Origin of the sequence: Pseudomonas sp. CROZ-RG-20F-R04-15 (assembly GCF_022662375.1) — a bacterium.
Lineage (GTDB): Bacteria > Pseudomonadota > Gammaproteobacteria > Pseudomonadales > Pseudomonadaceae > Aquipseudomonas.
Window position 1 is genome coordinate 346030 of the sequence record NZ_JAKNQL010000001.1, and the last position, 57671, is coordinate 403700.

The 57671-nt window shown below is 59.5% G+C and carries 48 protein-coding genes and 1 pseudogene; 25 read left to right on the plus strand and 24 right to left on the minus strand.

The genetic code is table 11. The annotated features are described in order from the left end of the window. Positions 1 to 115: 115 nt before the first annotated feature. From L8H52_RS01495 to L8H52_RS01515, 5 genes are all read right to left on the minus strand, one after another. Positions 116 to 742, minus strand: coding sequence for a PAS domain-containing protein (locus L8H52_RS01495; protein ID WP_007914317.1), 627 nt, complete (start codon positions 740 to 742; stop codon positions 116 to 118). A 93-nt stretch (positions 743 to 835) separates the two neighbouring features. After that, complete coding sequence (locus L8H52_RS01500; RefSeq protein WP_242205107.1) at positions 836 to 1963, minus strand: FAD-binding oxidoreductase; 1128 nt, start codon at positions 1961 to 1963, stop codon at positions 836 to 838. 148 nt (positions 1964 to 2111) lie between these two features. Next, entirely contained in the window at positions 2112 to 3062 is a 951-nt protein-coding gene (locus tag L8H52_RS01505) for an ornithine cyclodeaminase family protein (RefSeq protein WP_242205105.1), read from the minus strand. Between the two features lie 137 nt (positions 3063 to 3199). After that, positions 3200 to 4678 (minus strand): ATP-dependent RNA helicase RhlB, encoded by a 1479-nt coding sequence (gene rhlB, locus L8H52_RS01510; RefSeq protein WP_242205103.1) that lies wholly within the window; start codon positions 4676 to 4678, stop codon positions 3200 to 3202. A gap of 97 nt (positions 4679 to 4775) precedes the next feature. Continuing rightward, positions 4776 to 5432 carry an alpha/beta fold hydrolase gene (locus tag L8H52_RS01515; RefSeq protein WP_242205101.1) on the minus strand — a complete coding sequence of 219 codons (657 nt, stop codon included), beginning with the start codon at positions 5430 to 5432 and terminating at the stop codon, positions 4776 to 4778. A gap of 467 nt (positions 5433 to 5899) precedes the next feature. On the opposite strand from L8H52_RS01515, the gene L8H52_RS01520 reads away from it, so the two are divergent. The 4 genes from L8H52_RS01520 (at position 5900) to L8H52_RS01535 (ending at position 10060) form a co-directional block, all read left to right on the plus strand. After that, complete coding sequence (locus L8H52_RS01520; protein WP_007914328.1) at positions 5900 to 6931, plus strand: amino acid ABC transporter substrate-binding protein; 1032 nt, start codon at positions 5900 to 5902, stop codon at positions 6929 to 6931. 66 nt (positions 6932 to 6997) lie between these two features. Beyond that, entirely contained in the window at positions 6998 to 8179 is a 1182-nt protein-coding gene (locus tag L8H52_RS01525) for an amino acid ABC transporter permease (RefSeq protein WP_242205099.1), read from the plus strand. Positions 8180 to 8189: 10 nt separating this feature from the next. Continuing rightward, positions 8190 to 9284 carry an amino acid ABC transporter permease gene (locus L8H52_RS01530; RefSeq protein ID WP_242205097.1) on the plus strand — a complete coding sequence of 365 codons (1095 nt, stop codon included), beginning with the start codon at positions 8190 to 8192 and terminating at the stop codon, positions 9282 to 9284. A gap of 11 nt (positions 9285 to 9295) precedes the next feature. Next, entirely contained in the window at positions 9296 to 10060 is a 765-nt protein-coding gene (locus L8H52_RS01535; RefSeq protein WP_008080191.1) for an amino acid ABC transporter ATP-binding protein, read from the plus strand. A gap of 51 nt (positions 10061 to 10111) precedes the next feature. Here the strand turns inward: L8H52_RS01535 and L8H52_RS01540 are convergent, their stop codons facing one another. Both L8H52_RS01540 and L8H52_RS01545 read right to left on the minus strand, forming a co-directional pair. Continuing rightward, a complete protein-coding gene (locus tag L8H52_RS01540) occupies positions 10112 to 10600 on the minus strand; it encodes a type II toxin-antitoxin system MqsA family antitoxin (protein ID WP_242205095.1) in 489 nt (162 codons plus the stop codon). After that, entirely contained in the window at positions 10597 to 10908 is a 312-nt protein-coding gene (locus tag L8H52_RS01545) for a type II toxin-antitoxin system MqsR family toxin (protein WP_242205093.1), read from the minus strand. The genes L8H52_RS01540 and L8H52_RS01545 overlap by 4 nt, the downstream gene beginning before the upstream one ends. A gap of 166 nt (positions 10909 to 11074) precedes the next feature. On the opposite strand from L8H52_RS01545, the gene L8H52_RS01550 reads away from it, so the two are divergent. From L8H52_RS01550 to L8H52_RS01570, 5 genes are all read left to right on the plus strand, one after another. Further along, positions 11075 to 11734, plus strand: coding sequence for a FadR/GntR family transcriptional regulator (locus L8H52_RS01550; protein WP_242205091.1), 660 nt, complete (start codon positions 11075 to 11077; stop codon positions 11732 to 11734). Continuing rightward, positions 11724 to 13028, plus strand: coding sequence for a CynX/NimT family MFS transporter (locus tag L8H52_RS01555; RefSeq protein WP_242205088.1), 1305 nt, complete (start codon positions 11724 to 11726; stop codon positions 13026 to 13028). Before L8H52_RS01550 ends, L8H52_RS01555 begins: the two co-directional genes overlap by 11 nt. A gap of 209 nt (positions 13029 to 13237) precedes the next feature. Next, on the plus strand, positions 13238 to 13708 hold the full coding sequence (locus tag L8H52_RS01560; protein ID WP_242205086.1) for a nuclear transport factor 2 family protein: 471 nt from the start codon (positions 13238 to 13240) through the stop codon (positions 13706 to 13708). Between the two features lie 39 nt (positions 13709 to 13747). Continuing rightward, positions 13748 to 14050 (plus strand): GIY-YIG nuclease family protein, encoded by a 303-nt coding sequence (locus L8H52_RS01565; RefSeq protein WP_122609568.1) that lies wholly within the window; start codon positions 13748 to 13750, stop codon positions 14048 to 14050. 84 nt (positions 14051 to 14134) lie between these two features. Further along, positions 14135 to 15070: a glutathione S-transferase family protein gene (locus L8H52_RS01570; protein WP_242205084.1), complete on the plus strand. Its 936-nt coding sequence runs from the start codon at positions 14135 to 14137 to the stop codon at positions 15068 to 15070. Positions 15071 to 15172: 102 nt separating this feature from the next. Here L8H52_RS01570 and L8H52_RS01575 read toward each other — a convergent pair whose 3' ends face one another. Both L8H52_RS01575 and yejK read right to left on the minus strand, forming a co-directional pair. Continuing rightward, positions 15173 to 15523 carry a glutaredoxin family protein gene (locus tag L8H52_RS01575; protein WP_242205082.1) on the minus strand — a complete coding sequence of 117 codons (351 nt, stop codon included), beginning with the start codon at positions 15521 to 15523 and terminating at the stop codon, positions 15173 to 15175. Then, the gene (gene yejK / locus L8H52_RS01580) at positions 15523 to 16527 is read right to left on the minus strand and encodes a nucleoid-associated protein YejK (RefSeq protein WP_007909053.1); all 1005 of its coding nucleotides are present in this window, start codon (positions 16525 to 16527) and stop codon (positions 15523 to 15525) included. The genes L8H52_RS01575 and yejK overlap by 1 nt, the downstream gene beginning before the upstream one ends. Before the next feature lie 395 nt (positions 16528 to 16922). On the opposite strand from yejK, the gene L8H52_RS01585 reads away from it, so the two are divergent. Then, positions 16923 to 17204 carry an HU family DNA-binding protein gene (locus tag L8H52_RS01585; RefSeq protein ID WP_003221909.1) on the plus strand — a complete coding sequence of 94 codons (282 nt, stop codon included), beginning with the start codon at positions 16923 to 16925 and terminating at the stop codon, positions 17202 to 17204. A gap of 193 nt (positions 17205 to 17397) precedes the next feature. Here L8H52_RS01585 and rlmF read toward each other — a convergent pair whose 3' ends face one another. The 5 genes from rlmF to L8H52_RS01610 form a co-directional block, all read right to left on the minus strand. Then, a complete protein-coding gene (gene rlmF / locus L8H52_RS01590; protein ID WP_095119373.1) occupies positions 17398 to 18417 on the minus strand; it encodes a 23S rRNA (adenine(1618)-N(6))-methyltransferase RlmF in 1020 nt (339 codons plus the stop codon). A gap of 267 nt (positions 18418 to 18684) precedes the next feature. Beyond that, positions 18685 to 21531, minus strand: coding sequence for a valine--tRNA ligase (locus L8H52_RS01595; RefSeq protein WP_242205080.1), 2847 nt, complete (start codon positions 21529 to 21531; stop codon positions 18685 to 18687). Positions 21532 to 21723: 192 nt separating this feature from the next. Further along, positions 21724 to 22116: a DNA polymerase III subunit chi gene (locus tag L8H52_RS01600; protein WP_242205078.1), complete on the minus strand. Its 393-nt coding sequence runs from the start codon at positions 22114 to 22116 to the stop codon at positions 21724 to 21726. A gap of 8 nt (positions 22117 to 22124) precedes the next feature. Beyond that, a complete protein-coding gene (locus L8H52_RS01605; protein ID WP_007909049.1) occupies positions 22125 to 22553 on the minus strand; it encodes a DNA polymerase III subunit chi in 429 nt (142 codons plus the stop codon). 57 nt (positions 22554 to 22610) lie between these two features. Next, complete coding sequence (locus L8H52_RS01610) at positions 22611 to 24101, minus strand: leucyl aminopeptidase (RefSeq protein WP_077571238.1); 1491 nt, start codon at positions 24099 to 24101, stop codon at positions 22611 to 22613. A 576-nt stretch (positions 24102 to 24677) separates the two neighbouring features. Here L8H52_RS01610 and lptF point away from each other — a divergent pair. The 8 genes from lptF to pdxJ all read left to right on the plus strand — a co-directional run bounded on the left by lptF (position 24678) and on the right by pdxJ (position 33088). Continuing rightward, positions 24678 to 25799, plus strand: coding sequence for an LPS export ABC transporter permease LptF (gene lptF / locus L8H52_RS01615; protein WP_150650173.1), 1122 nt, complete (start codon positions 24678 to 24680; stop codon positions 25797 to 25799). Continuing rightward, positions 25792 to 26853: an LPS export ABC transporter permease LptG gene (gene lptG, locus L8H52_RS01620; protein ID WP_242205076.1), complete on the plus strand. Its 1062-nt coding sequence runs from the start codon at positions 25792 to 25794 to the stop codon at positions 26851 to 26853. Before lptF ends, lptG begins: the two co-directional genes overlap by 8 nt. A 172-nt stretch (positions 26854 to 27025) precedes the next feature. Then, positions 27026 to 28825, plus strand: a complete 1800-nt coding sequence (gene lepA / locus L8H52_RS01625; protein ID WP_016986097.1) for a translation elongation factor 4 — start codon at positions 27026 to 27028, stop codon at positions 28823 to 28825. Between the two features lie 5 nt (positions 28826 to 28830). Further along, positions 28831 to 29685, plus strand: coding sequence for a signal peptidase I (lepB, locus tag L8H52_RS01630; RefSeq protein ID WP_242205074.1), 855 nt, complete (start codon positions 28831 to 28833; stop codon positions 29683 to 29685). A 169-nt stretch (positions 29686 to 29854) separates the two neighbouring features. Next, positions 29855 to 30544, plus strand: a complete 690-nt coding sequence (gene rnc / locus L8H52_RS01635) for a ribonuclease III (protein ID WP_016986099.1) — start codon at positions 29855 to 29857, stop codon at positions 30542 to 30544. Next, positions 30537 to 31439 (plus strand): GTPase Era, encoded by a 903-nt coding sequence (gene era / locus L8H52_RS01640; protein WP_016771562.1) that lies wholly within the window; start codon positions 30537 to 30539, stop codon positions 31437 to 31439. Before rnc ends, era begins: the two co-directional genes overlap by 8 nt. A 167-nt stretch (positions 31440 to 31606) precedes the next feature. Next, a complete protein-coding gene (gene recO, locus L8H52_RS01645; protein WP_242205073.1) occupies positions 31607 to 32296 on the plus strand; it encodes a DNA repair protein RecO in 690 nt (229 codons plus the stop codon). Positions 32297 to 32344: 48 nt separating this feature from the next. Then, the gene (pdxJ, locus tag L8H52_RS01650) at positions 32345 to 33088 is read left to right on the plus strand and encodes a pyridoxine 5'-phosphate synthase (protein WP_038357694.1); all 744 of its coding nucleotides are present in this window, start codon (positions 32345 to 32347) and stop codon (positions 33086 to 33088) included. Positions 33089 to 33105: 17 nt separating this feature from the next. On the opposite strand, the pseudogene L8H52_RS30490 reads toward pdxJ, so the two are convergent. Both L8H52_RS30490 and mltF read right to left on the minus strand, forming a co-directional pair. After that, positions 33106 to 33195, minus strand: a pseudogene (locus L8H52_RS30490) (metal ABC transporter ATP-binding protein); the annotation flags it as partial. A 20-nt stretch (positions 33196 to 33215) separates the two neighbouring features. Then, positions 33216 to 34676 (minus strand): membrane-bound lytic murein transglycosylase MltF, encoded by a 1461-nt coding sequence (gene mltF / locus L8H52_RS01660; RefSeq protein WP_242205070.1) that lies wholly within the window; start codon positions 34674 to 34676, stop codon positions 33216 to 33218. 285 nt (positions 34677 to 34961) lie between these two features. On the opposite strand from mltF, the gene purL reads away from it, so the two are divergent. Next, positions 34962 to 38858: a phosphoribosylformylglycinamidine synthase gene (gene purL, locus L8H52_RS01665; protein ID WP_242205068.1), complete on the plus strand. Its 3897-nt coding sequence runs from the start codon at positions 34962 to 34964 to the stop codon at positions 38856 to 38858. A 5-nt stretch (positions 38859 to 38863) separates the two neighbouring features. Next, positions 38864 to 39175 (plus strand): YqfO family protein, encoded by a 312-nt coding sequence (locus tag L8H52_RS01670; RefSeq protein ID WP_042557793.1) that lies wholly within the window; start codon positions 38864 to 38866, stop codon positions 39173 to 39175. A gap of 1189 nt (positions 39176 to 40364) precedes the next feature. On the opposite strand, the gene L8H52_RS01675 is transcribed toward L8H52_RS01670, so the two are convergent. Continuing rightward, on the minus strand, positions 40365 to 46115 hold the full coding sequence (locus tag L8H52_RS01675; protein WP_242205066.1) for a membrane-targeted effector domain-containing toxin: 5751 nt from the start codon (positions 46113 to 46115) through the stop codon (positions 40365 to 40367). Between the two features lie 296 nt (positions 46116 to 46411). Between L8H52_RS01675 and L8H52_RS01680 the strand changes: the two genes are divergently transcribed. Beyond that, positions 46412 to 47068: a DUF6036 family nucleotidyltransferase gene (locus L8H52_RS01680; protein ID WP_242205063.1), complete on the plus strand. Its 657-nt coding sequence runs from the start codon at positions 46412 to 46414 to the stop codon at positions 47066 to 47068. Further along, a complete protein-coding gene (locus L8H52_RS01685; protein WP_242205061.1) occupies positions 47052 to 47498 on the plus strand; it encodes a hypothetical protein in 447 nt (148 codons plus the stop codon). Before L8H52_RS01680 ends, L8H52_RS01685 begins: the two co-directional genes overlap by 17 nt. 52 nt (positions 47499 to 47550) lie before the next feature. Here L8H52_RS01685 and nagE read toward each other — a convergent pair whose 3' ends face one another. The 7 genes from nagE to L8H52_RS01720 all read right to left on the minus strand — a co-directional run bounded on the left by nagE (position 47551) and on the right by L8H52_RS01720 (position 56141). Continuing rightward, a complete protein-coding gene (gene nagE / locus L8H52_RS01690) occupies positions 47551 to 49266 on the minus strand; it encodes an N-acetylglucosamine-specific PTS transporter subunit IIBC (RefSeq protein ID WP_242205059.1) in 1716 nt (571 codons plus the stop codon). A gap of 23 nt (positions 49267 to 49289) precedes the next feature. Next, positions 49290 to 51803: a phosphoenolpyruvate--protein phosphotransferase gene (ptsP, locus tag L8H52_RS01695; protein WP_242205057.1), complete on the minus strand. Its 2514-nt coding sequence runs from the start codon at positions 51801 to 51803 to the stop codon at positions 49290 to 49292. A gap of 34 nt (positions 51804 to 51837) precedes the next feature. Continuing rightward, the gene (locus tag L8H52_RS01700) at positions 51838 to 52860 is read right to left on the minus strand and encodes an SIS domain-containing protein (RefSeq protein ID WP_242205055.1); all 1023 of its coding nucleotides are present in this window, start codon (positions 52858 to 52860) and stop codon (positions 51838 to 51840) included. After that, positions 52841 to 53947, minus strand: coding sequence for an N-acetylglucosamine-6-phosphate deacetylase (gene nagA / locus L8H52_RS01705; RefSeq protein WP_242205052.1), 1107 nt, complete (start codon positions 53945 to 53947; stop codon positions 52841 to 52843). The genes L8H52_RS01700 and nagA overlap by 20 nt, the downstream gene beginning before the upstream one ends. 24 nt (positions 53948 to 53971) lie before the next feature. Then, positions 53972 to 54703, minus strand: coding sequence for a GntR family transcriptional regulator (locus L8H52_RS01710; protein WP_242205050.1), 732 nt, complete (start codon positions 54701 to 54703; stop codon positions 53972 to 53974). 283 nt (positions 54704 to 54986) lie between these two features. After that, the gene (locus L8H52_RS01715) at positions 54987 to 55502 is read right to left on the minus strand and encodes a L,D-transpeptidase family protein (RefSeq protein ID WP_064120595.1); all 516 of its coding nucleotides are present in this window, start codon (positions 55500 to 55502) and stop codon (positions 54987 to 54989) included. 87 nt (positions 55503 to 55589) lie between these two features. After that, complete coding sequence (locus L8H52_RS01720; protein WP_095119357.1) at positions 55590 to 56141, minus strand: NUDIX hydrolase; 552 nt, start codon at positions 56139 to 56141, stop codon at positions 55590 to 55592. Positions 56142 to 56288: 147 nt separating this feature from the next. On the opposite strand from L8H52_RS01720, the gene L8H52_RS01725 reads away from it, so the two are divergent. The 3 genes from L8H52_RS01725 to L8H52_RS01735 are packed head-to-tail and all read left to right on the plus strand — an operon-like array spanning position 56289 to position 57669. Beyond that, positions 56289 to 56888, plus strand: coding sequence for a CoA pyrophosphatase (locus L8H52_RS01725; protein ID WP_242205048.1), 600 nt, complete (start codon positions 56289 to 56291; stop codon positions 56886 to 56888). A 47-nt stretch (positions 56889 to 56935) separates the two neighbouring features. Beyond that, positions 56936 to 57460, plus strand: a complete 525-nt coding sequence (locus tag L8H52_RS01730; protein WP_007954617.1) for a gamma carbonic anhydrase family protein — start codon at positions 56936 to 56938, stop codon at positions 57458 to 57460. After that, positions 57457 to 57669 carry a DUF1289 domain-containing protein gene (locus tag L8H52_RS01735; protein WP_242205046.1) on the plus strand — a complete coding sequence of 71 codons (213 nt, stop codon included), beginning with the start codon at positions 57457 to 57459 and terminating at the stop codon, positions 57667 to 57669. The genes L8H52_RS01730 and L8H52_RS01735 overlap by 4 nt, the downstream gene beginning before the upstream one ends. Positions 57670 to 57671: the final 2 nt, after the last annotated feature.

The window sequence follows — 57671 nt, forward strand, 5'->3', positions numbered from 1 at the left end:
TACCGCTTTCGCGAGCAGGCTCGCTCCCACAGGGGATTTGTGAACGCCACAGGTCCAATGTGGGAGCGAGCCTGCTCGCGAAGAGGTCATTCCAGGCAATACAGCTCCTGGATCTTCAGCCCTTCAATTCCTTCAAATGCTTGTACACCGTCGCCCGTCCCATGTTCAGCACATTGGCCACATAGTTCGAGGCGCTCTTGCCCTTGAACGCGCCCTCGGCGTGCAGCGCCAGCACCAGCTCACGCTTGTGATCGCGGGTCAGCACGTTCAGGCTCAGTTGCCGCTCGCGCAGCCAGGCGTGGAGGAAGGTGTTGATGCGTTCCTGCCAGTCATCGCGAAACAGTGAGTCCGGTTGCGGGATCAGTTTGCTCGGTGAGAGGAACAGATCCAGCGCAGCCTTGGCGTTCTCGAACAGCGAAATGTTCAAGTTGATGCACAGCACCGCCAGCGGCAGACCTTCGCTGTCGCGCAGGACGCTGCTCAGGCTGCGAATCTTCTGGCCGTCCCAATTGAGCTTTTCGTACGGACCGATGTTCCTGTCGCTGACATCCTCGCTGAGCATGTCTTCCAGTGACGAGTCGTCGCCGATTTCGCGTTTGGACAGGTTGTTGGCGATGTAATCGACCTTCTGTGTGCGCAGGTCATGCAGCACCACTTCGGCGTGCGGAAAGAACAGTGTGGCGATGGCATCGGCGATGGCGCGGAAGTTATCCAGCGCCGGGTCGAATTCAGGGGCAGTCATGACAGTGGAGCTCCAGGCAGCGTCAACGCCCCCGTGATCAGGAGGCGCTGCGAGTGTGCCGCAATCCGCTGGGCGCGTCATCCGGATGGACGATCAGGCGAGGCGGGCAGGCGAGAGCATGGCGCTGCTCAGGCCGAAGTCATGCAAATGCTCGGGCAACGGCTCGCCGCGTACCAACGCCGCGCTGGCCTGGCCCATCGCTGGCGAAGTCTGGATGCCGTAGCCACCTTGCGCGGCGACCCAGAACAGGCCCGGCACCTGCGGATCGAAACCGCTGAGCAGATCACCGTCGGCAACGAAACTGCGCAGGCCGGCCCAGGTGCGGGTCGGGCGGCGGATGGTCAGCGTGGTGGCTTCTTCAATCTGGTAAATGCCCATGGCGATGTCGAGTTCTTCCGGCTGCACGTCGTGAGGCTCGACCGGGTCGGCGTTGGCTGGCGAGCCGAGGAACATGCCGGCGTCGGGCTTCATATAGAAGGATTCGTCGAGGCTGACCAGCATCGGCCAGTGATGAATGTCGACGCCTTCGGGGCCGGCGAAGATGAATGCTGCGCGGCGTTTCGGTTGCAGGCCCAGCGGCTTGGCGCCGGCCAACGCGCCGATCTTGTCGGCCCAGGCGCCGGCGGCGTTGATGATCACCGGCGCACTGAAAGTCTGGCCGTTGGTTTGCACCTGCCAGAGGCCGTTGGCATCGCGGTTGAGGCTGAGCACTTCGCAATCGGTATGGACTTCACCGTTATTGCGACGAATGCCGCGCAGGTAGCCCTGATGCAAGGCGTCGGTGTCGATGTCGCTGGCGCTCGGATCGTAGATCGCACCATGGACTTTTTCCCGACGCAAAATCGGCAGTCGCGCGCAAGCTTCGTCGGCGCTGAGCAGTTGCATCTCAGGAACTGTGGCTTTGGCGCTGAGGTATTGGTTGCTGAGTTCGGCGGCGTCGCCGGTGAAATCTACGGTCATTTCGCCGCGTGGGGTCAGCAGCGGGTGTTCGCAGAAACCGGCGGGGGGATGATCGAAAAAATCGCGGCTCGCTTGGGTCAGTGCACGCACTTGCGGTGTGCCGTACGCAGCAGTGAACAGCGCGGCGGAGCGGCCGGTGGAGTGATAGGCCGGGTGCGATTCACGCTCGAGCACGATGACTTTGGCGTGCGGCGACAGCCAGAAACCGGTGGAAGCGCCGGCAATCCCGCCGCCTATGATGATGAAATCTGCCTGGCTCATGAAGGTCTCCTGATGCTCGAAATATGAAAATACACGCAATCCCTGTGGGAGCGAGCTTGCTCGCGAAAGCGATCTATCAGTTAACACATTCGGTGAATGTCAGACCGCATTCGCGAGCAAGCTCGCTCCCACAAGGATTGCATCAGGCTTAATTCTGGTGATGGAGTAGATAAACCGCATTGGCCAGGGCGATGTCTTCCAGGCCCAGGCCGATTGAGCGGAAAAACACGTGACGGGCGTAACCCGGGCGCTGCACTTTTTCGCTGAGCAGATCGGCGAGGTCACCGACAATGGAATCCTTGCTCCAGCCATATTGTTCACTGGCAATCAACATCTCACCCGCCGAGCCCGGCGTGGTCAGACGATAGTCGCAGAACACCTGCATGTCGTTAAGACTCTGCGGCGGGACTTCGTGGGCGCGGGGGGCATTGGTGCTGATCGAGGTGATCAGCGCCGGTTTGCTCAACGCGGCCGGATCGATCACCGGCCCGGCTGACGAGGTGCAGAGCATGATCACATCAGCTTCGGCAATGGCGGCTTCGCGGCTGTCAGCGATCTTCAGATTGGGCGTAATGGCTTTCAACAGTGATTGAGTTTGCGCGTCGGCGGACAAACTTGGCGAATACAGGCTGATGCTCTGCCAGTCACGCAGCGACTTCACGTAATGCAGATGCGCCTGCGCAACCTTGCCGCTGCCGATGATTGCCAGTCGCGTGGCATTCAACGGTGCGAGGGCGTCGACCGCTACGGCCGTGGTTGCGGCAGTACGCGCGGTGGTCAGTTCAGCGGCATCACAGAGCAGCAGCGGTTGACCGGTTTTCATCGACATCAACAGCGTCCACGCCGTCACCAGCGGGCCTTGCTCACGAACGATGTAGGGCGAGGTCTTCACACCGTACACGCCGTCTTCAGCCAATACGCCCAAGTAGTTGATGAAGTCGCCGGCACCCTGCGGGAACTCCACCAGTTGCTGCGCCGGCTGCACGGCGTTCCCGGCGGCGAGGTCGCGAAACAGCTTGCGCAATATCTGCGGTACATCGATGCGCGCCAGCAGCTCGCGGGCCTGATGCTGGTCGATCACGTAGGGCGTACTGGACATGTCAGGCTCCGAAAATGCAAACATAAACTTATTTGTCCATTATGGACTTTTAGTTTTGCCGGGCAAGCACCTGATGAAAATCCGCGCGAAAAAAAAGCGCAGTCCGTTGCCGGCTGCGCTTTTCTTTTAGACGTCGCTTATTGCGGACGCTTGCGCTCAACCGCACGCAGCAAGTGCGTCGGCGGCGTTTCACAGCTGATCTTGCGACCGAGCTTCTCTTCGATGGACGGCAACTGATAGGAGTCGTCTTCACCGGCGAAGCTGATCGATACGCCATCGGCGCCAGCGCGACCGGTACGGCCGATGCGGTGCACGTAGTCGTCCGGGACTTCCGGCAGGGTGAAGTTGATCACGTGGCTGATGCCGTCGATGTGGATACCACGACCGGCGACATCGGTGGCGACCAGTACACGAATCTTGCCTTCGCGGAAACCTTCCAGCGTCTTGATGCGCTTGTGTTGCGGCACATCACCAGACAATTGCGCAGCGTTGATGCCGTCACGCACCAAACGCTCTTCGATACGACGCACTTCGTCTTTGCGGTTGGCAAACACGATCACGCGTTCCCAGCCGTTATCGTTGACCAAGTTGTAGAGCAGTTTGTATTTGTCGGCACCGGCGACCGCATAGATGTGCTGCTCGACGTTTTCGTTGGCCACGTTCTGCGACTCGATCTCGACGATCGACGGGTCGGTGGTCCACTGCTTGGCGAGGTTCATCACGTCTTCGGTGAAGGTCGCGGAAAACAGCAGGGTCTGACGCTCGGACTTCGGTGGGGTCTGGCGGATGATCTGGCGCACTTGCGGGATGAAACCCATGTCGAGCATGCGGTCGGCTTCGTCCAGCACCATCACTTCGACCATGTCCAGGTGCACATCGCCGCGCTGGTTGAAGTCGAGCAGGCGGCCCGGGGTCGCCACAAGAATGTCGCAGTGGCGCGCTTCGAGGTGCTTGAGCTGCTTGTCGAAGTCCATACCGCCAACAAACGTCATGACGTTGAGGCCGGTGTACTTGGTCAGGTCAGCGGCGTCCTTGGCGATCTGCACCACCAGTTCACGGGTCGGCGCGATGATCAGCGCACGGGGTTCGCCCATGTAACGTTCTTTCGGCGGCGGCGTTTGCAGCAATTGAGTGATGATCGAGATCAGGAACGCGGCGGTTTTACCGGTACCGGTCTGTGCGCGGCCAATGGCGTCTTTGCCGGCGAGGGTGAAGCCCAGCACCTGCGCCTGGATCGGCGTGCAATACGGGAAGCCCAGATCCTGAATGGCGTGCATCAGTTCTGGCGACAGCTTGAAATCGTGGAAGCGGGTTTTGCCTTCCTGTGGCTCGACGACGAAGTCTTCGAGTTTCCATGGAATGACCGGTGCCTTGGGCTTCGGTTCGCGGCGAGGTTTGGCCGGTTTCGGCGCTTCGCTCTGCGCAGGCTCAGCGGCGATTGGCTCGGCCGGTGCGGGTTTCGGTTGCTGTTTCGGTGCCGCTACGGGAGCGGGGCGGTCGGCCTGTGGGGCATCGGTGCGATGACCGGGGGCGTGCGACGGCGCACTGGGAACTGGCGCGAGCTGCTCAGCCTCGCTTTTACCGAACATCTTCTTGAGTGCTTTGAGCACGGTCATCTCATCAATTGGTTAAGGAATGTACGCCGGCCAGTGTAATGCAAGAAACGGGCGCGGCGTAGGGGGAGGGATCAAAGGGCGATTTTAATCTCGACGCTTAGCGCAAACGCTCACTCAACCAGACATCGATGTCGCGAATCTCCTCGGGTAACACTTCGTGCTCCATTGGGTATTCCTGCCATGTCACGGTGACACCATGCTTCACCAAATGCTCGTAGGCACTGCGGCCCATCGAGTTCTGCACGACGCCATCGAACTGACCGTGCAGGCATAGCGCGGGAATCCGCTGCTGACTGGCTGAAAGCTCCATCTCATCAGTGAAGGTCGGCGCATACGTCGACAACGCCAGCACACCACCCAGCGGCCCCTGCCATTTCACAAATGCGCTGTGCAACACCACGGCGCCACCCTGGGAAAAACCGGCGAGGAAAATCCGCGAGGCGTCTATTCCGCTGGCGCGCTCGTTTTCGATCAATTCGATGATGCGATCCGACGATGCTTCCAGCTCATCACGATCGATCGCCCGCGCCGGGCTCATGGCTTTAATGTCGTACCAGCTCGGCATGGCATATCCGCCATTTATCGTCACTGGACGAGTCGGCGCCTGCGGCAGCACGAAGCGCGTGCTCAACAGGCTTTCCTGCAACGCTTCAGCCACCGGCAGGAAATCGTAGCGGTCGGCGCCGAGGCCGTGCAGCCAGATCACGCAGGCGTCTGCGGGCTTAACAGGCTGAAGAATCAAGGGCTCGGTCATGTCTGCTCCAAAAATGTGCGGGCGCTCTCATTAAGTGCGTGATTGGAGTGCGCGCCCGGTTGATCCGTTAAGAAGATGTCGCAAGGGTACAAGTTTTGCTATTGACCTGTCGCCGAATCGATTCGGCGAGCGGTGTGGTACGGGCTTTGCTATGGCTTGAACCGTGCAACCGATCTCGCGTGGGCGGTAACACTATCAGTGTACGACCTGCGACGGGATTGCAAAGAATCCGGTGATGGATGTTCGCCAATGGCCGCTACGGGCGCAGCGAACGTGAAAGGGCTACAGCCCGTTCGGCCGATTGGTGAGAAGTGAGTTGTCCATGATGTGGATTTTCTCCTACTAGACTCATAGCGAAGGTCTTACGTCGGTTGACCCCAAAAAAAGCCAACACGGGTCAACAACGCCTCAAAAGGGTGCGACTGGACTCAAGCTCCGACACAACAAGAGCAAAACTGGAGGTTTGAATGAAGATGTTGAAATCCACTCTGGCGATCGTGACTGCAGCAACAGTTCTCGGCGTCAGCGGGTTCGCTCAGGCGGGTGCAACCCTGGATGCGGTGCAGAAGAAAGGTTTCGTGCAGTGTGGCGTAAGCGACGGTCTGCCGGGCTTCTCGGTTCCGGACGCTACCGGCAAGATCCTCGGGATCGACGCTGACGTCTGCCGCGCTGTGGCCGCTGCCGTATTCGGCGACGCGACCAAGGTCAAGTTCAGTCAGTTGAACGCCAAGGAGCGCTTCACCGCGCTGCAATCGGGCGAGATCGACATCCTGTCGCGCAACACCACCATGACCAGTTCGCGTGACGCGGGCATGGGCCTGAAATTCCCGGGCTTCATTACCTACTACGACGGCATCGGCTTCCTGGTAAACAACAAGCTGGGCGTGAAGAGTGCCAAAGAGCTCGACGGTGCAACCATCTGCATCCAGGCCGGTACCACCACCGAGCTGAACGTTTCCGACTACTTCCGTGGCAACGGTCTGAAGTACACCCCGATCACTTTCGACACCTCCGATGAAAGCGCCAAGTCGCTGGAATCCGGTCGTTGCGACGTGCTGACCTCCGACAAGTCCCAGTTGTTCGCCCAGCGCAGCAAGCTGGCCTCGCCGAAGGACTACGTGGTTCTGCCGGAAACCATTTCCAAAGAGCCTCTGGGCCCAGTCGTACGTAATGGCGACGACGAGTGGCTGGCCATCGTGCGTTGGGTTGGCTACGCGCTGCTCAACACCGAAGAAGCCGGCATCACTTCGAAGAACGTCGAAGCTGAAGCCAAGTCGACCAAGAACCCGGACGTCGCCCGTATGCTCGGCGCTGACGGCGAGTACGGCAAAGACCTGAAACTGCCGAAAGACTGGGTTGTGCAGATCGTCAAACAAGTCGGCAACTACGGCGAAATCTTCGAGAAAAACCTCGGCAAGAGCACTCCGCTGGAAATCGACCGCGGCTTGAACGCCCTGTGGAATAACGGCGGCATTCAGTACGCACCACCAGTGCGCTAATGGTTCTATCACCCGGCGGGCCAACCGCCGGGTGATGTTCTTGTTCCATTTTTTGCGGGGCACTTCATGCAAAATTCAATCGGCGCACCTAAGCAGAGGTTTAGCCTCAGCGATCCACGAGTGCGTGCGTGGCTATTCCAGATCATCACCGTTGTGGCGGTGGTCTCGCTGGGCTGGTACTTGTTCGACAACACGCAAACCAACCTTCAGCACCGGGGCATTACCTCCGGTTTCGGCTTTCTGGAGCGCAGTGCCGGGTTCGGCATCGCTCAACACCTGATCGACTACACAGAAGCGGACAGCTATGCCCGCGTCTTTGTCATCGGTCTGCTCAATACCCTGTTGGTGACCGTGATCGGCGTGATTCTGGCGACGATCCTCGGTTTCATCATCGGTGTGGCGCGGCTGTCGCAGAACTGGATCATCAGCAAACTGGCGACTGTATATGTGGAGGTGTTCCGCAACATTCCGCCGCTGCTGCAAATCCTATTCTGGTACTTCGCGGTATTCCTGACCATGCCGGGACCGCGCAACAGCCATAACTTCGGCGACACCTTTTTCGTCAGCAGCCGTGGCCTGAACATGCCGGCCGCACTGGCTGCCGACGGTTTCTGGGCGTTCGTGATCAGCGTCGTGGTGGCCATTGTCGGCATCGTGCTGATGTGCCGCTGGGCCAACAAGCGCTTCGAAGCAACCGGCGTTCCTTTCCACAAGTTCTGGGTGGGCCTGGCGATTCTGCTGGTGATCCCGGCGTTGTGCGCACTGATCTTCGGCGCTCCGCTGCACTGGGAAATGCCCAAGCTGCAGGGCTTTAACTTTGTTGGCGGCTGGGTGCTGATCCCGGAACTGCTTGCCTTGACCCTGGCGTTGACCGTGTACACCGCGGCGTTCATCGCCGAGATCGTGCGCTCGGGTATCAAGTCGGTTAGCCACGGCCAGACTGAAGCGGCGCGTTCGCTCGGCCTGCGCAACGGCCCGACCCTGCGCAAGGTGATCATTCCGCAAGCCCTGCGCGTGATCATTCCGCCGCTGACCAGCCAATACCTCAACCTGGCGAAAAACTCTTCGCTGGCGGCCGGTATCGGTTACCCGGAAATGGTGTCGCTGTTTGCCGGCACCGTGCTCAACCAGACCGGTCAGGCGATCGAAGTGATTGCCATCACCATGAGCGTGTACCTGGCGATCAGTATCAGCATTTCCCTGCTGATGAACTGGTACAACAAGCGCATTGCGCTGATCGAGCGGTAAGGAAAAGCGCATGAGTACTCATACTTTCAAACCCGACATGCCCCCACCGAACAGTAGCATCGGCGTGGTGGCGTGGATGCGCGCGAACATGTTCTCCAGCTGGCTCAATACCCTGCTGACGCTGTTTGCGTTCTACCTGATCTACCTCGTGGTGCCACCGATCCTCAGTTGGGCAATCATTGATGCCAACTGGGTCGGCACCACCCGCGCCGATTGCACCAAGGACGGCGCCTGCTGGGTGTTCATTCAGCAGCGTTTCGGCCAGTTCATGTACGGCTACTACCCGACGGAGTTGCGCTGGCGCGTGGACCTGACTGTGTGGCTGGCGGTGATCGGCGCGGCGCCTTTGTTCATCTCCCGCGTACCGCATAAAGCGATCTACGGGCTGAGCTTTCTGGTGCTGTACCCGATCATTGCCTTCACCCTGCTGCACGGCGGTTTCGGCCTGACCAATGTGGCGACCAGCCAATGGGGCGGCCTGATGCTGACCCTGGTGATTGCCACCGTCGGTATCGCCGGTGCGTTGCCACTGGGGATTGTGCTGGCGCTGGGCCGTCGTTCGAACATGCCGGCGATTCGTGTGGTCTGCGTGACCTTCATCGAATTCTGGCGCGGCGTGCCGTTGATCACGGTGCTGTTCATGTCCTCGGTGATGCTGCCGCTGTTCCTGCCCGAAGGCATGAACTTCGACAAGCTGCTGCGGGCGCTGATCGGCGTGATCCTGTTCCAGTCGGCCTATGTGGCTGAAGTGGTGCGCGGCGGTCTGCAAGCGATCCCCAAAGGTCAGTACGAAGCGGCTGCAGCGATGGGTCTCGGTTACTGGCGTTCGATGGGCCTGGTGATCCTGCCGCAAGCCCTGAAGCTGGTGATCCCCGGCATCGTCAACACCTTCATTGCGCTGTTCAAGGACACCAGTCTGGTGATCATCATCGGCCTGTTTGACCTGCTCAACAGCGTCAAGCAAGCCGCTGCCGATCCGAAATGGCTGGGCATGGCCACCGAAGGCTACGTGTTCGCCGCCCTGGTGTTCTGGATTTTCTGTTTTGGTATGTCGCGCTATTCCATGCATCTGGAACGCAAGCTCGACACTGGCCACAAGCGTTAGGAGTTCTGTAAATGAGTGAAGCAATCAAAAAGCCTGTGGGTCCTGAAGGCATTATTCAGATGCAGGGCGTCAACAAGTGGTACGGCCAGTTCCACGTGCTGAAAGACATCAACCTCAACGTCAAACAGGGCGAGCGTATCGTCCTGTGCGGGCCGTCGGGTTCCGGTAAGTCGACGACGATTCGTTGCCTCAATCGTCTGGAAGAACACCAGCAGGGCCGCATCGTCGTCGACGGCGTGGAACTGACCAACGACCTCAAGCAGATCGAAGCGATCCGCCGCGAAGTCGGCATGGTGTTCCAGCACTTCAACCTGTTCCCGCACCTGACCATTTTGCAGAACTGCACCCTGGCGCCGATGTGGGTACGCAAGATGCCCAAGCGCAAGGCCGAGGAAATCGCCATGCATTACCTGGAGCGCGTACGCATTCCGGAGCAGGCGCACAAATTCCCGGGGCAACTGTCCGGTGGTCAACAGCAGCGTGTGGCGATTGCTCGCGCGCTGTGCATGAAACCGAAAATCATGCTGTTCGATGAACCGACTTCAGCGCTCGATCCGGAGATGGTGAAGGAAGTACTCGACACCATGATCGGTCTGGCTGAAGACGGCATGACCATGCTCTGCGTGACCCACGAAATGGGCTTTGCCCGCACCGTTGCGAACCGCGTGATCTTCATGGACAAGGGTGAAATCGTTGAGCAAGCGGCGCCGAATGACTTCTTCGATAATCCGCAGAATGAGCGGACGAAGTTGTTCTTGAGTCAGATTTTGCATTGATGGTTTGTGTGTGAATCAAACCCGGCCTTGTGCCGGGTTTGTTTTTTTGGGTCAGGAAACGGTGAGGGTTTCGTGTTCCTTGTGCACGGTGTGCGTGAAACCTCGCAGGTCTGCGCCTTCAGCCAAGGTCTGGATATCGACGAGCATATAGGGATGACGATCCAATAGACGCATCAGCAGCACCAATGCTTTGGGTGGAAGTAACTCGCCGCGTTCGTAGCGAGAGAATGCGTTATGCCCGCCACCAGAGAGCAGTTGCACCGTCTCTTTTTGCGTCAGGTGCAATTTGCGCCGAATACGTTTCATCTCGGCGCCGATCATTTGTCTGCCAGCGAGAACCAACTCGTCACCGGCGTCACAGTAACGCTGTGCACTGTCGGTGTCGAAATCCCATTCCACTTCACCGCACTTCTGGCACTCCCAACCAGACAGATCGTCTACACGGCGCTCCATGCCTTTGACACTCAGGGTTTCTCCTCGACCCTGGAAATGCCTCATTCCCTCACGTGCACCGCAGCTGACACATTGCTGGGTTTTCATGGGTTTTTCTCCTTGAAGGAGATTACCGGTGGGCTGCCGCCGGGGCGGTAGGTCACCTTGATGTAAATCTCCTGGTCTCGTGAATTGATGTGATACACGTCTTGCCAGATTCGATGATCGTCATAAGTAGTCATCGATTTGTACAGCATCCTGGTTTTTAGCTCGAAAATGATCTCCAGCATTTCGCTAAGGTTGAAGCCGAGCTTCTCAGCTGATTTGACCGAAGCTTTGGTGAAAGCTTTTTGACCTAACCGCCGCACCTCAGCCTTGATCACCGCCAGCTCGTAATGGGGTGTGTTCTTTTCCATAAGAAACCAAAACCCTGTCCCTGAAATTACCCTTAAAGGGTAATTTTGACCAATCGAAAATGCCGCTCCATGTGTCTCCGATTGACCCTAGGTGGTTGCCGTCCTACACGGGTCTGACTAACATGTCAGAAAATTCATCCTATGATTGGATGAAAGGGCGAATCCTATGTCAGACATTTCTCCACTCATCAAACGATCCTTGGTCGATCAGGCCTTGGATCAACTCCGTCAGCGCATCAACAGCGGTGCCTGGCAGGTCGGCGAGCGATTGCCGACCGAACCCGAGCTGTGCGCCGAACTGGGCATCAGCCGCAACACCGTGCGCGAGGCCATGCGCGTGCTGGCGTTTTCCGGATTGATCGAGATTCGCCAGGGCGACGGCAGTTATCTGCGCGCAGTGGTCGATCCGATGGATACCCTGAAAGCGCTATCGCAATGCTCGCTGGAACAGGCGCGGGAAACCCGCCACATCCTCGAAGTCGAAGCCATCGGCCTGGCGGCGTTACGTCGCACGGAAGAAGACCTTGTCGCATTGCGCGAGGCGCTCGGCACCAGCGGCAGTCACTACCACGGCGATCTCGATACCTACATTGCTTGCGATCTGGTGTTTCACCGCCGGCTGGTCGATGCTGCGCGCAACCCGACCCTCAGCGAGTTGTATCGCTATTTCTCCAGCATCGTCGGCGCGCAATTGCGCCAGACCCTGAACATCGTCCCGCGCCGTCAGGAAGTGTTCGACCTGCACATCGAGTTGCTCGATGCGGTCGAACAACGCGACCCGGAACGGGCCAAAGCTTTGTCGAGGCAGTTGATCAATGAACCTTGAAACCGAGAAATCCATGTCCCGCAACGAGATATCCACAACCCCCAAACGCACGGCAGAGTTCGAAGAACTGCTGATCGACGCCGAGGCCGATGACGAACAAGTGCAACAAAGCCATCCGCTGGTGCGCCGGCCGTGGCTATTGCTGCTGGGTCTGATTCTGGTGGCGCTGAACCTGCGCCCGGCGCTGTCGAGCATGGCGCCGCTGCTCAGCGATGTGTCGAAAAGCCTCGGGTTGTCGGCGGCTCAGGCCGGTCTGCTGACCACGCTGCCGGTGCTGTGCCTCGGCTTGTTTGCACCGCTGGCGCCGATTCTGGCCCGGCGTTTCGGTGCTGAACGAGTGGTGTTGGGGATTCTGCTGACACTGGCCGGTGGGATCATTTTGCGCAGTAACTTCGGTGAGATCGGATTGTTCGCCGGCAGCGTATTGGGCGGCGCGAGCATCGGCATCGTCGGCGTGCTTTTGCCGGGCATCGTCAAACGCGATTTCGCCAAACATGCCGGCACCATGACTGGCGTCTACACCATGGCCCTGTGTCTGGGCGCGGCGATGGCGGCGGGTTCCAGCGTGCCGTTAAGCGAGCATTTTGGTGGCAGCTGGACGATCGGCCTGGGCTTCTGGGTCATCCCAGCGTTGGTTGCAGCGGTGTTCTGGCTGCCGCAAGTCGGGCAGAAACATGGCGCGCACAACGTCGCCTATCGCGTACGCGGACTGCTGCGTGATCCGCTGGCCTGGCAAGTGACCTTGTACATGGGCCTGCAATCTTCGCTGGCCTACATCGTGTTCGGCTGGTTGCCATCGATTCTGATCGGTCGTGGATTGACGCCGACGCAGGCCGGTCTGGTGTTGTCGGGTTCGGTGATCATTCAGCTTGCAAGCTCGTTGGCCGCGCCTTGGCTGGCGACCCGTGGCAAGGATCAGCGTCTGGCGATTGTGGTAGTGATGGCGCTGACCCTCGGCGGTTTGTTCGGTTGCCTGTATGCACCGATTGAAGGCCTGTGGGGCTGGGCGATTCTGCTGGGTCTGGGGCAGGGCGGTACGTTCAGTCTGGCGCTGACGTTGATTGTGCTGCGTTCGCGGGACTCCCATGTTGCGGCGAACCTGTCGAGCATGTCTCAGGGCTTCGGTTACACGCTGGCGTCGATGGGACCGTTCGCCGTCGGCGTGGTGCATGACTGGACCGGCGGCTGGAATGCCGTGGGCTGGATCTTCGGCATCATTGGCACCGGTGCGATCATTGCCGGCCTCGGCGCCGGGCGTGCGCTGTACGTGCAAGTGCAAAGCGAAAAAATCTGAATGCACTGATTTTAAATGTGGGAGCGAGCCTGCTCGCGAAGGCGATTTTACATTCAATATCTGTGTCGACTGACACGCCGCTTTCGCGAGCAGGCTCGCTCCCACATGGGTTTTGCGTGCTGCAGGTATTCGGTTTGCGAATGCCGATAGTGTTTCTGCGCATTGCGGATTATCGTGCTGGCACTCTGTACCTATTTTGGAGATTGCCCATGAGCGAAGCCCACGCCGCGTTGATCAGCCGCTTCTACCAGGCCTTCCAGCGCCTGGATGCCGAAGCCATGGCCGCGTGCTACACCGACGATGTAGTGTTCAGCGATCCGGCCTTCGGTGAACTGCGCGGGCGCGATGCCGGCGACATGTGGCGCATGCTCACCATTCGGGCCAAGGATTTCTCGCTGACTTTCGACAACGTCCGCGCCGATGAGCGCAGCGGTGGCGCACATTGGGTCGCGACCTACCTGTTCAGCCAGACCGGCAACATCGTCATCAACGATATCCAGGCCCGTTTCGTCTTCCGTGACGGCAAGATCTGCGAACACCACGATCACTTCGATCTGTGGCGCTGGTCGCGTCAGGCCCTGGGTTTCAAAGGCCTGCTACTGGGCTGGACACCGCTGGTACGCAACGCCGTGCGTGCCCAAGCGTTGAAGGGACTGAAGGCATTTCAGGCCGGTCGCTGATAAGATCGCGGCCTGTTTCCTACACGCCTTGATCCCGAAGTGACCAGCCTTAGCGAAAAATCTGTCGAAGTTGCCGAACCAGTGAGCAAGTCCTGGTTCGTCTACCTCGTGCGCGCCGCCAATGGCTCGTTGTACTGCGGAATCAGCGACGACCCGGTGCGCCGCTTCGCCAAGCATCAAAGCGGCAAAGGCGCGCGGTTCTTCCTCTCCAGCCCGGCGATGGCGCTGGTCTATACCGAGCTATGCCGAGACAAGAGCGATGCGCTGCGCCAGGAACGTTTGATCAAAAAGCTCAGGAAAAGCGCCAAGGAATGCCTGGTCGCGTCTTATCAATCTGACTGATTGGTTCCCATCAGGCAGATCTGTAGGCTGCTAAGCAAATGCACGCTAAGCTGCTGACTCACTATCTGAGCGGCGGAGCCGAGCATGTCCGAGTTGATTCTCCACCATTACCCGACCTCCCCATTTGCCGAGAAGGCCCGCCTGTTGCTGGGCTTCAAAGGCTTGTCGTGGCGCTCGGTGCATATCTCGCCGGTGATGCCGAAACCGGATCTGACGGCGCTGACCGGTGGCTACCGCAAGACCCCGGTGCTGCAGATTGGTGCTGACATCTATTGCGACACTTCGTTAATCGCGCGGCGCCTGGAGCAGGAAAAGGCGTTGCCAGCGTTCTTCCCCGAAGGTCAGGAATTTACCGCTGCCAGTTTTGCCACATGGGCTGATTCGGTGGTGTTTCAACATGCGGTGAGTCTGGTGTTTCAGCCGGAATCGGTGGCGGTGCGTTTCGCCAAGCTGCCGCCGGAAGCGATCAAAGCTTTTATTGCTGACCGCGCTGGTCTGTTCAGTGGTGGCAGCGCCACGCGTTTGTCTGCCGAACAAGCCAAGCATCAATGGCCGACGATCATGGCCCGTCTGGAGCAGCAGTTACAGCGCGAGCAGGGCGACTTCCTGTTCGGCGAACCGTCGATTGCCGACTTCGCCCTCGCGCATCCCATGTGGTTTCTGAAAGCAACTCATGTCACGGCACCGCTGGTGGATGAGTATCCGGCGGTTGCAGCCTGGTTGGGCCGAGTGTTGGGCTTTGGCCATGGCGCGGCGAGTGCGATGACTTCGGAAGAGGCGCTTGAGGTTGCACGCAATGCGACGCCGGCGGCATTGCCGGATGAGCCGTTCGTAGATCCGAACGGCTTCAAGGTTGGGCAGCAGGTGGCGATCGCCGCGACGGATTACGGGGTTGATCCGGTGGTGGGTGAGTTGCTGTTTGCCGGTAGCGAAGAGCTGATCATTCGTCGCGAAGACGAGCGTGGCGGTGTGGTGCATGTGCACTTCCCGCGATTTGGATTCCGCATCGAAGCCCGCTAAAGATCCATTGTGGGAGCGAGCCTGCTCGCGAAAGCGCTGTGTCAGACAACAACAGTGTTGAATGATCAGGCGTCTTCGCGAGCAGGCTCGCTCCCACATCGGTTACTTCAGAGCGGCGAGGATTTCGTCCGGGTCGAATCCGCGAATCAAAGTGCCGTTGACATCGATCAACGGTATCCCGCGTCCGCCCAAGGCCTCATACGCCTTGCGCGCCTCGGCATCCTTCTCGATATCGAATTCCTTGAAGGGAATCCCCTTGCTGTCGAGAAAGCGTTTGGTCTGCTTGCAGTAGCCACACCAGTCGGTGGCGTAGAGCACGACATTAGCCTGCGCGCGCGTCTGCTCGGCAACCATCTGCGAGGGGTTGAACAGCCGCTCGATCTTGCCCCAGTTCTGATAGACCACGACCACCAGCAGAACCAGCGCAACCTTCTTCAGCACATTGCCGAGCATCAGTTACGCCGCTTCAGCTGATCAGTGAGCGAGGTTGGCAGGCCTTTGATCACCAGGGTGCCAGCCTCTTCGTCATACTCGATCTTCGAACCCAGCAGATGCGCTTCGAAGCTGATCGACAGGCCTTCGGCGCGGCCGGTGAAGCGGCGGAATTGATTCAGGGTGCGTTTGTCCGCCGGAATCTCCGGGGACAGGCCGTAATCCTTGTTGCGGATGTGATCGTAAAAGGCTTTCGGGCGTTCTTCGTCGATCAGCTCGGAGAGTTCTTCCAGGCCCATCGGTTCGCCAAGTTTGGCCTGGCTGCTGGCGTAATCGACCAGGGTCTTGGTCTTCTCGCGAGCGGATTCTTCCGGCAGGTCCTCGCTCTCGACGAAGTCGCTGAACGCCTTGAGCAGGGTGCGCGTCTCGCCCGGGCCGTCGACACCTTCCTGGCAGCCGATGAAGTCGCGGAAGTATTCCGACACCTTCTTGCCGTTCTTGCCCTTGATGAACGAGATGTACTGCTTGGACTGCTTGTTGTTCTGCCACTCGGAAACGTTGATTCGCGCCGCGAGATGCAATTGGCCGAGGTCGAGGTGGCGCGACGGGGTCACGTCCAGCTCGTCGGTCACCGCCACGCCTTCGCTGTGGTGCAGCAGGGCGATAGCCAGGTAATCGGTCATGCCTTGCTGATAGTGGGCGAACAGCACGTGGCCGCCGACTGACAGGTTCGACTCTTCCATGAGCTTCTGCAGGTGCTCGACCGCGACTTTGCTGAACGCGGTGAAGTCCTTGCCGCCTTCCATGTATTCCTTCAGCCAGCCGCTGAACGGGAACGCACCGGATTCCGGGTGGAACAGGCCCCAGGCTTTGCCCTGTTTGGCGTTATAGCTCTCGTTGAGGTCGGCGAGCATGTTCTCGATGGCTGCAGACTCGGCCAGTTCCGTGTCACGGGCGTGCAGAACTGCGGGCGTGCCGTCGGGTTTTTTGTCGATCAGGTGGACGATGCAATGACGGATCGGCATGGGCTTCTCGGCTGTTGGAAGGGAGGAGGGCAGGCTCCCCCGAAAAAGCGCCCAGTGTACCGCAACCACTGGTTTTGGCGCGGGTTGTAGGGCAAAACCGGGGCGCGCACTGGCGCTTATGCAGTTTTTTACCGATTTAGCGCAATAAAGCTGACCAAATGGGTAGCTAGAGGCGGATATTTCCCCGGCTCTGTGCTAGTTTTGCCCGGTCTTACGCGAAGTCACTGCGTTAAGCGTGCAATCAGCATTTGTCAGGTCGAACCAAACCCTGATTTCGGTATCTATAACCCGACTCGTCGTGGTTATCGCCGAGGGTGCCAGATCCAGAAGATCGGGCTCGATGGCTGACACTGCACTCTGCAATCCATATGAATTTGATAGGGAAGGAACACTACATGGCTCTTACTAAAGACCAACTGATCGCCGACATCGCTGAAGCTATCGACGCGCCGAAAACCACCGCGCGTAACGCTCTGGACCAACTGGGCCAAATCGTTGCCGATCAGCTGGAAAACGGCGGCGAAATCACCTTGCCAGGTATCGGCAAGCTGAAAGTGACCGAGCGTCCTGCCCGCACTGGCCGTAACCCTTCGACTGGCGCTGCCATCGAAATCCCTGCAAAGAAAGTGATCAAGCTGGTTGTGGCCAAAGGCCTGACCGACGCTGTGAACAAGTAAGACGCAGCGATAAAAAAACCGTGCTCCGGAGCAATCCGGGCACGGTTTTTTTGTGTCTGCGATTTGATGGCTGAATCGCAGGGCCAATGTGGGAGCGAGCCTGCTCGCGAATGCAGTGGTTCAGTCTCCTTCAATATCGACTGATATACCGCCTTCGCGAGCAGGCTCGCTCCCACAGGGGATCTTCGGTTTCTTAGCGGACCCAGCGCTCGCGGCGCCAGATCTGCTGTTCGGACTTGGTCTGGAAAGTCCAGGCGACGAAACGGCTTTGCTTCTGACCTTGGGACATCTCCACCACTTGGCTTTCCAGCACGCCGGCCTTTTTCAGCGCGGTTTCGATGGCCGGCAGGTTCGACGCTTTCGACACCAAGGTGCTGAACCACAGCACTTTGTGCTGGAAGTTCGCGCTCTCGGCAATCAGTTGCGTCACGAAACGCGCTTCACCGCCTTCACACCACAGCTCAGCCGATTGCCCGCCGAAGTTCAGCACCGGCAGTTTGCGTTTCGGGTCGGCCTTGCCCAGCGCACGCCATTTGCGCTCGCTGCCCTTGGTCGCTTCGTCCATCGAAGCGTGGAACGGCGGGTTGCACATGGTCAGGTCAAAGCGCTCACCCGGCTCCAGCAAGCCGATCAGGATGTGCTTGCGGTTTTCCTGCTGACGCAGCTGGATGACTTTGTTCAGGTCGTTGGACTGAACGATGGCGCGAGCAGCGGCCACGGCGGTCGGGTCGATCTCCGAGCCGAGGAAGTGCCAGCGGTATTCGCTGTTACCGATCAGCGGATACACGCAGTTGGCGCCCATGCCGATGTCCAGCACGTTGACGATCGCGCCGCGTGGCACCTTGCCGTCGTTCATGCTCGCGAGCAGGTCGGCTAGAAAGTGCACGTAATCGGCACGGCCCGGCACAGGCGGGCAGAGGTAGTCTGCCGGGATGTCCCAGTGTTGAATGCCATAAAACGACTTGAGCAGCGCCCGGTTGAACACGCGCACCGCATCGGGACTGGCGAAGTCGATGCTTTCCTTGCCGTACGGATTGGTGATCACGAACTTCGCCAGTTCCGGCGTGGTTTTGATCAGCGCCGGGAAGTCGTAACGACCCTGATGGCGATTGCGCGGGTGCAGGCTGGCCTTTTCACGCGGCTCGACGGTCTTGGCCGGGGTCGCGGAGTCAGGCTTCTTGCGCGCAGGTTTGGGTGTGCGGGGGGCGTTCATGGGCGTGGTCGATTCGGGTATGGCTGAAAGTGGCGGGTATTGTCCCACATCCAGCCGCTGCGAACTCAATATCAGCAACACCACCGATCTCTGTGGGAGCGAGCTTGCTCGCGAAAACGTCCTCTCAGTCAACATCACTTTCGCCTGACACGGCCTCTTCGCGAGCAAGCTCGCTCCCACAGGGATTGGCAGTGGATGAAGGAAAGCAGGCAATAAAAAAGGCGCGTCACCCTATCGGGTGGCGCGCCTTTTTAATGCGATTTGCCGTTACAGGCTGGCAATCCGCGCGTGCTGCTCGGCCAGTTTGCCCAGGGCTTGTTCAGCCTCGGCCAGTTTGGCGCGTTCCTTCTCGATGACTTCAGCCGGGGCCTTGTCGACGAAACCGGCGTTGGACAGTTTGCCGCCAACGCGCTGGACTTCGCCCTGCAGACGCAGGATTTCCTTGTCCAGACGCGCCAGTTCGGCGCCCTTGTCGATCAAACCGGCCATCGGCACCAGTACTTCCATCTCGCCAACCAGCGCGGTGGCGGACAGCGGTGCTTCTTCGCCAGCCTGCAGAACGGTGATCGATTCCAGACGCGCCAGCTTCTTCAGCAGCGCTTCGTTCTCGGTCAGACGGCGCTGGTCTTCAGCGCTGACGTTCTTCAGGTAGATCGGCAGTGGCTTGCCCGGGCCGATGTTCATTTCGCCACGGATGTTACGCGTGCCGAGCATCAGTTCCTTGAGCCATTCGATGTCGTTTTCGGCAGCTGGATCAATGCGCTCTTCGTTGGCCACTGGCCAAGCTTGCAGCATGATCGTCTTGCCCTGAATGCCGGCCAGCGGCGCGATGCGCTGCCAGATTTCTTCAGTGATGAACGGCATGAACGGATGCGCCAGACGCAGTGCCACTTCCAGTACGCGAACCAGCGTACGGCGAGTGCCGCGCTGACGTTCAACCGGTGCGTTCTCGTCCCACAGCACAGGCTTGGACAGTTCCAGGTACCAGTCGCAGTACTGGTTCCAGATGAACTCGTACAGCGCTTGCGCGGCGAGGTCGAAACGGAACTGATCCAACTGACGGGTCACTTCGGCTTCGGTGCGTTGCAACTGCGAGATGATCCAGCGGTCCGCCAGCGACAGCTCGTAGGCTTCGCCGTTCTGGCCGCAATCTTCGCCCTTGTCCAGAACGTAACGCGCGGCGTTCCAGATCTTGTTGCAGAAGTTGCGATAGCCTTCAACGCGGCCCATGTCGAACTTGATGTCGCGACCGGTCGAGGCCAGCGAGCAGAAGGTGAAGCGCAGAGCGTCGGTGCCGTAGCTGGCGATGCCGTCGGCGAACTCGTCGCGGGTCTGCTTCTCGATTTTCTTCGCCAGTTTCGGCTGCATCAGGCCGGAGGTGCGTTTCTGCACCAGTTCTTCCAGCTCGATACCGTCGATGATGTCCAGCGGGTCAAGGACGTTACCCTTGGACTTGGACATCTTCTGGCCCTGGCCATCGCGCACCAGACCGTGCACATAAACGGTCTTGAACGGCACCTGCGGCGTGCCGTCCTCGTTCTTGATCAGGTGCATGGTCAGCATGATCATCCGGGCAACCCAGAAGAAAATGATGTCGAAGCCCGTCACCAGTACGTCGGTGGAGTGGAATTTCTTCAGGAACTCGGTCTGCTCGGGCCAGCCCAGAGTGGAGAACGTCCACAAGCCGGAACTGAACCAGGTGTCGAGTACGTCATTGTCCTGTTGCAGTGCCACGTCCGGGCCGAGGTTGTGCTTGGCACGCACTTCGGCTTCGTCGCGACCAACGTAGACCTTGCCCGACTCGTCGTACCAGGCCGGAATCCGGTGGCCCCACCACAGCTGACGGCTGATGCACCAGTCCTGGATGTCGCGCATCCACGAGAAGTACATGTTTTCGTACTGCTTGGGCACGAACTGGATGCGACCGTCTTCAACGGCAGCAATCGCAGGCTCGGCGAGCGGTTTGGTCGACACGTACCACTGGTCGGTCAGCCACGGCTCGATGATGGTGCCGGAGCGGTCGCCTTTCGGCACTTTCAAGCCGTGGTCGTCGACGCTGACCAGCAGGCCGGCGGCATCGAATGCGGCAACGATCTGCTTGCGTGCTTCGAAACGCTCAAGGCCGGCGTACTCGGCCGGGATCTGCCCGTCGATGCTGTCGTTCAGCGTGCCGTCGAGGTTGAACACCTGGGCTGCCGGCAGCACATTGGCGTTCTTGTCGAAGATGTTCATCAGCGGCAGGTTGTGGCGCTTGCCGACTTCGTAGTCGTTGAAATCGTGGGCCGGGGTGATTTTCACGCAGCCGGTGCCGAATTCAGGATCGCAGTAATCGTCGGCGATGATCGGGATGCGGCGGCCAATCAGTGGCAGCTCGACAAACTTGCCGATCAGGGCCTGGTAGCGCTCGTCGTTCGGGTTCACCGCAACGGCGGAGTCGCCGAGCATGGTTTCCGGACGCGTGGTCGCGACGATCAGGAAATCGTTGCCATCAGCGGTTTTCGCGCCGTCGGCCAGCGGGTACTTCAGGTTCCACAGGAAACCCTTCTCGTCGTGGTTTTCCACTTCGAGGTCGGAAATCGCCGTGTGCAGCTTGGTGTCCCAGTTGACCAGACGCTTGCCGCGGTAGATCAGGCCGTCTTCGTGCAGGCGCACGAAGGCTTCTTTAACGGCTTCCGAGAGGCCGTCGTCCATGGTGAAGCGCTCGCGGCTCCAGTCCACGGACGAGCCGAGGCGGCGGATCTGACGGCTGATGTTGCCGCCGGACTGATCCTTCCACTCCCAGACTTTCTCGAGGAATTTTTCGCGGCCCAGGTCGTGGCGATTCTGACCGGTGGCTTCCAGTTGACGCTCCACCAGCATCTGCGTGGCGATACCGGCGTGGTCGGTGCCCGGCTGCCACAGGGTGTTGCGACCCTGCATGCGGCGGAAACGGATCAGGGCGTCCATGATCGCGTTGTTGAAACCGTGACCCATGTGCAGGCTGCCGGTGACGTTCGGCGGCGGGATCATGATGGTGTAGGAGTCGCCCGCGCCTTGCGGGGCGAAGTAGTTCTCGGACTCCCAGGTGTTGTACCAGGAAGTTTCAATGGCGTGCGGCTGGTAGGTCTTATCCATGCGCGGCGGGACCCTATTGGCATTAATTCAGGAAAAGCCGACGAGTATAGCGGGGCATGGGGCCGAGGGCGAGCGGGGCGGGCCGGATGGAGATCTAAATGTAGGCGCTGCCGAAGGCTGCGATCTTTTGATCTTGTCTTTAAAAAACAAAGGTCAAAAGATCGCAGCCTTCGGCAGCTCTTACAGGAGCGTTTACTCGTATTGGCTTAGGAGCCGTTCCATCCGCGCATCGAGCCGGCGTTTGATTTCGGTTTCGATGTGCGGGGCGAAGTCGTCGATCACATCTTGCATGATCAATTGCGCGGCGGCGCGAAGTTCGCTGTCGAGGTGGAGCAGGGCGTCCGGGCCTTTATCCACCGCCGCCGGTTGCGCGGCAGGTGTCGGGGCTGGCGCGGGAGGCGGTTCGACGGCAGCCGGCTCGTTGCCGACCGAATCGAACAGCATCGGAATCTGTTCCTGTTCACCGTCATCGACCGTATCGGTCAGCAGTGGCGGTTGCAGGTTATCGTCGCCGAGCAACTGGCGGATCGATTCAAGATCATCCAACAGGTGTGCGGACTTTTGCTGCGGTTTCGGAGTGTCCATTGGAATGCTCAGAGTCGCTGTAAACGGTGATCTTGCAGAGGATAGCCCTGTTCGCGGTAGAAACGGAAACTCTCCCGCGCGGCCGCTCGAATCGTCGGATCTTCCACCACCACTTCCGCCACCCGGGCGAATTTGCTGGCGAAGGCCGGGACTTTCAGGTCGAGATTGACCAGCAAATCCTGATGCTGACCGCAGTCGTCACCCAACCCCAGCACAATCAAACCGTCCGGTTCGCTGTCAGCCGGGCCGTGAGGCACGAACGTTTCGCCCTTGAATGCCCACAGGCGCGCATCGAGGTCGTCACGCTGGGCGGCATCGCTGCAATGCAGGTAGATGCGGTGACCCATGCGCCAGGCTTTCTCGGTGAGTTTGCAGGCAAAATCCAGGCGAGCCGAAGGATCGGCGCTGGGCAGGATATAGAAGTCGACTTTGGTCATTGCGGTTCCAGAGCAGCAAGCGGCGTCACCCGAAAGTGACGTCGCCCGTCAGCGGGTTCAGGCTTTGGCGCGATCCAGCAGGTACTGGGTCAGCAACGGAACCGGACGGCCGGTTGCGCCCTTGTCCTTGCCGCCGCTGGTCCACGCGGTGCCCGCGATGTCCAGGTGCGCCCAGTTGAGGTTTTTGGTGAAGCGCGACAGGAAGCAGGCGGCAGTGATGGTGCCGGCTTTCGGCCCGCCAATGTTGGCGATGTCGGCGAACGGGCTGTCCAGTTGCTCCTGGTATTCGTCGAACAGCGGCAGTTGCCAGGCGCGGTCGTCAGCGGCTTTACCGGCGCTGAGCAGTTGGTCGATCAGTTCGTCGTTGTTGCCCAGCAGGCCCGAGGTGTGCGCGCCCAGAGCAACGACGCAAGCGCCGGTCAGGGTGGCGATGTCGATCACCGCTTGCGGCTTGAAACGCTCGGAGTAGGTCAGCGCATCGCACAGCACCAGACGGCCTTCGGCGTCGGTGTTGAGAATTTCTACGGTCTGGCCGCTCATGGTGGTGACGATGTCGCCCGGACGGGTCGCATTGCCGCTCGGCATGTTTTCCGCGCAAGCGAGGATGCACACCAGGTTGATTGGCAGTTTCAGCTCAAGCACGGCACGCAGGGTACCGAACACGGAGGCGGCGCCGCCCATGTCGTATTTCATTTCGTCCATGCCGGCGCCCGGTTTCAGGCTGATGCCGCCGGTGTCGAAGGTGATGCCTTTACCGACGAGGGCGTACGGCTTCTCGGATTTCTTGCCACCGTTGTATTGCATGACGATCAGGCGCGGCGGTTGCTCGCTGCCTTGGCCGACGGCGTAGAACGAGCCCATGCCCAGGGATTTGATCTTCTTCTCGTCGAGGACTTCGACTTTCAGATCCTTGAACTCTTTGCCGAGGTTCTTCGCTTGTTCGCCGAGGAAGGTCGGGTGGCAGATGTTCGGCGGCAGGTTGCCCAAATCGCGGGTGAACGCCATGCCGTTAGCAATCGCGGTCGCGTGGTTCACGGCGCGCTGCACTTCGGCTTGCGCGGCCTTGATGGTCAGCAGGGTGATTTTCTTCAGGGCGCGCGGTTCGGCTTTCTGGCTCTTGAACTGGTCGAAGGTGTATTCGCCGTCCACCAGGGTTTCCGCCAGCAGACGGGTTTTGCCGTAGCTGTCACGGTTTTTGACAATTACTTCATCCAGCGCCAGCACGGCGTCGCTACCACCCAGACCTTTCAGCGTGTTGAGGATGCCGGCAACGATTTTGCGGAACGGACGGTCACCCAGTTCTTCATCCTTGCCCACGCCGACCAGCAGCACGCGCTCGGCTTTGAGGTTCGGCAGGCTGTGCAGCAACAGACTCTGACCGACCTTGCCAGCCAGATCGCCACGCTTGAGTACGGCGCTGATGGCGCCACCGCTCAGTTCATCAACCTGTTTGGCTGCGACACCGAGTTTGCGGCCTTCGCCGACGGCAACCACCAGGGTGGCGGTTTTCAACGTTTCTGGGCTAACGCTTTTTACAACCAGTTCCATGTCCGGATCCCTGAATGAATGGTCAACATGCAGGCGTTCGACGGTGTCCGCAGTCGCCTGCTTATAGATAGAAGAGGCGCAGGCCAAAGCCTGCGACAAGGGCCGCAGTTTGAACCTCGCTCACTGCGCCTGACAACCCTAGGGGGCGTTCTCAATTAGTTTTCACACCGCGTTGTCGCCTTAAAGCCAGCCAGGCAAGGCGCAGGCCGCTGGGAATGGTTGTTCCCTTTCCAAGGCCTGCAACGCAGACTGGCCGGCTTTAAGGCACAACCCGAAGGGCCGGGCCTGCTGTTGTGCAGGGCTGCGTTGCTCGAAGCTTATTTGGAATGACCAAACCACGCTTCTCGCGCCTTGCCCTGCACAACAGCAGACCCGGCGCGGTGTGAAAACTAATTGAGAACGCCCCCTAGGTTGTACGATCTGCAAAGGATTACAGACATGGATGAGTGTGCGCAGTGACAGGCGCCTCCAATCACAGGATAATGCCGCATCTTTTTTCGACGGCTCTGCGTTGCGGGCCGGTCGATGTGTTTGCTTGTTTGGCCGCCTTAGCCTGACAACCCTGGAGTGTCTGGTTTGATCGTCTTCCGTTATCTGTCCCGCGAAGTCCTGCTGACCCTCAGCGCCGTGAGTGCCGTGCTGCTGGTCATCATCATGAGCGGTCGCTTCATCAAATATCTGGCTCAGGCCGCTGCCGGCCAGCTCGATCCGGGTTCGTTATTCCTGATCATGGGCTATCGCCTGCCGGGTTTCCTGCAGCTGATTCTGCCGCTGGGCCTGTTCCTCGGGATCCTGCTGGCCTACGGTCGCCTGTATCTGGAAAGCGAGATGACCGTGCTCTCGGCCACGGGCATGAGCCAGCAGAAGCTGTTTCGCATGACCCTGTTCCCGGCGACGCTGGTGGCACTGGTCGTGGCATGGCTGAGCCTGGGCCTGGCCCCGCAAGGTGCCAATCAGTTCCAGTTGCTGCTGAACAAACAGGACGCCCTGACTGAGTTCGATACCCTCGAGCCGGGTCGCTTTCAGGCTCTGCGTGACGGCACTCGAGTGACTTACACCGAAACGTTGAGCGACGATCGCGTCAATCTGGGCAGCGTGTTCATTTCGCAGAAAAACCTCGGGGCCGATCAAAAGGATCGCGGGATTTCCGTACTGGTGGCCGAAAGCGGTCGCCAGGAAGTGCGCCCCGACGGCAACCGCTATCTGATCCTCGATAACGGCTACCGCTATGACGGCAGCCCGGGTCAGGCCGATTACCGTGCCATTCATTACGAAACCTACGGTGTGCTGCTACCCAAGCCGGACGTCAGCGAAGAAGTCACAGACCGTGATGCCATGCCGACCTCGTCTCTGCTGGGCAGCGATGACATCCGCTCCAAAACCGAACTGCAATGGCGTTTGTCCCTGCCGCTGCTGGTGTTTATCGTGACCCTGATGGCGGTGCCGCTGTCTCGAGTCAATCCGCGCCAAGGGCGTTTCCTCAAGCTGCTGCCGGCGATTCTTCTTTATATGGCTTACCTGACCATCCTGATTGCCGCGCGCGGCGCCCTTGAAAAAGGCAAGATTCCGCCGGCCCTCGGCCTGTGGTGGGTGCACGCGATCTTCCTGTTCATCGGTCTCGGCCTGCTCTACTGGGAGCCGCTGCGTCTGAAGATGGCCAGCCGTCGCTCCGCTGCGCTGGAGGTGGCCCGTGGTTAAACTCGATCGCTACATCGGCAGCAGCGTGTTCATGGCGATCATCGCCGTGCTGGTAATCATTCTCGGTCTGGCAACGCTGTTCGCGTTCATCGATGAAATGGGAGATGTCAGCGACACCTACACCCTCGTTGATGTCCTCAGCTTCGTATTGCTCACCGCGCCGCGCCGTCTCTACGAAATGTTGCCAATGGCGGCATTGATCGGTTGCCTGATCGGCCTTGGCAGTCTGGCCAGCAGCAGTGAGCTGACCGTCATGCGCGCCGCTGGCGTGTCCATCGGCCGTATCGTCTGGGCGGTGATGAAGCCAATGCTGGTGCTGATGCTGGCTGGCGTGCTGATCGGCGAATACGTTGCTCCGGCGACCGAGAGCATGGCGCAGGCCAATCGCTCGCTGGCGCAGGGCAGCGGCGACGCGCAAAGTGCCAAGCACGGTATGTGGCACCGTCAGGGTGAAGAGTTCATCCACATCAACGCCGTGCAACCGAACGGCTTGCTGTATGGCGTGACCCGCTATCACTTCGACAAGGAACGCCACCTGCTGAGTTCAAGCTTCGCCAAGAAGGCCGAGTTCGACGGCAATAAGTGGCAGCTAACCGACGTTGCCACCACGCTGTTCCATGAACGCAGCACGGAAGTCGTCAATACCCCGAGCGAGCAATGGGACGTGGCGTTGAGCCCGCAATTGCTCAGCACCGTGGTCATGGCGCCGGAATCGCTGTCGATCAGCGGCCTGTGGGGCTACATCCACTATCTGTCCGAGCAGGGTTTGAGTAACGGCCGCTACTGGCTGGCATTTTGGGTCAAGGTGTTGCAGCCGCTGGTGACCGCCGCGCTGGTACTGATGGCGATCTCGTTCATCTTCGGCCCGTTGCGTTCGGTAACCCTCGGTCAGCGGGTATTCACCGGCGTGCTGGTGGGTTTCACCTTCCGTATCGTCCAGGATTTGCTTGGCCCGTCGAGCCTGGTGTTCGGTTTCTCGCCGCTGTTCGCGGTGCTGGTACCGGCCGGCGTTTGTGCACTGGCGGGTGTCTGGCTGCTGCGAAGAGCCGGTTGATCGGCACTTTTTTGTCAGTGTTTCAGCTTTGAGAACGCCTCGGTCGACAGATCGGGGCGTTTTTGCATGCAATCCGGGTGACAGGTGAACGTGACGCTTGCGCCGTGTATCAGGTACAATTCCCGGCTATTTTTCGGCGGGCCATGCCTGCAGCCTTTTTGAGTGTTGATCCGTGAGTGATTTGAGTCATATCCGCAATTTCTCCATCATCGCCCACATTGACCATGGCAAGTCGACGCTGGCCGATCGCTTCATCCAGATGTGCGGCGGCCTGGCCGAGCGTGAAATGGAAGCCCAGGTACTGGATTCCATGGATCTGGAGCGTGAACGCGGGATCACCATCAAGGCCCACAGCGTCACCCTTTATTACACGGCCAAAGACGGCATCAAGTATCAGCTGAACTTCATTGACACCCCGGGCCACGTCGACTTCACCTATGAAGTCAGCCGTTCCCTTGCCGCGTGTGAAGGTGCCTTGCTGGTAGTGGACGCCGGTCAGGGCGTTGAAGCCCAGTCCGTGGCCAACTGCTACACCGCGATCGAGCAGGGTCTTGAGGTCATGCCGGTGCTGAACAAGATCGACCTGCCGCAGGCCGATCCTGATCGCGTCAAGGACGAGATCGAGAAGATCATCGGCATCGACGCCACCGACGCCGTCACTTGCAGCGCCAAAACCGGCCTGGGTGTCGACGAAGTGCTCGAGCGTCTGGTGCACACCATTCCTGCGCCGACCGGCAACATCGAAGATCCGCTGCAAGCGTTGATCATCGACTCCTGGTTCGATAATTACCTGGGCGTTGTCTCCTTGGTGCGTGTGCGTCATGGCCGCGTGAAGAAGGGCGACAAGATCCTCGTCAAGTCCACCGGCAAGATCCATCTGGTCGACAGCGTAGGCGTGTTCAACCCGAAGCACACCGCTACCGCTGACCTGAAGGCCGGCGAAGTGGGCTTCATCATCGCCAGCATCAAGGACATTCACGGTGCGCCAGTCGGTGACACCCTGACCCTGAGCTCGACCCCGGACGTTGAAGTGCTGCCCGGCTTCAAACGCATCCAGCCACAGGTTTACGCCGGTCTGTTCCCGGTCAGCTCCGACGACTTCGAAGATTTCCGCGAAGCGCTGCAGAAGCTGACCCTCAACGACTCGTCGCTGCAATACACCCCGGAAAGCTCCGACGCACTGGGCTTCGGCTTCCGTTGCGGCTTCCTTGGCATGCTGCACATGGAGATCATTCAGGAGCGCCTCGAGCGCGAGTACGACCTGGACCTGATCACCACCGCGCCAACGGTAATTTTCGAGCTGGTGCTGAAAACCGGTGAAACGATTTACGTCGACAACCCATCCAAGCTCCCGGATGTGTCGTCGATCGAAGACATGCGCGAGCCGATCGTGCGGGCCAACATTCTGGTGCCGCAGGAACACTTGGGCAACGTCATCACCCTGTGCATCGAGAAGCGCGGCGTTCAAGTCGACATGCTGTTCCTCGGCAATCAGGTGCAAGTCACTTACGACCTGCCGATGAACGAAGTGGTCCTGGACTTCTTCGACCGTCTCAAATCCACCAGTCGCGGCTATGCTTCGCTGGATTACCATTTCGACCGTTACCAATCGGCTAATCTGGTGAAACTGGACGTGCTGATCAACGGCGACAAGGTCGATGCCCTCGCATTGATCGTGCACCGTGACAACTCGCACTACAAAGGTCGCCAGTTGACCGAGAAGATGAAAGAACTGATTCCTCGTCAGATGTTCGACGTGGCGATTCAAGCTGCCATTGGTGGTCAGATCGTTGCCCGGACAACCGTCAAGGCGCTCAGAAAGAACGTATTGGCCAAATGCTACGGCGGTGACGTCAGCCGTAAGAAGAAACTGCTCGAGAAGCAAAAGGCCGGTAAGAAACGCATGAAGCAGGTCGGCAACGTGGAAATTCCACAGGAAGCCTTCCTTGCCGTGCTCAGGTTGGATAGTTAGGTCCTATGTCACTAAATTTCCCGCTGTTGCTGGTCATCGCCGTGTTTGTCTGCGGCCTGTTGGCGTTGCTCGATCTGTTGATCCTGGCACCGCGTCGGCGTGCTGCCATTGCCTCTTATCAAGGCAGTGTCAGCCAGCCGGATGTCGTGGTGGTCGAGAAGCTGAACAAAGAGCCGCTGCTGGTTGAATACGGCAAGTCGTTCTTTCCGGTGTTGTTCATTGTGCTGGTGCTGCGTTCGTTCCTCGTGGAACCGTTCCAGATCCCGTCGGGCTCGATGAAACCGACCCTGGACGTCGGCGACTTCATTCTGGTGAGCAAATTTTCCTACGGGATCCGCCTGCCGGTGATCGACAGGAAAATCATCGAAGTCGGTGACCCGCAGCGTGGCGATGTGATGGTGTTCCGCTACCCGAGCGATCCGAACGTCAACTACATCAAGCGTGTAGTCGGCCTGCCGGGCGACACGGTGCGTTACACCGCTGACAAGCGTCTGTTCGTCAATGGCGAGTCGATTGCCGAGCAGATGGTCGGCGCCGAGCCGGGCACACTGGGCAGCGCCGAGCTGTACAAAGAGAAGCTGGGCGCCGCCGAGCATCTGATCCGCAAGGAAATGAGCCGCTACCGCGCCACGCCGGATCGCTCGTGGACAGTACCCGCCGGGCACTACTTCATGATGGGCGACAACCGCGACAATTCGAATGACAGTCGCTATTGGGATGATCCGAACATTCCCAAGGATCTGCTGGGCATGGTTCCCGACCAGAATATCGTCGGCAAGGCCTTCGCGGTCTGGATGAGCTGGCCGGAACCGAAACTCAGTCACCTGCCGAATTTTTCGCGGGTTGGCCTGATCAAGTAATCACACACGGCGCTGTTGACCACAGCGCCGAATGCATTTCTGGAGCCGGCACAATCGGCTTCGCAATCGCCAGGATTTAATTTTTGAACACAGCGTTAATTGTCCCAGGCCTGCGCCGCATCCCGGCGATGGCAGTGGAATCCAGCCACGAACTCAGCGTGGGTAAACCGTGAGCGTTTCTCTAAGCCGTCTCGAGCGCCAGCTCGGTTACACCTTCAAGGATCAGGAGCTGATGCTGCTGGCCCTCACGCACCGCAGTTTTGCCGGGCGCAACAACGAACGCCTGGAATTCCTCGGCGATGCCATCCTCAACTTCGTTGCCGGCGAGGCGCTGTTCGATCGCTTCCCGCTGGCCCGCGAAGGCCAGTTGTCGCGTTTGCGCGCACGCCTGGTAAAAGGTGAGACGCTGGCCGTACTGGCGCGCGGTTTCGACCTTGGCGATTACCTGCGGCTGGGTTCCGGTGAGCTGAAGAGCGGCGGTTTCCGTCGCGAATCGATCCTCGCTGACGCCCTCGAAGCCCTGATCGGCGCGATCTATCTCGACGCCGGCATGGACATGGCGCGTGAGCGCGTGCTGGCCTGGCTGGCCGGTGAGTTCGAAGGCCTGACGCTGGTCGACACCAACAAGGATCCGAAAACCCGTCTGCAGGAACACCTGCAATCGCGCGGTTGCGATCTGCCACGCTATGAAGTGGTGGATATCCAGGGCGAGCCGCACTGCCGAACCTTCTTCGTCGAGTGCGAAGTTGTCTTACTGAATGAAAAAAGCCGAGGTCAGGGTGTGAGCCGTCGTATTGCCGAACAGGTAGCGGCCGCCGCAGCACTGATTGCCCTGGGCGTGGAGAATGGCAATGACTGATACAAACGCAACTCGCTGTGGCTATGTTGCCATCGTCGGCCGTCCCAACGTCGGTAAGTCGACGTTGCTGAACCACATCCTTGGCCAGAAGCTCGCGATCACTTCGCGCAAGCCGCAGACCACTCGTCACAACATGCTCGGGATCAAGACCGAAGGTGACGTGCAAGCGATCTACGTCGACACCCCCGGGATGCACAAGGGTGGCGAAAAAGCTTTGAACCGTTACATGAACAAGACCGCTTCGGCGGCGTTGAAAGACGTCGACGTAGTGATCTTTGTCGTTGACCGCACCAAGTGGACCGACGAAGACCAGATGGTTCTCGAGCGCGTGCAGTACGTGACCGGCCCGCTGATCGTCGCGCTGAACAAGACCGATCGCATCGAAGACAAAGCCGAGCTGATGCCGCACCTCAGCTGGCTGCAGGAACAACTGCCGAACGCGCAGATCATTCCGATTTCCGCACAGCACGGGCACAACCTGGAAGCGCTGGAAAAGGTCATCGCCGATCACCTGCCGGAGAACGATCACTTCTTCCCGGAAGACCAGATCACTGACCGCAGCAGCCGCTTCCTCGCCGCTGAACTGGTGCGTGAGAAGATCATGCGCCAGATGGGCGCCGAGCTGCCGTACCAGATCACCGTCGAAATCGAAGAGTTCAAGCAGCAGGGCAAAACCCTGCACATCCACGCCTTGATCCTCGTTGAACGTGACGGCCAGAAGAAGATCATCATTGGCGACAAGGGCGAGCGCATCAAACGCATCGGCACCGAAGCGCGCAAGGACATGGAGTTGCTATTCGACTCCAAGATCATGCTCAACCTGTGGGTGAAGGTGAAGGGCGGCTGGTCCGACGACGAGCGCGCGCTGCGTTCGCTGGGTTACGGCGACCTGTAAGTACGCGGTTGTCGCAACACCGGAAGAACCTGTGGGAGCGAGCTTGCTCGCGAAGGGGATGTAACATTCAGCATTGATGTTGACTGTCACACCGAATTCGCGAGCAAGCTCGCTCCCACAGTGGTTTTGGGGTGAATATAAAACCGCGTTTTATCCATGAGAGTTCCATGTCCTCAAACCCGCCTCCCGCCCAACCCGCCTACGTCCTGCACTCGCGCGCCTACCGTGAAACCAGCGCCTTGGTGGATTTCCTCACGCCGCAAGGGCGGCTGCGGGCGGTGTTGCGCAGTGCGCGGGGCAAGGCCGGGACATTGGCTCGGCCGTTCGTGTCGCTGGAAGTCGAGTTTCGTGGCAAGGGCGAGCTGAAGAATGTCGGGCGCATGGAGAGTTCTGGCACTTCGGCGTGGCTCAACGGCGAGGCGCTGTTCAGCGGCCTCTATCTCAATGAATTGCTGATCCGCTTGCTGCCTGCCGAGGATCCGCATCCAGCGGTGTTCGATCACTACGCTGCAACCTTGCTGGCACTGGCCGAAGGTCGGCCGCTGGAACCGTTGCTGCGTTCCTTCGAGTGGCGATTGCTGGATGACCTCGGTTACGGCTTTTCACTGAACACTGACGTTCACGGTGAACCCGTCGCGCCGGATGGTCTCTATCGCCTGCAAGTGGATGCGGGTCTGGAGCGAGTCTTCCTGCTGCAACCCGGCCTATTCAACGGCGTTGAACTACTGGCCATGGCCGAAGCCGACTGGACCGCCCCTGGCGCGTTGTCCGCGGCCAAGCGCTTGATGCGTCAGGCCTTGGCTGTTCACCTGGGCGGTCGTCCCCTCGTCAGTCGCGAGCTGTTTCGCAAGCCCTAGCCCCGTGTATGCTGTGCGCCGAATCTTTTTCTTCAGGAGCGCGCACTCGTGACCACCAGCAATCGCATTCTTCTTGGCGTGAATATCGACCACGTCGCCACCCTGCGTCAGGCCCGTGGCACGCGCTACCCGGACCCGGTCAAGGCTGCACTGGACGCGGAAGAGGCGGGCGCCGATGGCATCACCGTGCATCTGCGTGAAGATCGCCGACACATTCAGGAGCGCGATGTCCTGTTGCTCAAGGACGTGCTGCAAACCCGCATGAACTTCGAAATGGGCGTCACCGAAGAAATGATGGCGTTCGCCGAACGCATCCGCCCAGCGCACATTTGCCTGGTCCCGGAAACCCGCCAGGAACTGACCACTGAGGGTGGTCTGGATGTGGCTGGGCAGGAAGAGCGCATCAAGGCGGCGGTTGAACGCCTGTCGAAGATCGGCAGCGAAGTGTCGCTGTTCATCGATGCTGACGAGCGGCAGATCGCCGCGTCGAAGCGCGTCGGTGCGCCGGCCATCGAACTGCACACCGGGCGTTATGCCGATGCAGAAACGCCGACTGAAGTGGCAGAAGAGCTCAAGCGTGTCGCCGATGGCGTAGCGTTCGGTCTGGCCCAAGGCCTGATCGTCAACGCAGGTCACGGCTTGCATTACCACAACGTTGAAGCCGTAGCGGCGATCAAAGGCATCAATGAACTGAACATCGGCCACGCGCTGGTGGCGCATGCGTTGTTCGTCGGCTTCAAGTCTGCCGTATCGGAAATGAAGGCGCTGATCTTGGCTGCTGCCAAGCACTAAAGGTCGCCGCATAACAACTGTGGGAGCGAGCCTGCTCGCGAAAGCGTTGTATCAGTCAAAGATGATGTCGACTGACACGACGCCTTCGCGAGCAAGCTCGCTCCCACATTTGTTTTTGGGGTGTTTGTTAGAGGGGGGCAGGTTCTTGCGCGGGTTTTGACTTGTCGATACCCGGCACATGCAGATTGCCCTCAGCCACTTGATCGCCCTCAAGCTGCGGCTGCGTCACCCAGGTCAGAATGTCGTAGTAACGACGGATGTTCGCCACGAAGTGCACTGGCTCGCCGCCCCGGGCGTAGCCATAACGCGTCTTGCTGTACCACTGCTTCTGCGACAGGCGCGGCAGGATCTTCTTCACGTCCAGCCACTTGTCCGGGTTCAGTCCTTCCTTGGCCGTCAACTTGCGCGCGTCATCCAGATGGCCGCTGCCGACGTTGTACGCCGCGAGGGCAAACCAGGTGCGATCCGGTTCCTTGATCGAATCGTCGAGCTGATCCTTCATATAAGCCAGGTATTTGGCGCCGCCCATGATGCTCTGCTTCGGATCGAGGCGGTTGGAGACGCCCATGGCCTGTGCGGTGTTCTGCGTGAGCATCATCAGCCCGCGCACGCCGGTTTTCGAGGTGACAGTCGGTTGCCACAGCGATTCCTGATAGCCGATGGCCGCGAGCAGGCGCCAGTCGACTTTCTCCTTCTTCGCGTAATTCTTGAAGTGCTGTTCGTATTTCGGCAGGCGCTGCTGCAAGTGCTGGGCGAAGGTCGTGGCGCCCATGTAGCCGAGGACATCGACGTGACCGTAGTAGCGATCCTTCAAGCGTTGCAGGGTGCCGTTCTTCTGCACCTTGTCCAGATACGCGTTGATTTCGTTGAGCAGGCTGTTGTCCTCGCCCGGGCCCACGGCCCAGCTCTGGCTGCGCGCATCACCGAGGTCGAAAGCCACGCGGATGTTGGTGAAGTACACCTGATTCATTGCCACTTCGTTGGAATCGACCAGGGTCAGGTCAATCTGGCCTTCATCGACCATGCGCAGCAGGTCGACCACTTCAACCGCGTCGGACTCTTCGTATTCGATAGCGGGGAATTTCTTTTTCAGCTCGGCCAATTGTTCAGCGTGGGTGCTGCCCTTGAGCACCATGATCTTCTTGCCGACCAGATCGCCGGGATCGGTCGGCCGCGACTGGCCATTGCGATAGATGATCTGCGGGGTGACTTCAAGGTAGGAGTGCGAAAAGCGCACCTGCTGCTTGCGCTGATCGCTGCTGACCAGACCGGCAGCGGCCAGCACCGGGCCGTTCGGTTTGCCGATCTGATCGAAGAGGTCGTCGAGGTTGTCGGCGGTCTCGATCTTCAGCTCGACCCCCAAATCGTCGGCGAAACGCTTCACCAGCTCGTATTCGAAGCCGGTTTCACCGCTGCGATCCTGAAAGTAGGTGGCGGGGCTGTTACGGGTAATCACCCGCAGCACACCATCCTCCTTTACGCGCTCGAGTGTGTTGGGTTTATCAACACAGCCACCGAGCATCAGGAAGAGTCCGGTTGCGATCAGCCATTTGGCGTACCGCGGACGCAAAGCCGTTGGAAAAAACATCTGCGCAGTATACGCAAACGGCCACGGGCGCCATATCTCGACAGTGCAGGGCGAGTCTGCTAGCGATCACAAAACCGAGCTGAACCCCGCAGAAACGGGCCTTCACGGCTTTTTGTTACAGTAAAAATAAGCGGCTTCTGAATAGTCGATTTACCTGACTCTGAAGTCGGAAACACAGATTGATACCCGAGTGCAACCGTGCGTAGCGTTTCGGGTGATGTTGAGGGCGGTTTAGGCTAGAATGCACGGCCTCAAAGCACACCCCTTCCCGAGGCTGTCCCGAAGATGTTGATCCTGCGCGGCGCTCCTGCCCTTTCTGCCTTTCGCCACAGCAAACTCCTTGAGCAACTGAGCCAGAAGGTTCCAGCTGTCAGTGGCCTGTATGCTGAATTCGCTCACTTCGCCGAAGTCACCGGCGTCCTGACCGGCGACGAACAGCAGGTGCTAGCGCGCCTTCTGAAGTACGGCCCAAGCGTTCCGGTACAAGAGCCGACCGGTCGTCTGTTTCTGGTGTTGCCGCGTTTCGGCACCATCTCGCCATGGTCGAGCAAGGCCAGCGACATCGCCCGCAACTGCGGCCTGAGCAAGATCCAGCGTCTGGAACGCGGTATCGCCTTCTACGTGGCCGGTCAGTTCAGCGAAACTGAAGCCCAGCAGATCGCCGACGTGCTGCATGACCGCATGACCCAGATTGTGCTGGCCAACCTCGAACAGGCCGCCGGTCTGTTCAGCCACGCCGAGCCGAAGCCGCTGACGGCCATCGACATCCTCGGTGGCGGTCGCGCCGCGCTGGAAAAAGCCAACACCGAGCTGGGCCTGGCCCTGGCCGAAGACGAAATTGACTATCTGGTCGATGCCTTCAACGGTCTCAAGCGCAACCCGCACGACATCGAATTGATGATGTTCGCCCAGGCCAACTCCGAGCACTGCCGCCACAAGATCTTCAACGCCAGTTGGGATATTGATGGTGAGAACCAGGAAAAAAGCCTGTTCGGCATGATCAAGAACACCTACGTGATGCACAGCGAAGGCGTTCTGTCGGCTTATAAGGACAACGCCTCGGTGATCGTCGGCAACGTTGCCGGCCGTTTCTTCCCGAACCCTGAAACCCGCCAGTACGGCGCGGTGCAGGAGCCGGTGCACATCCTGATGAAGGTTGAAACCCACAACCACCCGACCGCGATCGCTCCGTTCCCGGGCGCATCGACCGGTTCCGGCGGCGAGATCCGTGACGAAGGTGCCACCGGCCGTGGCGCCAAGCCAAAGGCTGGCCTGACCGGTTTCACCGTGTCGAACCTGCAGATCCCCGGCTTCGAACAGCCGTGGGAAGTGCCGTACGGCAAGCCTGAGCGCATCGTTACCGCGCTGGACATCATGATCGAAGGGCCGCTCGGCGGCGCTGCGTTCAACAACGAATTCGGTCGTCCGGCCCTGACTGGCTACTTCCGTACCTTCGAACAGTCGATCACCACCCCGCACGGTGACGAAGTTCGTGGTTACCACAAGCCGATCATGCTCGCTGGCGGCATGGGCAACATCCGCGAAGAACACGTCAAGAAAGGCGAGATCGTCGTTGGCTCCAAGCTGATCGTCCTCGGCGGCCCGGCGATGTTGATCGGTCTGGGCGGCGGCGCCGCTTCCTCGATGGCCACCGGCACCAGCTCGGCGGATCTCGACTTCGCTTCCGTACAGCGTGAAAACCCTGAGATGGAGCGTCGTTGCCAGGAAGTCATCGACCGTTGCTGGCAACTGGGTGACAAAAACCCGATCAGCTTCATCCACGACGTCGGCGCGGGCGGTCTGTCCAACGCCTTCCCGGAACTGGTCAACGACGGCGACCGCGGTGGCCGTTTCGAACTGCGCAACATTCCCAACGACGAGCCGGGCATGGCCCCGCACGAAATCTGGTCCAACGAATCCCAGGAACGTTACGTTCTGGCGGTCGGCCCGGAAGACTTCGCGCGCTTCCAGGCGATCTGCGAACGCGAGCGTTGCCCGTTTGCCGTAGTGGGCGAGGCGACTGCCGAACCGCAACTGACCGTGACCGACAGCCACTTCGGCAACAACCCGGTGGACATGCCACTGGAAGTGTTGCTGGGCAAAGCCCCGCGCATGCACCGTTCGGTGGTTCGCGAAGCTGAGCTGGGCGATGACTTCGATCCGTCGAACCTCGACATCACCGAGTCCATCGAACGCGTTCTGCATCACCCGGCGGTGGCGAGCAAGAGCTTCCTGATCACCATCGGCGACCGCACCATCACCGGCCTTGTGGCCCGTGACCAAATGGTCGGCCCATGGCAGGTTCCGGTGGCCGACGTTGCCGTCACCGCCACCAGTTTCGACGTCTACACCGGTGAAGCGATGGCGATGGGCGAGCGTACTCCGCTGGCATTGCTGGACGCCCCGGCGTCGGGCCGCATGGCCATCGGCGAAACCCTGACCAACATCGCTGCTTCGCGGATCAACAAGATCTCCGACATCAAACTGTCGGCGAACTGGATGTCCGCTGCCGGCCACCCGGGCGAAGACGCGCGTCTGTACGACACCGTGAAAGCGGTCGGTATGGAACTGTGCCCTGAGCTGGGCATCACCATTCCGGTGGGCAAGGACTCGATGTCCATGGCCACTCGCTGGAACGACAACGGCGAAGAAAAAACCGTGACCTCGCCGATGTCGCTGATCGTGACCGGTTTCGCGCCAGTGGCTGACATCCGTCAGACCCTGACCCCGGAACTGCGCATGGACAAGGGCACCACCGACCTGATCCTGATCGACCTCGGTCGCGGTCAGAACCGCATGGGTGCTTCGATCCTTGCACAGGTTCACGGCAAGCTCGGCAAACACGCGCCGGACGTCGATGACGCTGAAGACCTGAAAGCCTTCTTTGCGGTGATCCAGGGCCTCAACGCCGACGGTCACCTGCTGGCTTACCACGACCGTTCCGACGGTGGTCTGCTGACCTCCGTGGTCGAAATGGCCTTCGCCGGCCACTGCGGTTTGAGCCTGAACCTCGACGGTCTGGCTGAAACCACCGCCGACATCGCTGCAATCCTGTTCAACGAAGAACTGGGTGCCGTCATCCAGGTTCGTCAGGATGCCACGCCAGATATCCTCGCGCAGTTCAGCGCGGCCGGTCTGGGCGACTGCGTGTCGGTGATCGGTCAGCCGATCAACAATGGCCAGATCAACATCACCTTCAACGGTGACACCGTGTTCGAAGGCCAGCGTCGTCTGCTGCAACGTACCTGGGCTGAAACCAGCTACCAGATCCAGCGTCTGCGCGACAACGCTGACTGCGCCGAGCAAGAGTTCGATGTGCTGCTGGAAGAAGACAATCCGGGCCTGAGCGTCAAGCTCAGCTACGACGTCAATCAGGACATCGCCGCGCCTTACATCAAGAAAGGCATCCGCCCACAGGTTGCCGTGCTGCGCGAGCAGGGCGTCAACGGTCAGGTGGAAATGGCGGCGGCGTTCGACCGCGCCGGTTTCAACGCGATCGACGTGCACATGAGCGACATTCTCGCGGGCCGTGTCGACCTGAACGAGTTCAAAGGTCTGGTGGCCTGCGGTGGTTTCTCTTACGGCGACGTTCTCGGCGCCGGTGAAGGCTGGGCCAAGTCGGCGCTGTTCAACAGCCGTGCCCGCGATGCGTTCCAGGGTTTCTTCGAGCGCAACGACAGCTTCACCCTCGGCGTGTGCAACGGTTGCCAGATGATGTCCAACCTGCACGAGCTGATCCCGGGCAGCGAGTTCTGGCCGCACTTCGTGCGTAACCGCTCCGAGCAGTTCGAAGCGCGCGTGGCGATGGTGCAGATTCAGGAATCGAACTCGATCTTCCTGCAGGGCATGGCCGGTTCGCGTATGCCGATCGCCATCGCTCACGGTGAAGGTCACGCCGAGTTCTCCAGCGAAGAAGCCCTGCTGGAAGCCGATCTGTCGGGTTGCGTGGCGATGCGTTTCGTCGACAACCATGGCAAGGTCACCGAGCGTTATCCGGCCAACCCGAACGGTTCGCCGCGCGGGATTACCGGTCTCACCAGCCGTGATGGCCGCGTGACGATCATGATGCCGCACCCGGAGCGTGTGTTCCGCGCGGTGCAGAACTCGTGGCGTTCGGAAGACTGGAACGAAGATGCGCCGTGGATGCGTATGTTCCGTAACGCGCGCGTCTGGGTTAACTAAGGCCTGTGTACAAGCTCGCCTTTTTTGTTCCTGACAGTCATGTCGAGGTGGTCAAAGGGGCTGTGTTCGCTGCCGGTGGTGGGCGAATCGGTGACTATGACCACTGTGCGTGGCAGGTGCTTGGGTCTGGCCAGTTTCGACCTTTGGACGGGAGTCAGCCGTTTATTGGCGAGGCGGGGCAGGTTGAGCAGGTTGAGGAATGGAAGGTTGAGCTGGTGGTGGCAGATGAGCTTATCGTTGCTGTTGTGGCGGCGTTGAAGCTCAGTCATCCGTATGAGACACCGGCTTATGAAGTGTGGCGGCTGGAAGATTTCTGATCTTCCTTGCTGCTGAAACAAGAAACCCGCAGACGAGTGATTGTCTGCGGGTTTTTTGTTGCCTGCGATTTTGTGGGTGATGGTGTTTTTAATGTGGGAGCGAGCCTGCTCGCGAAGGCGTCGGATCAGACAATGATGTTCTGACTGACCGAGTACATATCCATTGCTGCGGTAACGGCTTCTTAGGGTTCCGCCCTTGCGGCGGGTCACCTTTTCCAAACGCCGAAAAGGTAACCCAAAAGGCTTGCCCCAACGTTCGGCCCACTCGCTAAAGCTCGGGGTTCCTTCGCTCCGGGATCGATCCGGGCGCAGCGCCTACGGTTTGCTGCGCTGCACCTCCTCTCGCTGTGTTTGGCTGCGCCAAACGGTCGCTGCGCTCCCACCCCCGGATCAATCCCTCCACTCAGCCTGCCGACGGGGCCGGTGGATCAAGATCAAGAGCTGCAGCGGAGCTAACGCCCTTCCTGTTTGAGTGATGTGTGATCGGCTTGGGTTGTGTATTTGATTCGCCCCTCACCCCAGCCCTCTCCCGAGGGAGAGGGAGCGACTTGTGGGTTTTTTGAAAATCTGAGTTCGGCTCGGTATGTCACGTCGACGTATTGCTCGCCAACACCTCGCAGACGAGTGATTGTCTGCGGGTTTTTTGTTGCCTGCGATTTTGTGGGTGATGGTGTTTTTAATGTGGGAGCGAGCCTGCTCGCGAAGGCGTCGGATCAGGCAATGATGTTCTGACTGACCGAGTATATATCCATTGCTGCGGTAACGGCTTCTTAGGGTTCCGCCCTTACGGCGGGTCACCTTTTCCAAACGCCGAAAAGGTAACCCAAAAGGCTTGCCCCAACGTTCGGCCCGCTCGCTAAAGCTCGGGGTTCCTTCGCTGCGGGATCCATCCGGGCGCATCGCCTACGGTTTGCTTCGCTGCACCTCCTCTCGATGCATTTGTCTGCGCCAAACGGTCGCTGCGCTCCCACTCCCGGATCAATCCCGGAACGAAGCCTTCCGATGTCGCCCGTAGATCAAGATCAAAAGCTGCAGCCGAGCTAACGCTCATCCTGTTGAGTGGGGCGGCTTCGCGGCGGGTATGTTCGCAAATTGAAGTTGTGGGGGCTGGTCCCGAAAACGGCGAGAAGAAAACCACTGGGCCGCCAGTCCAGTGGTTTTCAGCGTGATTAGGTCCTCTCGACGGTGTTCAACTGACAGCCGAAAGTTTGACTTGGTCGACAAGCATGTCGATCAAATCGGGCAGGTATTGGAACCGCTGCTCCTTCTTGTTCCAGCGGTCAATGAAGAACAGCCCTTTGTCATCCACCTGGATCGGCGTGCTGACAATGTCCCCCGTTGCGGACTTGTGCACCAGGTTGATTTCGCTCGGGCCTGGGCGTTCGATCAGAAAGTGTCCGGCCTGGGTGAGTCTGGTCCGGCTTGGAGACCTGATGGGTGCAGGTTTTTTTGCTCGGGAAACCGCGATGTCCAGATTGAAGTCGCTGCGCAGTGCGAACACGCCGGAATTGACTTCCGAATTCACGACCTCCCAGGCGCCTTGATGGACACCTTTGGCCAGTTCTTGTGGGGTGTCGCGCACTTGAAGGCTGACTGCGCCAAGCGTATCGGCCAGTCCCGGTACGCCCAGATTATAGTTGGTGCTGGTTCTGCCGATCAGTGCCACCCACTTATGCGGTCCGTGTGCCAGTTGATCGGCCTCGATCAGATGGGTTGCGAAGTAATTGAACATCCGGTTGCGCGAAATATTCTTCTCTGTCACGCCATCCAGGTGATAGCTGGCCGTACAGTCGAGCGCCCTGATACGGATATTGTTTTTCGCTGCCGCGTGGACCAATTCGGTATAGAGAGGGACACCACCCGAAGATCCCATGAGTGTGGAGTCGAGTATCCGCAAGTAACTTCTGAGGCGGTCGGGCATGCGTTGGGTCTGAAAAAAAATGTCCAGCTCGGCCTGGTGCAGATCAGTTAGCAGATGTTGCACGTAAAGCGTGTCGTAGCCCGACGACTTGAGTGTTTTCATGTGTTTTTTCAGCAGTGTCTTGCTCGACACTGTGAATCTTGATTCGCCGATCAACAGGCTCAGACGGCTGTCGGCGAGTTGGCTCAAAAATGTTTCGAATGAGCTATCGGCGGCAATGTCCGGCAGGGTGGGCGCGGGGGCCGGGGTGTAGTCGGTAAAGGCATCCAGGGCCTTTTTCTCGAGGCGGTTGCGTTGCGCAATAAATGCATTATAGGCAGCCTGCGCATCGCGGCCGGCCTGACCACGCAAGGTTGTAAAGGGGTAGCGAGAGTCGAGTTCGCGGGGGCGGAATTGCATGCGATCAATTTCGGCACGGAACGCCGTCGGAACATCGAACTCGTCGAAATATTGAACGCTCGCGGCCGCCGTCGCCGGAGACTGAGCAGGTACTTGGGGTGCTTTGTAGGATGTCGGCACTGCCACGTGGTAATCGCCCTTGGCTGCTGCGTCACCGGTTATCGCGCCGGGCGAGTCGACGCCGATACGCGCCGGTTGACCCGCCGCCACGTCGTCGATGCGCAGGGCAACGGCTTCGTGCAGGTCGGCCAGACCAGGCGTCTTGTCGAACGTGCTCATGCGTGAAACCTCCGTCAAAGCTATCCAGCGCTCGGCGGGGGCGTCAATGGCATCGGCGGCAATGGCCTTGAGCGAGTAGAAGTTTCTGATGCTGTTGCTGCGAGGCGTCAGCGGCGAAACATCGGCCATCACCAGGGCACCGTCCAGCTTATAGCTGGTGGAGGCATCCAGTGCGTGGATTTTCAGGCCCTTTTCCCGCGCCGTGCGAACCAGCGCAAGGTACGAGAACGGCGCGTCGGGTCCGTGGCCCAAGGCTTTGTCGACGGCTTTCAAATGCCGTTTGATACCGCGCCATGATTCGCCCCGGTTGAATTTTTCCAGCTTGATGTGGAAGACGTCAGCCGGCAGATACTCCATATAAAGGTGTTTGAAGCCACTCTTGAGCAACGCGTCCATATGAGTGATCAGCGCCTCTTTACTGGCGATGGAGCCAGGCTGTGCGCCGATGACCAGATGCTTGCCGGCCAACGCGTCGCTGGCCAGCAGTTGCGTAAATGACGTGTCGGCGGCGATGGCCGGCACTTCGATGCGCGCAGGTAAAGGGGCAAGTTCGGCAAAGTGACGGGTCGCGTCGGTGGTCAGCTTTTCGACCTGCAGCAGGTAGGCGGTGCGTGTGGACGCCAGTTGATCGGCAGCGGCGAGGAGGCTGGAGTAACCGTAGGACGTTCCCATGTAGTCCTGGCTGCGTTTGAGAATCTCCTCTCTCGCCTCGGGGTCGATCACCATTGCAATCCTGTCCCGATATTTGAGCGGCACGCCGTAGTCTTTGTGCGGGCCGGGTGTCTGCGCCAAGCTGTCGTATTTCGGCATGCCGCCGGCCACGCCACTGCGCACCATCACACCTTCGGCATTGGGCACGGCCAGAATTGTGGTCGACTGGAGCCTGCCGGTTTCAGGGTCAAGGCGATGCAGCAGGTAGCGGCCGATGGCGTCGTGCTCTTTCGCTGCCCACAGGGTCTGGCCCTTGTAGTTTACCGGCCGCATGTCCGCCGGGGGGACGGTGGGTTCCACTTGTTCAATCAGGGTCATGACGCGCTGCTGTTCACTGGCGCTACTGACGGCGGCCTGGCGCAGGGGCCGGCTGGCAGGCTGAAGTGAGCGCAGGGCTGGACGCAGGTCGGTCAATAGCGCACCGGTGCTGTTGAGCATGTAGCCGAGCAAATGGCTGAGTGCTTCACTGTTATTACCCTGGCGGTAGGCGTGCAGGGCGAGCATGCCGTCCTTGAACGCCAACAGCAGCCCGGTGCTCAGACTCAACAGCGGAAACGGTGCCGTGGCAATCGCGGTGACCCATTCGACGCACGTCCAGATCAGGCCGGCAATCATCTGGGCGCGGCTGCTGGTGGTCGCATGGACGTCGTCGATCTTGCGCTGCAGCTTCATGTCATACAGCGCGTCGCGCATGTCGCTGATCGGGGCTTGCTGGTGTGTCGAGTCGTAGCGTGCGGGGCTGGGTGTCGTTTTGTCGATGTCTTTGGGCAGTTGCTTTTTGGCGGTTTCAAGGAATGTGCGCACCCGGGTCTGCGATTGAATGCCTACCCGTCGGGTGAAATATTCGATCATGCCGGGCTGTTGTTTCAGCAGGTAATTGAACAACCGTGCTTCGCGAAAACTGACGCCGTCAGGCGCGTCGGGGGTGTAGAGCAGCACCTGGTTTTTGTCGTGGCCGAACAGCCAGTTGTCGAGCACCCACTCACCGTCAATCATCAGTCGATGGACCGGGTATTTTTTCTGCCGTGGTGCCGTGGTGTCCTCCATGCTGTCGATACTCTGCTCAAGCCATCGCCGGTCACTGCTGGCGATATGGCCTTGCAACTGGCATTCCAGCGCTGCGCATTTCATCTGGTGCCGGGTGACGGCCAGGATCGTATTGCGCCTGAAGGCGTAGCCCTCGCTCGTGGCACTTTGCAGTTCTTTTCTGACCTTGTCGGTGTAGCGTTCGCCGACCCATACGCCGGTGACCGAACGTGCGACATTCTCTGCGGTCAGGCTGCTGATATCGATGCCCTGCGGCCCTTTGAAGCGTGCCGAACGGGAGAATTTTTCGTCGAGGAAGCCGACGCCGTCGGCATAGCCGTCGCGGTACAGCCGGGTATACGTTAACGGTTTCGGTGTCAGGGCAGGAATGACCGACATGGGCGAGTAAGCGATGACAGTATCCGGATCGACGTCGTTGGCCGGACGCTTGAGCAACAGGTTCAGTTGTTTTTTCGCGTGCTCGTGCACGTAATCGTCGAACGCGGGAAAGCGACTGCCCGAGAGTTGATGCTGGTCGAAACCTCGCAATGCACCTTCGGCGTCCTCGGTCAGCGTCGACAGTTTCCTGCGATTTTCGTCGGTGGTCGTGCGATACCACAGCGGAGTGCCGAAATCGTAGTCGTCGATTCGCGTGGCCAACACGTGTTCGGCCATGACTCGCAGGCAATCGAGGTGCTTGCCGATGTTCTCGAAGGTGATTTTTCTGTGCTCCTGATCCTCAGGCTTGAAGCTCAGGCCGGAGAGCACTTTGCGCAGGTTTGGACGAAAGCGCAGAGGTGCACGGCTGATCAGGTAGCCGGTCATGGTCTTGACGTCTTCGCTGTGCGCAGCCCAGCCAAGCAAGTGGGTCTGACATTCAAGCTCACTGTTGAAGGCCTGGAACTGCTGTTCGCGCGGCGCTTGTGGCGTGCACAGCAGCAGGCGTTCAAGGGCGCCTTTGGTGTCGCTCTGGCGCAACACCCAGAGATCCTGCAGTTGCGCACCGTGCACGGACAGGGTCGCGGCGCGCAGGTGTGGATCGCTGTCGTTGCGCAAGCGCTGGATCAGTTGCAGGTCACTCTCGAGCAGATGGCCTTGCAGCACTGCCGTATGGGCCAGTGCGACGATCCGTTGATCGAGCATGTCTTCCATGGCGGGTTTGATGGCTGGGCCGGCATGCATGTCTTTCTGCAAACGGTCGAACTCGATACGCGGCTTGAGGCTCAAGCCTTGCTTGACCAGCCACTGCGGTGTCAGGTCCGCGTAGGAATCGGCCAAAGGCGCATCGTCATAGGTGAGGGTGGTGTATCGCAGAAACTCCGAACCCGGCATTTCGTCTCCCGTGTGCGGGCCGCGCAAGGACAGATCGAGCAAATTGCGCTGATGCTCATACACACCGTATCCGGGCACCCGACGTTGCGTGGTGATTTGCAGCTTCTGCGGTTCCAGCTCATCAATTTCGAGATCTTCGCTCAGACGCTCCAGCCATTGATGCCTGGCGAGGGTCATCAGGCTGGCTGTCGGGCCCATCAGATCGAGCAGTTTCTGCCGCGCCTTGTGGTAGAGGCCGACCTGTTGCGCCAACTCGGTCTGCCGTGCAGAACTGGCGCTGCGGTACCACTGCGGAGCGCTGTCGCGCAGGTGGCGTTCGAACAAGGTTTGCGCCTGCAGTGCCAGGCGCGGAGCGATATCCGGCAAGGCTGCGGCAATGGCCCGGTCGAGGGCCGCGAGCAGCTGCGTCGAGTCTTGCTGCGGATTGTCGTCATAGCTCCAGGCGCGATCGATGTCTTGTGTGCGCTTGTCGATCAACGCATCGCAAATATGTTCGAACAGCGGTTGGCTATCGATCAGCGAGCACTGCAACGGCCAGATCCCCGCTGCATCCAGGTCGTGATAGCGCCGGGGCAACATCTGCATGAATTCGCTGCGGCTGGCGGGATGTTGCAGGTATTGCAGCAAATGGGCGTCGAGCGCCGTTGTTGAATCGAAGTACTCGATGCCCCTGCTCGGGGTGAACAACAGGACATAACCGATATCCTTGACTGTCGCCAGCTCGCTGAGCACGGGCTTTTTGTTTTCCGTGACGACAAAGGCGCCGGCCAGCTCGACGGTGTGTTCCTGAAAACTGAACTGCAGGGCGTAGGCCGCTGGCCGTAGCGTCGGCCCCAACGTCAGCTTTTCGAGGAGCGCAGCGGCTTGGGGATGCAGCAGGCGATCCTTGACGGCCTGTCGCGCCTCGTGGCCGATTGCGGTGAAACCGGCTTCGTAGGTCAGAAAGGTTCTGGCCGATTTGTTATCGATCAGGTCACGCAGATCCATGTCGAGCAACGCGGTGCCGAGCTTGGCCTTGGTGGTCGCGAGCAGTTGTTTGCCCTGATCACTGTGCAGGTCGCGGTTTTCCAGGATCTGGTAGATCGCCCGGCTTTTCTGCAAAAACCGCTCGCGGTGGGCATTGAGCAGGCTGTTCAGGCGTTTGAGGTATACCTGCTCCGCTGTCGGTGCCTGATCGGCGAGCAACGGGGTCTCGACGTTGAAAAGATGCTGGGCGATCTGATTGAGATCGCTCCTGATCTCTGCAACCGTGGGGGCGGTGGAAGTGCTCATCGGCACAGTCTCCATGCTGGTGGGAAGAACCTTCAGCATGGCGAGAGTGATTTGATCGAGGGTGGTACATATGTAGTGGGTGTGCGGTGCGGGTCAGGCGGGGCCGAGCCGACTCGAGAACCCATTTCCATAGCTGTCGGAATACGTCTCGTACCTCATCAAATAGCAGATTTTTCCTACAGCTTTTTCAGGTTGTCCCTCGGAAGTAGCGTCTCTACTTTGGGTGGTCTCTGGCAAACAGCGAGACAGGCAATAGACCGAATCAGGGTGTTGCTCATTTCACTGGAACCATTGATTTGACCCTGTGGTTGGAAATGGAAATACGTTCTGTCGTCACACCCCGCATCAACACAGACACTTCGTTGGGGCGAGCGCTGGTGTCCATGTTCAAATCGGTCGAGTTGGAACTGATTCAGGAGAATGCAGCGCCTGGGGCCGTAAAGATCATTGTGTTTGGAGGATGTACAGTTCACCTCTACACCAATCACCGCATATCTTTGGATGTCGATGCGAAAATCTATGAGGCATGTATTCCGGCAGGATTCGACCTGCGTACGCTACTTGCGGAGGTGCCGGTGCCCTTTGTTGATGAGATTTCTGCTCGAAAGATGGAGTTGAACTACGATCTGCAATACAACACTTGCTTTGGCCCGATTCATGAGGACTATTGGTCTCGAAGTATTCCCATTTCAGAGTTTTCGCTGACGTCTCCTCTACACATCCACATTGCTGCACCCGTCGACATAGCCATTACAAAGCTGGGCAGGGCTACAGATCACGATATCGCAGACATCAATGCGCTTCTAAGGTGTGGATTCATACTGACTAGCGAGCTCCGGCGTCTGGCATTGCAGGCAATTGATGTATATGTTGGCAATAAAGAGCAACCGACCTCGGTTCTGAGCAACCTATTGCAAAACTACCTGGAGAAAGCAGGTGACGAAGCTGAATAACGGTCACGTCCTCTCATCCGCGTTAGACACACTCGTCAGAAGCCCTCTGAATCAGGCTGATGACGTTGCACTGGTGAATGCTGCGAAAGAAGTCTGGTACTCGGATTCAAATGTTGAAAGCGAGGTTAAGGCCTTTCTCAAGTATCACAGTGATGATATTGAACGTCGTCGCGCCGCCTACCTGCTGGAGCGACTTACGCGTTTCTCGTGTGTCTCGGATACCCGCGTGTTGGAAACGCTTAATGCGCTGGAGCTTTTCGCGCACTCGACACCGAAGCAGGATGTTGTGCCACAAACGATGGTTTCATTACGCAATCGCAAAGATGAATTGGCCGTCTCCTGGGGATTGGCAGAAAGCCTTGGATTGAAGATTCAAACGCTGATGCCATTTCAGACCCGTCATTATCAAGCGGAACAGCATTCATCCTGAGCCGAATTTGTTGGCAATAAAAAACCGGCCTAAGCCGGTTTTTTTGTGTCGATTAAACCTTCGCTCCGACCTCGCTGCGATTCACCAGACTTTCCAGCGCGCCGCTCAAACTTGCTGCCTTATCCCCGACCAGCAAATGCCAGACCCCGCCATCCAGCTGGCTGACCCCCTGACACCCCAACGCCTTCAACTGCGCTTCCGAGAGCGCCGTGGCATCCGCCAGTTGCAGGCGAATCCGCGTCATCGCGATGCAGTCCAGTTGCCGCACATTGTCGCCACCGCCCAAGGCATTCAGCCATTGCTGCGCCTCGGAGCCAGCGACCGGCGGCGCTTTCGGTGCCTCGACAGCCACAGCACTTTCAGCCAGAACCGCGCGGCCGAGAGCAGGCATTGCCAGGCGAATCTCGTCAGCAATGCTGTCCGCCAGCGGCCCGACCACAACCTGCAAACTGCCACCTTTACCCGGACGCACGATCGCCATCGCGCCCAGCGCTTTCAGATCAACATCCGAAGCCTTGTTGCGATCGACCATCTCCAGTCGCAGGCGTGTGGTGCAAGCGCCGACAGTCAGCAGATTTTCGGCGCCGCCCAAAGCCTTGATGTAAGCGCTGGCACGTTGGTTTTCTGTGAGCACGGCTTTTTCACTCACCGCCACGTCTTCACGCCCCGGTGTCTTCAGGTTGAAGCGACGGATGCAGAAATCAAACACGGCGTAGTAGATGACCGCATAGGCGAGGCCCACCGGAATCACCAGCCAACCATTGGTCGAGCGCCCCCAACCGAGCACCATGTCGATGAAGCCACCGGAGAAAGTGAAGCCCAAGTGGATGTTCAAGGCATTGGTAATCGCCATCGACAACCCGGTCAGCAACGCATGCAGCAGATACAACAGCGGCGCCAGAAACATGAAGGCGAATTCGATTGGCTCAGTCACCCCGGTCAAAAACGAAGTCAGCGCCATCGACAGAAAAATCCCGCCCATGACTTTGCGGCGTTCCGGCAGTGCATTGCGGTACATCGCCAGACATGCCGCCGGCAGGCCGAAGATCATCATCGGGAACATGCCGGTCATGAACTGGCCACCCTTCGGATCGCCAGCGAAATAGCGCGACAGGTCACCGGTCACCAGCGCACCGGTAGTCGGATCGGTGAAGTTGCCGAACACAAACCACGCCATGTTGTTGAGGATATGGTGCAGGCCGGTGACGATCAGCAGGCGATTGAACACGCCGAACACGAATGCGCCGATGCTGCCGCTTTCCATCATCAAGGCGCCGAAGCTGTTGATGCCGTGCTGGATCGGCGGCCAGATATAGCCGAACACCACGCCCAGACCGACCGCAGCAAATCCGGTGACAATCGGCACAAACCGCCGTCCGCCGAAGAACGCCAGATATTCCGGCAGCTTGATGTCCTTGAAGCGGTTGTACAGCGCGCCGGCCATCAGGCCGCTGACGATCCCGGCGAGCATGCCCATGTTGATGCTCGCATCGAGCACCTTGAGCGTGGAGATCATCACCAGATAACCGATCACCCCGGCGAGGCCGGCGGTACCGTTGTTGTCCTTGGCGAAACCGACGGCGATGCCGATGGCGAAGATCATCGCCAGGTTGGCGAAGATTACCTGGCCGGCATCGTGAATGATCGCGATGTTCAGCAGGTCGGTGTCACCCAGGCGCAGCAGCAGGCCGGCAATCGGCAGGATCGCGATCGGCAGCATCAGCGCGCGGCCGAGGCGTTGCAGGCCTTCGATGAAGAGTTGGTACATGGCGTTTGTCCTTGTTGTTTTTGTTAGCGCAGAGGCCAATGTTGATGACAGGCGTGACGTACGGCGGCAGCGCTGCTCAGCTTGAGCAGGTCACGGCTGAGACGCTGGCATTCGGCTTCGTGCACCTGGCGCACGCGATCCTTGATTTCACCGATCTGCACCGGGCTGACCGACAGTTCGGTAACGCCCAGACCGATCAACACTGGTGTGGCCAACGGATCAGAGGCGAGGGCGCCGCACACACCCACCCAGCGCTTGTGCACCGCCGCACCATCGCAAGTCATGGCGATCAAGCGCAGCAGCGCCGGATGCAGCGCGTCGACGCGAGCGGCCAGACCTGCGTGGTCGCGATCCATGGCCAAGGTGTATTGCGACAAATCGTTGGTGCCGATCGAGAGGAAGTCAGCGTGTTCGGCCAGTTGTTCGGCTTGCAGTGCAGCGGCGGGGACTTCGATCATCACGCCGATTTCCGGGCGCTGGCTAACACCGAGTTCCCGGCACAGCGCATCGACGCGTTGGCGAATGTGCAGCAGCTCATCGACTTCGGTGACCATCGGCAACAGGATCCGGCAGCGGTGCAGCGGGCTGACTTGCAGCAGCGCGCGCAGTTGCTGATCGAGGATTTCCGGACGGGCCTGAGCCAGGCGAATGCCGCGCAGGCCGAGCACCGGGTTGGCTTCGATGGGCAGCGGCAGGTAGTCGAGTTGCTTGTCGCCGCCGACGTCGATGGTGCGGATGATCACGGACTTGTCGCCCATGGCATCGATCACGGCTTGATAAGCACTGCGCTGCTCATCGACGTCGGGAGCGGTCTGGCGATCGACGAACAAAAACTCGGTGCGCAACAGGCCTACACCATCGGCGCCGTTGGCAAAGGCGTCCGCCGCTTCACCGCTGGAAGCAACATTGGCGACGACTTCGATGTGTACGCCATTACGGGTTTCGGCGGGCAGGTGAGCCTTGGCTTGTTGCGCGTCGCGACGTTGTTGCCGCTCGATTTGCACCTGCTGAACTTCGCTCAGGCGTTCGGCATTCGGCATCAGTTCAAGACGACCACCATCGGCATCAAGCACGACCGATTGCCCTTGCGGCTGATCAAGCAATGCCGAGCCCAGCGCCACCATGCACGGCAGACCTTTGCCACGCGCCAGAATCGCCACATGCGAAGTCGCGCCACCCGCGGCCATGCACAACCCGGCGACACCTTGCGCGCTGAGTTGCAGCAAATCCGACGGCGTCAGTTCATGAGCGGCAACAATGGCGCCGGCCGGCACGTCGTAATTCCATGCTTCGCCGAGCAACGCACGCAGCACGCGTTGTTTGAGGTCGCGCAGATCATTGGCGCGTTCGGCCAGCAATGCGCTGCCGGTGTGTTGCAGGACTTCGCACTGCACATCGATCGACTGGCTCCAGGCGTGAGTCGCCGCAGTGCCTTGTTCGATGGATTGCTGTGCCGCGTCGAGCAGCGCCGGATCTTCCAGCAACGCCAGATGCGCGGCGAAGATTGCTTCTTCATCAGCGTTCTTGTGCTTTTTCGCTTGATCGAGGGTGCCGTCGATGTCACTGCGTACCTGATTCAGTGCCGTGTCGAGCACCTGCAATTGTTGCAACGGATCATGATTGCCCGCATCCACTGGCAAACTGATCGCGTTCAAGCGAAACAGCGGCCCGCCGACCAGTCCCGGTGCAGCGCAGACACCGTGCATTACGCCAGCTTCAGCCGGGCGTTTAAGCGGTGCGACAGTCACCGGCGCCGCAGCGTGATGATCATCCGGCAATGCTGTGGCCAACGCAGTGAGCAACGCTTGCAGCGCCGCCTCGGCATCCGGCCCCTGACAACTGACCTGCACTTGGTCCTGCTCGCCAACCGCCAGCCCCATCAAACCGATCAGGCTGTTGCACGGCGCCGTTTTGCCAGCGAAGTGCAGTTGCGACTGGCTTTTGAAACCTTGCGCCGTTTGTCGAATCAACGCGGCCGGGCGTGCATGCAAACCGCCGCGATGCGCCACCAACACATGCCCGTGAACCTCAGACCCGCCGACCGCTTCGACATGCGCCGCAGCACTGTTGCGGGCAACGATGTGCAGCAAGGGGTCGCCAACCTTCACTGCTTTCAGCGTGATCGGTCGTACCTGGAAATCCTGACTGTTGGTCAGGATCAACAGACTGACGAGGCTTTTGCATTGCTGGCCCACCTTGTCTTGGTCGTAGCGCAACAACGGCTGGCCCTTGGTCACGCGACCACCTTCTTTGACCAGCATCGAGAAGCCTTCGCCGTTCAGTTCAACGGTGTCGAGGCCCAGATGCAGGAGGATTTCCGCGCCGTTGACGGCACGCACGGTCAGTGCGTGGCCGGTGCGCGCGACGTGAATGATCACCCCGGCGCACGGCGAATACAGCGTGTCGTTGAGTGGATCGATGGCAATGCCATCACCCATCGCGCCGCTGGCGAACACCGCGTCCGGGACTTTGGCGAGCGTGAGCACCGGGCCGCTGAGCGGGGCGCTGAGGGTCAGCTCTTTATTGTTGTTGTGCATGGCTCGGTCTCATCAGGTGTGCAGTCATTCGGACTTAGTGCGTGCGTGTCACTTTGCTCAGGTGGCGCGGCTGATCCGGGTCCATGCCACGGGCCACGGCCAAACCGGCGGCCATCACGTAGAAGCTCTGAATCGCCAGAATCGGATCGAGGGCCGGGTGTTCGGCGCGGGTCAGCGTCAGATCGCGTTCGCTGACGTCATCGGGTGCTGCCAGCAACACACGGGCGCCGCGTTGACGCATCTCTGCTGCCAGGCTCAACAGACCCGCCTGCTCGGCGCCGCGTGGCGCGAACACCAGCAACGGATAGTGTTCGTCGATCAGCGCCATCGGGCCGTGACGCACTTCGGCGCTGCTGAACGCTTCGGCCTGAATCGCCGAGGTTTCCTTGAATTTCAAAGCCGCTTCCTGGGCAATGGCAAACCCGGCGCCACGACCAATCACCATCAAACGCTGGCAATCGCGCAGCGCTTCGATGGCCACGCTCCAGTCCTGTTTGGCAGCTTCGCGCAGGCCTTCGGGCAGGGCGTTGCCGGCTTCGAGCAATTCACCGTCCTCTTTCCAGTGCGCGATCAAACGGGCGCTGGCGCTGAGGGTGGCGATAAAACTCTTGGTCGCGGCGACGCTGCTTTCAGTGCCGGCGAGCAGCGGCACGCTGAATTCACAGGCAGCTTCCAGCGGCGAATCGGCGGCGTTGACCATCGACACACTGAGCGCGCCACGCTTGCGCAACAGACGCAGGCTGTTGACCAGATCCGGGCTTTGCCCCGATTGCGAAAACGCGAACGCGACCTGACCGCTGACCTTCAACGGCGCCTGCTGCATGGTCACCACCGACATCGGCAACGACGCCACCGGCACGCCCAGTTGCTGCATGGTCAGGTAGGCGAAGTAGCTCGCCGCGTGGTCGGAGCTGCCGCGTGCGACGGTCATCGCCACTTGCGGTGGCTGACGGCGCAGGCGCCCGGCGATCTCGATCATTTGCGGGTCGAGTTGTTGCAGTTGGGCTTGCACGGCCTCGAACGAGGACAGCGCCTCCTCAAGCATTTTTGAAGTCAATGTCTTCTCCTTCGACCATGACGGCGGTCAGTGTGAGTGAGCGATCCAGCCGCACGCAGTCGGCCCAGGCACCCGGTTGCAGGCGCCCGCGTTCGTTGATGCCGAGGTAGTCGGCGGGAAATTGCGATAGGCGCTGCGAGGCCTCGGCGATCGGCAAACCGATTTTCACCAGGTTGCGCAGGGCCTGATCCATGGTCAGCGTGCTGCCGGCCAGGGTGCCGTCGGGCAGGCGCACGCCGCCGAGGCATTTGGTCACGGTGTGGCTGCCGAGCTTGTATTCACCGTCGGGCATGCCGGCGGCCGCAGTCGAATCGGTCACGCAATACAGGCACGGGATCGAGCGCAGGGCCACGCGGATGGCGCCGGGATGCACGTGCAGCAAATCCGGAATCAGCTCGGCGAATCTGGCGTGGGCCAGTGCCGCGCCGACGATGCCCGGCTCGCGGTGATGCAGTGGGCTCATGGCGTTGTAGAGGTGGGTGAAACTGGTCGCGCCGGCCTCCATTGCAGCAACGCCTTCCTCGTAACTGCCGAGGGTGTGGCCGATCTGCATGCGCACGCCACGGCTGCTCAGTTCACGAATCAACCCGTCGTGACCGGCGATTTCCGGGGCGATGGTGATCACCCGAATCGGCGCCAATGCCAGATATTCTTCGACTTCGGCCATCAATGCGGTGTGGGCGAAATTCGGTTGTGCACCGAGTTTGCCGGGATTGATGTACGGGCCTTCGAGGTGTACGCCGAGGACGCGGGCGGCACCTTGCGGACGCTGTTCGCAGAATTCCCCGACTTCTTTCAAGACGCTGGAGATCTCGGCACTCGGTGCGGTCATGGTAGTGGCCAGCAGCGAGGTGGTGCCAAAACGCACGTGGGTTCTGGTGATGGTTTCGAAAGCGCTGGCGCCTTCCATGATGTCTTTGCCGCCGCCGCCGTGAACGTGCAGATCAATGAAACCCGGCAGCAGATACGGCAGGTCATTGGTGGCCGGATCGCAAGGCACGCCTTCGATCGACACGACTTTGCCGTGTTCGTGGGTCAGCCGGCCGCGAATCCAGCCGCTGGCGGTGAGGATGTTGTCTTCGGACATTTTGGTTCTCGCTTGTGGCTGCGCTTAACGGCGAAGCTCTGCAACAAAGTCGTAGTAGTCGTTGCGGCAATAGGTGTCGGTGACTTCGATCGGCGTGTTGTCTTCCAGGTAGCCAACCCGGGTCATCAGCAACATCGCAGTGCCGGGGGCAATGCCGACCAGCGCGGCGAACTCGTCCGAGGCGTTGATCGCCTGAATGTGCTGCAAGGCGCGGACGATCGGTTTGCCGATGCCGTCGAGGTATTCGTAGAGCGAATCGCCGACCAGTTGTGGCTTGGGCATGATAGAGGCGGGCAGGGTGCTCATTTCGATCGCCATCACCGTGTCATCGGCTTTGCGCAGACGTTTCATGCGCGCGACCTTGTCGTTCGGCGACAGGCTGAGGCGGATCAGTTCTTCGTGAGTCGGCAGGGTGATCTCACGTTCCAACCATTGGGAGCTGGGCACAAAACCCTTGAGTCGCAGCATCTCGCTGAAACCGGAGAGGCGCGACAGCGGTTGTTCCAGGCGTGGGGTGATGAAGGTGCCGGAACCTTGCAGGCGGCGGATCAGACCTTGATCGAGGAGAACTTCCAGCGCCTTGCGTGCGGTGACACGAGAGATACCGAGCATTTCGCTGAGATTGCGTTCGGACGGCATCGCCTGCTCGGACTTCCACTGCCCGGCATGGATTGCCGCTTCCAGATTGCGCGCCAGTTGCAGGTACAGCGGCGTCGGCTGGGAGTCATCGGGACGTAGGGCGTGGAAGTCGTTCATGTAGGGCATTTCCGTCGCGAGTATAGGATTGTTGTGGCTCGCTTGTGGGGCGGAAATTAATACCACTTGAATACCATGTCAACGCAGGTAATGGGCGGTTGACCCAATGAAATGGCGGGTTTTAGAGGGGTTGGTTTGAAGTGGTATTAAAGGTGGGCGGTGAAAAGCAAAAGATCGCAGCCTGCGGCAGCTCCTACAGTTGAGAGTGGTATCACCCTTGTAGGCGCTGTCGCAGGCTGCGATCTTTTGATTTATTTTTTTGCAGGTGACCAGCGGTCGGCGGTTACGGGCGGATTTCGACCATCGTGCCGTCCGGCACCAGGCTCCACACTTCGCGCATATCGACGTTGCGCATGGCGACGCAGCCGTCGGTCCAGTCGAGGGTGTGGAACAGGTCCTCCGGGGTTTCTTCCGAATCCGGCGTGCCGTGGATCATGATCATCCCGCCGGGCTCGACGCCTTCACGCCGGGCGCGGGCCGAATCGCTGATGTTCGGGTAGGAAATGTGCATCGACAGATTGAATTTGTCACTGGTCTTGCGCCAGTCGATCCAATAGAAACCTTCCGGCGTGCGTTTGTCGCCTTCGATTAGTTTCGGACCCTTTTTCGCGCCCTTGCCCAAAGAAATGCGATAGGTCTTCAGCGGTTTGCCATCGGCGATCAACTGCAGTTGATGTGCTGACTTGAGTACCAGGACTTTTTCGATAAGCGGGCTATTCGCAGGCGCCACGGTGGTCACGAATGACGCTTGGGAGACGGTAACGAACGACAGGCAGAACAGGGCAAGCAACCAGCGCATTGAAACGATTCCCCAGGAATGACGCAGATACATGATTTATAGATGTTGTGCAGACTTGCTCGGGTTATCGGCTGGCCGGCGACGAAATCAAGTAATGGCAGGCTGAGCAAGCGGCGGAATCGATTCCGAACGAACCGGATACACCTCAACACGCCGATCAGCGAAGAAGCATTCTAAGGTACGCCCCACTGTGCGGAAAGCCAGCTCGTCCCAGGGAATGTCGGCTTCGTCGAATAGTTGCACTTCCAGGCTCTCGGGACCGGCAGCGAAATCCAGGTCGACCAGCTCGGCACGGAAGAACACATGCACCTGACTGATGTGCGGCACGTCGATCAGCGTATAAATGCTCAGATTGCGCACGCGGGCGCAGGCTTCTTCGGCGGTTTCACGCACGGCGGCCTGTTCGATGGTCTCGCCGTTCTCCATGAAACCGGCGGGCAACGTCCAGTAACCGAGACGCGGCTCGATGGCGCGACGGCAGAGCAACACTTTGGTGCCCCAGGTCGGCACGCAGCCGGCAACGATATTGGGGTTTTGATAGTGAATGGTCTGACAGCTGTCACAGACAAATCGCAGCCGCGAATCGCCTTCGGGAATGCGCTGGGTGACCGGGTTACCGCAGTGGCTGCAAAATTTCATGCTGGGCTTCCTGAATGCTGCGCCTATCTTGGCGTGCAGCGGTGCCGGTCGGCAAGTTGTCGTTTCGCGACACGACAGGTTTCGGGGGCTTGGGCGCTCGCAATGATTGGTGCATGATGCAGGGTAAGGCACAGATCGAGAACACTCATGCTGGACGAGCTACTGCATAGGGTAAGCAACCACATACCGCGCACGCTGGAGACCGACACACGTTTCCCCGAGGCCGCCGTTCTGGTGCCGATCACCCGCAGTGAGGAGCCGGAACTGGTGTTGACCCTGCGCGCCAGCGGGCTCTCGACCCACGGCGGCGAAGTGGCGTTTCCCGGTGGTCGCCGCGATCCGGAAGACCCGGATCTGATCTTCACGGCGCTGCGTGAGGCTGAAGAGGAAATCGGCCTGCCGCCCGGACTGGTCGAAGTCATCGGCCCGCTCAGCCCGCTGATTTCCCTGCACGGCATCAGGGTCACGCCTTATGTCGGTGTGATTCCCGATTTCGTCGAGTATCAGCCCAATGATGCCGAGATCGCTGCCGTCTTCAGCGTGCCGCTGGAGTTCTTCCGTAAAGACCCTCGTGAACACACGCACCGCATCGACTATCAGGGCCGCAGTTGGTACGTGCCGAGCTATCGCTACGGCGAATACAAAATCTGGGGCCTGACGGCGATCATGATCGTCGAGTTGATCAACCTGCTCTATGACGCGAAAATCAGCCTGCACCAACCGCCGAAAAGCTTTATCAACACCTGAAGCCGTCGTTCGAACGGCCACTCACCGTGAGCCCTGAGGAAAACAAGATGAAATACCGCTTGGGCGACGCCCGTGTCGAGACCCATCCACAGAGCTGGGTCGCCCCCAATGCCGTGCTGGTGGGCAAGGTCAAACTGGAAGAGGGCGCCAACGTCTGGTTCAACGCCGTGCTGCGTGGCGACAACGAACTGATCCTGATCGGCAAGAACAGCAACGTCCAGGACGGCACCGTGATGCACACCGACATGGGCTATCCGCTGACCATCGGCACCGGCGTGACCATCGGCCACAATGCGATGCTGCATGGCTGCACCGTCGGCGATTACAGCCTGATCGGCATTAACGCGGTGATTCTCAACGGCGCGAAGATCGGCAAGAACTGCATCATTGGCGCCAACTCGCTGATCGGTGAAGGCAAAGAGATTCCGGATGGTTCGCTGGTGATGGGCTCGCCGGGCAAGGTCGTACGTGAACTGACCGAGCCGCAGAAGAAAATGCTTGAGGCCAGCGCCGCCCACTATGTGCATAACTCGCAGCGTTATGCCCGCGATCTGGTTGAGCAGGAAGAATGACTAACCCCGAAAGACCCGTCGCTTCGCCGTGCGTGAATATTTGTGCGCTGGATGAGGCTGATATCTGCACTGGCTGTCAGCGTACGGTCGAGGAGATCACCCGTTGGGGCCGCATGACCAATGATGAGCGCCGGGTGGTGCTGGGGTTGTGTCACGAGCGGGCGAAGGCGAGTGGGTTGGTGTGGATGTTGCCGTCGTCGAAGTCGTGATC

Bases quoted from the DNA above. Each gene is read 5' to 3' on its own strand.
- rhlB (WP_242205103.1), bottom strand. From the start codon at position 4,678: ATGACCGTGCTCAAAGCACTCAAGAAGATGTTCGGTAAAAGCGAGGCT.
- era (WP_016771562.1), top strand. From the start codon at position 30,537: ATGACTGATACAAACGCAACTCGCTGTGGCTATGTTGCCATCGTCGGC.
- L8H52_RS01710 (WP_242205050.1), bottom strand. From the start codon at position 54,703: ATGAACGACTTCCACGCCCTACGTCCCGATGACTCCCAGCCGACGCCG.
- L8H52_RS01525 (WP_242205099.1), top strand. From the start codon at position 6,998: ATGCAAAATTCAATCGGCGCACCTAAGCAGAGGTTTAGCCTCAGCGAT.
- yejK (WP_007909053.1), bottom strand. From the start codon at position 16,527: ATGCCGATCCGTCATTGCATCGTCCACCTGATCGACAAAAAACCCGAC.
- recO (WP_242205073.1), top strand. From the start codon at position 31,607: ATGTCCTCAAACCCGCCTCCCGCCCAACCCGCCTACGTCCTGCACTCG.
- mltF (WP_242205070.1), bottom strand. From the start codon at position 34,676: ATGTTTTTTCCAACGGCTTTGCGTCCGCGGTACGCCAAATGGCTGATC.
- L8H52_RS01505 (WP_242205105.1), bottom strand. From the start codon at position 3,062: ATGTCCAGTACGCCCTACGTGATCGACCAGCATCAGGCCCGCGAGCTG.
- L8H52_RS01550 (WP_242205091.1), top strand. From the start codon at position 11,075: ATGTCAGACATTTCTCCACTCATCAAACGATCCTTGGTCGATCAGGCC.
- L8H52_RS01530 (WP_242205097.1), top strand. From the start codon at position 8,190: ATGAGTACTCATACTTTCAAACCCGACATGCCCCCACCGAACAGTAGC.
- L8H52_RS01535 (WP_008080191.1), top strand. From the start codon at position 9,296: ATGAGTGAAGCAATCAAAAAGCCTGTGGGTCCTGAAGGCATTATTCAG.
- L8H52_RS01720 (WP_095119357.1), bottom strand. From the start codon at position 56,141: ATGAAATTTTGCAGCCACTGCGGTAACCCGGTCACCCAGCGCATTCCC.
- L8H52_RS01605 (WP_007909049.1), bottom strand. From the start codon at position 22,553: ATGACCAAAGTCGACTTCTATATCCTGCCCAGCGCCGATCCTTCGGCT.
- L8H52_RS01515 (WP_242205101.1), bottom strand. From the start codon at position 5,432: ATGACCGAGCCCTTGATTCTTCAGCCTGTTAAGCCCGCAGACGCCTGC.
- L8H52_RS01735 (WP_242205046.1), top strand. From the start codon at position 57,457: ATGACTAACCCCGAAAGACCCGTCGCTTCGCCGTGCGTGAATATTTGT.
- L8H52_RS01675 (WP_242205066.1), bottom strand. From the start codon at position 46,115: ATGAGCACTTCCACCGCCCCCACGGTTGCAGAGATCAGGAGCGATCTC.
- L8H52_RS01520 (WP_007914328.1), top strand. From the start codon at position 5,900: ATGAAGATGTTGAAATCCACTCTGGCGATCGTGACTGCAGCAACAGTT.
- L8H52_RS01495 (WP_007914317.1), bottom strand. From the start codon at position 742: ATGACTGCCCCTGAATTCGACCCGGCGCTGGATAACTTCCGCGCCATC.
- L8H52_RS01540 (WP_242205095.1), bottom strand. From the start codon at position 10,600: ATGAAAACCCAGCAATGTGTCAGCTGCGGTGCACGTGAGGGAATGAGG.
- nagA (WP_242205052.1), bottom strand. From the start codon at position 53,947: ATGTCCGAAGACAACATCCTCACCGCCAGCGGCTGGATTCGCGGCCGG.
- L8H52_RS01595 (WP_242205080.1), bottom strand. From the start codon at position 21,531: ATGGATAAGACCTACCAGCCGCACGCCATTGAAACTTCCTGGTACAAC.
- L8H52_RS01555 (WP_242205088.1), top strand. From the start codon at position 11,724: ATGAACCTTGAAACCGAGAAATCCATGTCCCGCAACGAGATATCCACA.
- L8H52_RS01585 (WP_003221909.1), top strand. From the start codon at position 16,923: ATGGCTCTTACTAAAGACCAACTGATCGCCGACATCGCTGAAGCTATC.
- L8H52_RS01575 (WP_242205082.1), bottom strand. From the start codon at position 15,523: ATGCTCGGCAATGTGCTGAAGAAGGTTGCGCTGGTTCTGCTGGTGGTC.
- L8H52_RS01725 (WP_242205048.1), top strand. From the start codon at position 56,289: ATGCTGGACGAGCTACTGCATAGGGTAAGCAACCACATACCGCGCACG.
- rlmF (WP_095119373.1), bottom strand. From the start codon at position 18,417: ATGAACGCCCCCCGCACACCCAAACCTGCGCGCAAGAAGCCTGACTCC.
- L8H52_RS01500 (WP_242205107.1), bottom strand. From the start codon at position 1,963: ATGAGCCAGGCAGATTTCATCATCATAGGCGGCGGGATTGCCGGCGCT.
- lepB (WP_242205074.1), top strand. From the start codon at position 28,831: ATGTCACTAAATTTCCCGCTGTTGCTGGTCATCGCCGTGTTTGTCTGC.
- purL (WP_242205068.1), top strand. From the start codon at position 34,962: ATGTTGATCCTGCGCGGCGCTCCTGCCCTTTCTGCCTTTCGCCACAGC.
- L8H52_RS01570 (WP_242205084.1), top strand. From the start codon at position 14,135: ATGTCCGAGTTGATTCTCCACCATTACCCGACCTCCCCATTTGCCGAG.
- ptsP (WP_242205057.1), bottom strand. From the start codon at position 51,803: ATGCACAACAACAATAAAGAGCTGACCCTCAGCGCCCCGCTCAGCGGC.
- L8H52_RS01730 (WP_007954617.1), top strand. From the start codon at position 56,936: ATGAAATACCGCTTGGGCGACGCCCGTGTCGAGACCCATCCACAGAGC.
- nagE (WP_242205059.1), bottom strand. From the start codon at position 49,266: ATGTACCAACTCTTCATCGAAGGCCTGCAACGCCTCGGCCGCGCGCTG.
- L8H52_RS01610 (WP_077571238.1), bottom strand. From the start codon at position 24,101: ATGGAACTGGTTGTAAAAAGCGTTAGCCCAGAAACGTTGAAAACCGCC.
- L8H52_RS01560 (WP_242205086.1), top strand. From the start codon at position 13,238: ATGAGCGAAGCCCACGCCGCGTTGATCAGCCGCTTCTACCAGGCCTTC.
- L8H52_RS01600 (WP_242205078.1), bottom strand. From the start codon at position 22,116: ATGGACACTCCGAAACCGCAGCAAAAGTCCGCACACCTGTTGGATGAT.
- L8H52_RS01715 (WP_064120595.1), bottom strand. From the start codon at position 55,502: ATGCGCTGGTTGCTTGCCCTGTTCTGCCTGTCGTTCGTTACCGTCTCC.
- L8H52_RS01545 (WP_242205093.1), bottom strand. From the start codon at position 10,908: ATGGAAAAGAACACACCCCATTACGAGCTGGCGGTGATCAAGGCTGAG.